The organism is Sandaracinus amylolyticus (assembly GCF_000737325.1).
Lineage (GTDB): Bacteria > Myxococcota_A > Polyangia > Polyangiales > Sandaracinaceae > Sandaracinus > Sandaracinus amylolyticus.
This window is the reverse complement of the sequence record NZ_CP011125.1, coordinates 1-57,671: the sequence shown is the minus strand read 5'-3', so window position 1 is coordinate 57,671 and position 57,671 is coordinate 1. Positions and strand designations below refer to the sequence as shown.

Sequence of the window (57,671 nt, the reverse complement as noted above, 5' to 3'; positions counted from 1 at the left end):
CCGGCCGCCGCGGTGGGCTCGGGATCGATCGGAAGGCGCGCGTCGACGAGGAACTGCTCGCCGATCGCGAGCGGCACCTCGCTCTGCCACACGCCGGGACCACGCGGCGCGAGCTCGAGCGTCTGGCCCGGACCGCGCGCGCGGAACATCCGCACGATCGGCGCGGGCTCGAGCACGGGAAACGGGGACACGACGGTGACATGCCGTACGTCGGCGCGGAGCGGATCGCGCTCGACGATCACGCGCGGGGGCTCGACGGTGCGGGTGCGCAGCATGCCGCGCGCGAGCGACGACCAGAACGTGCGGAAGCCCGGCCACGCGCGGAACGAATCGGCCCAGCTGCCGCTCGTCGCGCTGGTGAACGTCGCGACCTGGCCGAGCCCGCGGTGCCAGTGCGCGAGCAGCGGCATGCCCTCGGTCGCGGTGAGCGCGACGGTCGCGCCGGTCTTCGGCGCGGAGAGCGCGTGGCCGTTCAGCGCGGGCGCGCTCTCGAACGAGACGCCGTCGAGCATCGCGAGGTGCGTCTGCTCGCGCGCCCGGAACGAGCTCTGCCGGTGCGCGGGCGGCTGGCGGTACATCGCCTCGCTCACGACGAGCGAGGTGAGGCCCGCGGCGCTCGTCGTGTGGTAGCGGCCGCGCCCGATGCGCGCGATCTCCGCGAGCAGCTGCGAGTAGGGCCCGATGGTGATCGTCGAGATCGACACGCCGCGCCCTGCGAGCGCGATCGCGGCGGCGATCGCCGACTGCGGCTCGCTCTCGCCGTCGCTGACGAGGATCACGTGATGGATGTACCGCGGATCGTTCGACATGATCCGGTTCGCGGCCTGGACCGCGGCGGCGATGTTGGTACCGCCCTCGGCGTTCAGGCCCTGGATGAAGCCGACCACGGTGTCGGCCTGCGACATCGGGACGGGCGCCTGCACACGATCGGCGGCACCCGAGAACGCGACCGCGCCGACCATCGCGTCGGCGCGCAGGGCGCGCACCGCGGCGACGCCGGCGCGGCGCGCCGACTCCATCGCGTGACCGCTCATGCTCGAGCTGCGATCGATCACGATCACGAGCTCGAGCGGGCGCGGCTCGGGGAGCGCGGGCGGCGGCTCGATGGGCTCGATCTCGCGGAGCACGCGCGGCGTGCGGCGCACCGCGTTCGCGCCGGTGACGGTGATGAGCCCACCGCCCTGCTCTTCCACCCAGCGACGCAGCGTGCGCTGTTGTTCCTCGGAGAAGTCGCCGAGCTCCATCTCGTCGGCGATCACTAGCGAATAGCGGTCGTAGTCGGACAGACGCGTGAACGCGGCCTGCGGGCCGACGACGTCGACGTCCATGCCCGACTCGCGCAGCACGCGCGCGAGGGCGGGCTCGGGGCGATCGACGTCGTGATGGATGCGAACGCGCGGCTTGGGCAGCACCTCGACGAGCGAGCGCCAGCGATCGTTCAGCGCAATGCCGTCGCCGGCATGAAGCACGAGCTCGAGCTCGTGCATGCCCGGCTGATCGGGGAACTCGACGGCGATGCGGCGCTCCGAGGTGCCCTCGGGCACGTCGAGCTCGGTCGTCGCGACGCTGCGTCCGTCGACGAGCGCCTCGAAGCGAACGTGGCGCGACATCGACGCGACGATCGTCGCGCCCACGTCGAGGGTCTCGGCGGCGCGCACCAAGCGCGGGGTCTCGACGGACGCGATCGCGACTCCGTCGATCGGCGGCGAGACGCCCATCGGGAGCACGGACACCTCGACGCCGGCCCGACGCGCGGCGTCGATCGCGGCAGGGAGATCGCCCGCGGGATCACGTCCATCGGTCGCGAGTAGCACGCGTCGAACACGATCGCGCGGCATCGTCGCGACCGCGGCGGAGAGCCGCGTCGCGACGTCCTCGCGCGCGCCTCGTTGCCGGTTGGGCGACGGCTGCGATGCGCCGACGATGCGCGCGCTCACCTCGGGATGCGCGGCGTGCATGCGGCCGAGCTCGCTCTCGAGCGCGGCGCGCTCTTCGGGCGCGATCGCGGGCGAACCGTCGATCACGGTCGCGAGCGCGAGGTCCTCGGTGGGCCACGCGATGCGCACGTCGGCGACCGAGAGCACGACGAGCGCGACCACCAGCGCGCGCAGGATCGCCGCGGTCCAGCGACGCCCTCGCGAGAGCGCGAACTTGCTGCGCAGCGTGAGCACGAGCAGCAGCGGGACCGCGACGAGGCCCCACAGCGCGATCGGCCAGCCGACGGTGATGCTCACTCGAGCCTCCCGCGATGCAAGAGCGCCCACTCGAGCAGCAAGAGCGCGACGAGCGCGCCCGCGATCATGAGCGCGAGCGGAGGCCAGGTGCTGCGCGCCGCGAAGCGCCCGCCCGTCGCGCCCGCGCCGAGCGACGACGCGTGATCGACCGACGAGAACGCGACCGCGCGATCGCCGACGTGCCAGATCCCGGCGCGCGCGACCTCGGGCACCACACCGCTGGTGATCGTCTCGCCTTCGGGATCACGCACCGCGTGCCCGCTGTCCGCGACGAGCGGGCCGCCGACCCGACGCGCGAGCGGCGTGGCCTCGGCGCGATCGGCGACCCAGCGCAGCGACGAGTGCACGAGCAGCGGGAACGCCTCGTCGCGCACGAGATCGGTGTCCGCGGTGCCGAAGCCGAACACGACGACGCGACCGCGCGGCAGCTGTCGCGCGATCCCGAGCGCGTGACCGCCGCTGCGCACCAGCACTTGATCGCTGGGCTCGGCGACGAGCGCGGTCGCGCGGGTCACGCGCGTGGCGTCGAGGCGGAGCCCGTCGAGCGCGGCGTGGGTCGCGAGCGTCGCGGTGATGCGCGGACGCGAGAGCGTGTCGCCCACGGCGATGGCGCCGCGCGCGGGCGGGGCGAAGATCAGCTGCGCGCCGTGCGCGACGCCCGACGGGAGCGTCGCTCCGTCGAGCACCAGCGCGTGGTAGCGCGCGAGATCGGCGGTGCTCGTGCCCGCGATCGCGGCGGGCGCCATCACGTCGACGTCGAGCCCGGGGTGCGCGGCGAGCGCGGCTTCGAGGTAACGATCGCCGTCGCTCACGAGCAGCACGCGCGTCGCCTCGAGCGCATCGACGACCGCATACGCGCGATCGTCGCCTTCGAAGCCGTCTTCGCCGCTCGCGAGCTCGATGTCGGTGAGCTCCGCGACGAGCTCGGCGCGCGCGCTCGAGAACCCGCCCGCCTCGAGCACCTCGGAGGTGTGCGGCGCGATCTCGACGCGCTCGTCGAGGATCGTCACGTCGCCGTCGCGGATCACGACGCGCGCTCGCGCGCGGCCTGCGGTGAACGCGCTCATCTCGCAGCGCACCGCGTACTCGCCGACCGCCTCGGGCACTCGACGCGCCGAGAACGACGTGATCGCGACGGTGTGCGCCGCGGTGCCGACCGGCAGCACGACCGTCGGCGCGCGCGTCGCGACCTCGACCGCTTCGTCAGCGACCACGAGGATCTGCCCGACGCCCGCCTCGAGCGCGCCGTGCTCGGCGAGGATCGTGTCGGCGAGCGCGATCGCGGCGGGGAGATCACTCGGTCCATCGTCGAGCGCGAGACCGGTGAGCGCGCGCTGAAGGTCGGCGGCGTCGTCGGTGATCGGCAGGAGCACGCTGGGGCGCATGCCGGCGCGCACGACCGCGACCTCACCGGTGATCGTCGTGCGCTCGACCCAGCGGCGCAGCTCGAGCAGCGCGCGATCGAGGCGTCGCTCTCCGTCGACGCCGACCGCGTCCATCGTGCGCCCCGCGTCGAGCACCACCACCGTCGTGCCGCGCACCCCCGAGCCGAAGCGCGGATCGCCGATCAGCGCGACCATCGCGAGCGCGGCGAGCAGCGAGATCAACATCGCGATCAGCGGGATGCGCCAGCTCGCGAGGAGCTTCGGCTTCGCGCTCTGCATCGCGCGCATCCAGAACTCGACGTTCGAGACGACCTGCGGGCGCGGCGTGCGGCGCAGCAGGTACACCGCGACGATCGCGACCGCGGCCGCGCCGGCCATCGCGAGCACCGCCCAGAGCGGGAACGCCGCGAAGCTCAACGCTTGCCTCCCGCACCGCCAGCGACCTTCGCGTCGCCGCCCGCGAACGCGCGGCGCAGCGCCGTCTCGAGCGGCATCTCGATCGGCACGTCGACGAAGCGCCCGCCCGCGCGGCGCGCCGAGTCGCGACACGACGTGACGTGCTTCTCGATCTCCTTGCGATACGCGTCGAGCAGATCGCGCGAGACGCGCAGCCGCACCGTGCGCTGATCTTCGACGTCGAAGAGCTCGAGCTCGCCCTGGAAGTCCGGCGCGAGATCTTCGGGGCAGCGCACGTGCACGACGCGCAGCTCGTGGCCGAGCGCACCGATGGTGCGGAACCCCGCGTCCCATCCCTCCGGCTTCATCAGGTCGGTGATCACGACGACGAGCCCGCGCTGCGGGAAGCGCTCGGCGAGCGAGCGCACCGCCTGCGCGAACGACGTGGGCCCGCCCGCGCCGCACTCGGTGAGGAACCGATCGACCTCGGGCAGATCGGCGGCGGTGCGCAGCGGGCGCGTCTCGCGCTCGAGGTCGTCGCCGAACGGCATGACCAGCGCGCGATCGAACTGCCTCATCCCGACGTACGCGAACGACGCGGCGAGGCGCTTGGCCATGTCGAGCTTCGCGACCGGCGCGCCGCGCGACATCGAGCCCGAGAGATCGAGCATCACGTAGACGCGTGCGTCGCGCTCTTCCTCGAACTGGCGGATCGTGAGCTGCCCGTGGCGCGCGAACGCCTTCCAGTCGATGTGCCGCACGTCGTCGCCCGGCACGTACTGGCGGTGATCGGCGAACTCCACGCCGCTCGCGAGCACGGGCGACTTGTGCCCGCCCTGCCGCGTCGCGGTGGATCCCGGACGCACCGCGAGCTGGAGGCGATCGAGCAGTCGTCGCGCCGCGTGATCGAGGAGCTTCAATTCACTTCTTCTTCGCGGGCGCCTTCGCCGCGCCGCCGTCGTCCTTCGTGCGATCGAGCTCGATCAGCGTCTGGTGGATGAGCGAGTCCGTCGTCGCCTCGTCCGCGATCGCGTCGAAGTTGAGGAGGATGCGGTGGCGCAGGCACGGGTACGCGGCGCGCTTCACGTCGTCGATCGCGACGTTGAGGCGCCCGTCGAGCAGCGCGAAGAACTTCGCGACCGCAAGCACGCTCTGCGCGGCGCGCGGCGACGCGCCCGCCTTCACGTAGCGCCGGTTGCACGCGGGCGCGCTCTTGTGGTCGGGGTGCGTCGCGAACACGAGGCGCACCGCGTAGCGCGCGACGTGATCGGCGACCGGCATCGTGCGGATCGTCTTGCCGGCGGCGAGGATCGTCTCGGCGTCGGCGACGCGCTGCACCGCGGCTTCGGCGCCGCCCGCGGTGCGCGCGACGATGTTCATGACCTCGTCCTCGGTGGGGAAGCGGACCATCACCTTCATCAGGAAGCGGTCGAGCTGCGCCTCGGGGAGCGGGTACGTGCCCTCGTTGTCGATCGGGTTCTGCGTCGCGACGACGAAGAACGGCGAGGGCAGCGCGTGCGTGCTCGAGCCGAGCGAGACCTGGCGCTCCTGCATCGCCTCGAGGAGCGCGCTCTGCGTCTTCGGCGACGCGCGGTTGATCTCGTCGGCGAGCACGATGTTCGAGAAGAGCGGGCCCGGCTGGAGCGCCATGACGGGGCGACCATCGGGGCCGGTCTGCACCATGTACGTGCCGAGCACGTCGGCGGGCATCAGGTCCGGCGTGAACTGCACGCGGTGGAACTTGAGGTGCACGACGTCGGCGAGCGTGCGCGCGAGGAGCGTCTTCCCGACGCCGGGCACGCCCTCCATCAGCACGTGCCCGCCGAGCAGGAGGCCCGCGGTGACGCACTCGACCGCCTCTTCCTGTCCGACCACGCGCTCCGCGACCTGTCGCGTGATGCGCTGACAGAGCGCGCGCACGTGCTCGAACGGGTTGAGGACGTGGATCTGCTTGGTCGCCTCGGACATCGATCTCCTCCGCAGGTCGCGCGCGCTCAGCGCGGACCGCTCTCCTGCTCGCCGCCGCCCTCTTGGAGCGCGCGGAGATACCGTTGGACGTACGCGCGCAGCGAGCCGGGCACGCGCGTGCCGCCGCCGACGCGCGGCGCGTCGCCGCTCGAGCCACCGACGACGCCCGAGCCCTCGCCCGCGGCGCCGCCGGTCACCGCGTCCATGCGCATGCCGCCGCGTCCCGGGAGGCGCGACGCGCCGGGGAGCAGGCCCATCGGATCGGGCTGCGCGCCGAGCTCGGCGGACTGCGCGGGGTCGGTGCCGGGATCGACCTGGACGCCCTCGGACGAAGCGCCTGCAGCCTGCGCCGCGGCGAGACCGGGATCACCCGCAGCGCCGCTGCCCCAGCCGTGCGTGGGCTGACTCGCACCGCCCTGGCCGTCGCCGCCTTGGCCCTGACCTTGGCCCTCGCCCTGACCTTGGCCCTCGCCCTGACCTTGGCCTTGCCCCTGACCCTCGCCCTGACCCTGGCCTTGCCCCTGACCCTCGCCCTGACCCTGGCCTTGCCCCTGACCCTGCCCTTGCCCCTGACCCTCGCCCTGACCTTGGCCTTGTCCCTGACCCTCGCCCTGACCTTGGCCTTGTCCCTGACCCTCGCCCTGACCTTGGCCTTGTCCCTGACCCTCGCCCTGACCTTGGCCTTGTCCCTGACCCTCGCCCTGACCTTGGCCTTGTTGACCGGATTGCCCAGCTTGGCCCGACTGACCCGCTTGGCCCGACTGACCCGATTGGCCCTGGCCCGATTGGCCCGACTGACCCGATTGGCCCGACTGACCCGATTGGCCCGACTGACCCGATTGGCCCGACTGACCCGATCGGCCCGCCTGGCCCGATTGCCCGGATTCCCCGGACTGCCCCGCTTCCCCGGACTGCCCGGATTCCCCAGACTGCCCCGCTTCCCCCGACTGCCCCGCTTCCCCGGACTGCCCGGATTCCCCAGACTGCCCCGCTTCCCCCGACTGCCCCGTTTCCCCGGATTGCCCGGATTCCCCGGACTGCCCCGCTTCGCCCGATTGTCCGGATTCCCCAGACTGCCCCGCTTCGCCGGATTCGCCGGACTGACCCTCCGAGCCAGACTGGCCCTCTTGCCCCGATTGACCCTCTTGGCCCGCTTGCGCCAGTTGCTCGCGCGCGCTCTCGCCCGCTCGCTCCGCCATCTGGTCGTGCAACCGCGACAGCCGCTCGCGCGCTTCCGCGAGCTCGCGCGTCTCACGGCCCGCTTCGCGACGTAGCGACTCTCGCGCACGCTCGAGCGCGCGATCCATCGCCTGCGCGTCGCCACGCTCGCGCGCCGCGGCGGCATCCGCGAGCGCCTGCGCGGTCTCGGGCGTGTGCTCGCCGATCTCGCCCGATGCGCGCTCGAGCCCCTGACCGACCTCGGGCCCCGGCACGCCGCTGTCCTGGTCGGTGCGATCCATGGACCCGATCGCGCGGTCGAGCCGATCGATCGCGCGCGCGAGCTGCTCCCCCTCGTCGCCCGGCCTCGCGCTCTCGCTCTCGTCCGGCGAACCGTCGCCCTCGTCCGGCGCGCCGCCCTCTTGCTGCGCCTGCGCCTCGCGCCAGCCGCGCTCCTGCTCGGCCATGCGGAGCGCCTCCATCTGCGCGCGCTGCGCTTCGGTCTGCAGCCGCGCGACCTCTTCGGGCGGAGTGCCCGGGCGCATCGCCGCCTCGCGCCACGCGTCGCGCGCGCGCTGCGCTTCTTCCCACGCCTCGCGCAGTCGCTCCGACGCGAGCTCCGGCGGCGCGCCCTCGACCGACTCCACCGTCGGCGCGCTCTCGCTCTCGCCCGCTTCGCCCGCGCCCTCGGTGCTCTGCGGGTCGGCCTGCGGCGCGATGCCCATCGCGCGCTCGATCGCCTCGGCCGCGCGCTCCAGCGCCTCCGCGCGGCTCCGCTGCACCCGCTCGCGCTCGCGCTCGAGCGCGTGCTCGAGCTCGTTGATCTCCTGATCGACGCGGCGCGCCGGATCGCGCTCCAGCTCGCGACGCAGCGCCTCGGCGGCGTCCGCGATCTCCTCCGCGCTGCGCGGCGTCTCGTCCTCGCCGATCGCCTCGCGCGCCCACGCGACGAACGACGGCCACGCCACGCGCAGCGGAACCGCGATCGCGACTGCCGTCACGGCCGCGACCATCCAGCGCGCCGAACGGAGCCGCGGCCGCGGCGCATCGGGCACCGGGCCGCGCTCGGCGAGGAACTCCGCCGCCTCGCGGATCTGCAGCCGATGCAGCGCGGGCAGCTCACCGGCGCTCGCGAACGACACCGCGCTGGCGAACCGATCCTTCGCGTCGAGCAGCCGGTCGAGCACCATCGCGGCGCGCACCCGGTCGAGCAGGCGCCGCCGGACCTCGACCACGCTCACGGTCAGCGCCGCGATGCCCGCGACGCCGAGCGCCGGCGCGACCGGCCAGCCCGCGACGTCGAGCACCAGCGCCGCCGGGGCCCCGATCGCGACTCCCGCCGCCACGCCCGAGAGCGCACCGTCGAGCACCAGAAAGCGCAGCACGCGCGCGCGGATGCGCTGCACCTCGCGCTCGATCGCGACGGGAAGCGCCGGACCGTCGACCCCGTCCGGCGCGGAGACGGTGTCTTCGGCGAGGCGCGCGGGCGTCGTGTCCCGCTCGCCCGACGCCTCTTCTCCTTCTCGCCGCTCGTCGCCCACCGCGCCTCCGTCCGGCTCAGACGATCGATCCATCCGATCGTTCCCGGCCCATCGCCCCTTGGATCGATCGAGCCCGCGTCCGACGAGACGGCCGGGGATCGATTTCACTTCCGGAGCGAGAGCCCCCCGCGTCCACGTGGCGACGAGAGCGGGTTCCGTGACGGCGCGACGGCGGCACCACGAGGAGCTTACGCCCCCGCGCGGCCCGCCGCCCCTCATCCCCCCCGAACGCGGAGGCCCCCGCCGCTCACGCGACGGGGGCCTCACATCGGATCATCGGCGCGCGCGGAGCGCGCCTCGCGTCGTGCTCAGGGGAGCGGCGTGAACCGGAACCCGTTGCCCGGCGTCGCCGCCCCCGCCGTGTCGAACGAGAGCAGCACGCCGTCGGTCCCGGTCGAGTTCTCGATGCCGATCGTCGCGCTGTTGCCGAGGAAGCGCCCGCTGGTGCTGGTGCTCGAGCAGTAGTGGAGCTCGATCGCGTTCGAGCCCTCGAGGAGGTGCGCCTGGAACGTGAGGCGGCCGGTCTGGTTCCAGATCTCCACCTGGTTCCACTCGACCACGAAGCGCCGCGACCCATCGGCGCCGGTCACGAGCCAGCGCACCGAGCCGGGCGCGCTGACCACGAGGTCGTCCCAGAAGGGCGAGATGTAACCATTCGGCGCGTCAGTGTCGGGGATCGTGTCGCTCCCGCTGAACTCGTACCCGCTGAACGTGCTCGACGCGATCTGGAGCAAGCCGTTGCTGCTCGCCGCCCAGTGCGTCATCGCGGTGCCGAAGAACGTGAACGGGATCGGCAGCGTCGCGGTCGGCGACGCGTCCGAGTCGCCCGACACCGCGAGCACCGTCCCTGCGCTGGCGTCGACGCACGCACCCGGGATCGCGACGAACGACGGGGTGAACGTGAACGTCAGGTTGTACGTCGCGGCGGTCGTGCTCGAGCTACGCACGCCGATGATCCGCGTGAGCGACGCGCCCGTCGCGTTGACGACGTTGATTCGATCCGGCGTGTCGCTCGAACCGAGGCATGACGTCTCCGCGCAGTCGGTCTGCGAGAACAGCACCACGTTGCCGGTCACGCTCGACGCCGTCGCAGTCACCTGCTGCGCCGCCGGGATCGTGACCGCGTAGTACAGCGTGCGGGCAACGTCGCTCCCGCTGCCGCAGTTCGCGCCGGTCGGGCGGGGGCCACCCGCCGCCGTGCTCTCACCGGTCAGCGTGACCGGGCCCGGTCCGGCGATCGGCTCGGCGGCCGCGCAGTACGCGTTCGCCGGCGCCCCGCTGATGCACGTCGAAGGACTGCCGACACATGCGTAGCCGGCCTCGGCGGCGCACGCAGCGCAGCCGTCGCCGGCCGTCGTGTTGCCGTCGTCGCACGTCTCCGCGCCCTCGGTGCGCCCGTCGCCGCACGCGTACGGGTGGTACGCGAACGCCACACCCCACGCGCTCGTGGCGCTGCTGTAGGGGTGGATCACGACGATGCGCGTGATCGGCGCGCTCGTGTTGTTGCGCAGCGTCGCGCGCTCGGGGCTCGAGTCCGTGGTCGACGTACAGGCCACGTTGCACGCGTCCTGCGTGATGAGCACGCGATCGAGCGTGCCCGTGGTCGTCACCTCGACGCGCGTCTGCGGCGGGATGGTGACGGCGTAGTAGAGCGCACGGCCCGTGCCGGGCGTGGTCCCGATCGAGCAGCCCGCGCCCGTCGGCGCCGGTCCGCCCATCAGCGGGTTCTCACCACTGAGCGAGATGTCCGCCGTGACCGCCGTCGCACCTGCGCAGAACGCGTTCGGCGCCACCGCGCGACACGTCGACGGCGTACCCGTGCAGATGAAGTTCGGCTCCACCTCGCAGGTCGACGAGCAGCCGTCGGTGCTCCCGGTGTTGTTGTCGTCACACGCCTCGGGGCCCTCGATGCGTCCGTCGCCGCAGGCGATGGGGCGCTCGTCGAACTGGATCGAGAACGTGCCGGTGCTCGACGCAGTCGAGCCGAACACCGCGATGCTGCGGGTGATCGCGGCGCCCGTCGCGTTCAGGAGCGTCGTGCGCTCGGGGTTCCCCGCGCTGGCCGCATCGATTGCCGAAGCGCACGAGGTCGCGGTGCAGGACTCCTGCGCCGTGAGCGCGATGTTGAGGCTCGCCGCGGGCGTGGCGGTGACGTCGACCGCGCTGTTCGCCGGCACGGTCACGGTGTAGTAGAGCGCGCTGTTGCCGGTCGCCGAGCCGCAGCTCGTGCCGGTCGGGCGCGGGCCACCGAGAGCGAGGTCGCCGGCGATCACGCGATCACCCGACACCACCTCAGCGCCGCTGCAGATCGAGTTGGGTGCGATCGTCGCGTAGTTGAACGCGATGTTGAACACCGGCGCAGCCGCGCTCGCCGACGTGCCGTGCACCGAGACGAGCCGCGTCACTGCGCTCGCGCTCGTGTTGACCAGTCGCGCGCGCTCGGGCGAGCCCGAGTCACTGCGCGACGAGCAGGCCGCCGCGCCGCAGCTGTCCTGCGTGAGCAGCACGATGTCACCGCTGGTCGGCGTCGCGACCACGTCGACCGCGCGCATCGAGGGGATGGTCACGGTGTAGTAGAGCGTTCGGCTGTCGCCGCTCGTGCTGCAGCCCGTGCCCACCGGGCGCGGTCCACCGCCGGCCAGGCTCTGACCCGTCAGCGCAGGGCTTCCCTCGGTGATCGGCGTGGCCGCCGCGCACGCAGCGTTGTCGGCGAGATCGGTGTAGTTGAACGCGATGTCGTACGTGCCGCTCGCGGTCGAGTACGGATGCACCGCGACGATGCGCGTGATCGGCGCCGACGTCGTGTTCACGATGCGACCCGCCTCGGGATCCGCGTCCGTGTGGTAGGTGCACGCAGTCGCGTCGCACGCGTCCTTGATGACCATCACGCGATCGAAGCTCGCGCCCGTCGAGGTGACGACATCGACCGCGGAGCCCGGGTCGACCGTGACGGAGTAGTAGAGCGTGCCGCTGCCGCCGGTGTTCGTCGCGCAGCCCTCGCCCGCGGGGCGCGGGCCGCCGAGCGTCGTCGACTCACCACGGAGCGTGCCCGTCGTGGAGTCGACCGGCTCGGCCGAGGCGCACGAGGCGTTCGGCGCGAGCGGCTGGAAGGTCGCCGCGAGCGAGAACGTGCCGGTCAGCGTCGACGTGGTCGACCCGTGGACCGCCACGTAGCGCGTGACCATCGCGGCCGTCGCGTTCGCGAGGCGGAGCGTCTCCGGCGCGCTGTCAGTCGCCGAGACGCATGCCGAGGTGCCGCCGCACGTGTCCTGCTGGACCATCGCGATGTCGGTGCCCGAGGCGGGCGTCGCGACGAGCTGCGCGACCGTCATCGGCGGGATCTGCACCGCGTAGTACAGCGCGGAGTCGCTGCCCGCTTCGCACCCCGTTCCGGTCGGGCGCGGCCCACCGGTGGCGAGGTCCTGGCCGGCGAGCATCGTGTCGCCGGTGATCGCCTGCGGCATCGCGCAGCTGGAGTTGGGCGCGAGCGACGGGTAGTTGAACGCGAGGTCCAGCATCCCGTTCTCGTCGTCGTAGTACGGGTGGACCGTCACGATCTGCGTCATCGCCTCGGTGCCGCGGTTGACCAGGCGCGTGCGCTCGGGGGCCGAGTCGGTCGAGAACGAGCAGTTCGTCGCAGCGCAGGAGTCGAGGACGGACAGCACGCGATCGAGCGACGAGTTCGACGTCACGACGTCGACGATGCCCCCCGGCGGGACCGTGACGGCGTAGTACATCGCGCCCAAGCCGTCCTGGCCGCTGCAGCTCGAGCCGGGCGGGCGCAGCCCGCCGAGCGTCGTGTCGATCGAGAACGACGCGGTGCCGGTGACCGGCGTCGCGGCCGGGCACGCGCCGTTCGGTGCGAGCGCGGCGTAGGTGAACGAGATGTCGTACGTGCCGGTCTCGTCCGCCGCGTAGCCGTGCACCGCGACGATGCGCGTGACCGCAGTCGTCTCGCCGTTGACGAGCGTCGCGACCTCGGGGTCGTCATCGTTGCGCAGGCTGCAGTCGGCCGCGCTGCACGAGTCGAGCACGAGGAGCACGAGATCGGTCTCTTCCGCGTCCGGCGAGACCGCGACGTCGACCTTCGTGAGCGCCGGGATCGTCAGCTCGTAGTAGAGCGTGTGCTCGTCGCCGTCTGCGTCGCAGGTGTCGCCGCTCGGCGGCGGCGTGCCGCCGAGCACGATGTCCTCGTCCTGGATCGTGCGGGTCGCGCTGATCGACTCCGCCGTCGCGCAGGTGTTGTTCGCACCGCGCGGCGTGACGCACGCGACCATCGTGGGGTCGGTCGCGTCGCACACGTCGGGCGCTCCGCACGGCGTCGTCGTCTCGACGAGGCAGCCCATCTCGTTCGCCGCGCAGACGACCAGCGACGTGTTGTCGGTGCTGCACGCGCGCGAAGGCGCGGCGCACTGCGTGACGCCCTCACAAGGATCGCCGGGGACGTCGCACGCAGCCATGTCGCCGCTCGGACCGCCTGCCTCGTTGCAGAAGCCGTCGGTCGCGACCTCGTCGCACTGCGTCGTCGTGAGCACGAGACAGCCGTTCGCGTCGGCGCCGCAGACCTCGAGGCGCTCACCGTCGCACGCACGCGCGCCGTCGGTCTCGCAGCGCACCTCTTCCGGAAGGAGCGAGCACGGATCGACGCACGTCGCGCTACCGCCGGTCGCGTCGCAGATCTGGCCCTCGATCGGGCACGAGTTGCGCGACTCGACCAAGCAGCCGTCCACGTCCGCCGCGCACGTCACGAGCGTCTCGCCGTCGCAGCTCGTGCCCGCGGTGTCGCAGAGATCGCGTCCGACGCACGGATCGACCCCGCCGCCGTCGTCTCTCTGGCCGCCGCCGTCGCGGCCGCCGTCCGTCGTGCCCCCATCCGTGCCGCCCCCGTCGTCGTCACCGCACGCGCTCAGCGCTGCGGTGCACGCGAGCAGACAGCCGATTGCGAGCCATCGTCGCATCGAAACCATCCGTCACCTCCGCTCCGGCTCTGCCGGAGTTCCCTTCCAACTACCCGAGAAACCCAGGAACACCGAAGCGCGGCGACTCGCCCGCGCGTCCGTCACGACGCGCGAGCGAGAAGCCGTACGATGCGCGAGCCCACGCGCGATCACGGGGCCAGCGAGACCGCGTCGACCCCGACGCCGTCGCTCGTCCCGCCACCATCCGACGAGAGCACGAAGCGGAGACGGATCACGGCGGATCCCGCCACGCCGTCGAGCACGTGCGACGCGGTCCGCCAGACCCCCGCGTTGCCGCTCGAGCCGCGCCACACGTCCGCGCTGCCGGCGTCGTACCAGTTCGTGCCCTCACCGACGGCGCCGAGCTTCTCCCACGCCGCCCCGTCGCGCGAGACCTCGAGCCAGGTGTGATCCTGGTGGCCCGAGCGCAGGGTGTAGATGTGGCTGAACGAGATCGTCGGATCGGCGGTCAGCCCCGACACGTCGAAGCACGGCGACGTCAGGTAGCTGCGCTCGTTGTTGTTGTACGCAGGGTTCGTCGTCCACGCGTACGTGCCTGCACCCGCGCGATCGATGAAGCGCGCCGGCATGCCCATCGGTGCCGGCATCGGCTGGATGCGCGCCCACGAGCTCGCGGTGCCGCTCGCCTCCCAGCCACCGGCGCCGGTCTCGAAGCCCTCGAGGTACGGCGAGCCCGACGCGATCGCGATCACCGGCGAGATCACGACCGAGCCCGTACGCGCGTCGTTCCCGGACGCGACGTCGCCGGCCAGCGCGACCGTGACCCGCACGCTGCGCGTGCCCGCGGCGAGCACCGCGGTCGTGGCGAACGTGTGCTCGTACGTCTCGCCGGGACGCAGCGTGCGCGTGATGCGCTCCGTCACCGGCGCCGCACCGTCGATCGCGTACGAGAGATCGTACGAGCCGATCGTCGTCGTGCCGGTGTTGCGCACCGACGCGGTCACCGGCGTGTCGAGGCCCGCGCACGCGTTCGCCGCGCCGACGCCCACCGCCGCGACCGTCAGGTCCGGCAGCTGATCGCCCATGCGGACGTCGTCGACACCGAAGCCGTCGCGGACGCTGCTGCCGTCCGAGTCGAAGTAGAACCGCAGGCGCACGTTGGCCTGGCCCGCGGTGCCCGGGAGCGTGATCGACGCGCGACGCCAGGTGCCGGACGGGCCGCTGGTGCCCCCCCACGCCTGATCGTCTTCGTCGTTGTACCAGTTGGTGCCCTGCCCGAAGCGGCCGACCTTCGTCCAGGTCGAGCCGCCGTTGAGCGAGAGCTCGAGCCACCCGCGGTCGCAGCACGACTCGGTCTCGAAGATGTGCGCGAACGAGAGCACGACGTCCGTCGTCGCCGCGCGCATGTCGATCACCGGCGACGTGAGGTACGAGGTCTCGTTGTCCGCGTAGTCCGAGGTCAGCCCCGTGACCCACGCGTTGTCGCCCTCGCCGGCGCGCGTGATGAAGTCCTTCGTCGGACGGCCACGCGCCCAGCTGCCGGTGCCGGTCCAGCCGCCCGCGTCGGTCTCGAAGGTCTGCACGTAGCCGAACGGCGTGCCGCACACGCCCGCGTTGTTCGGCACCAGCGTCGAGTCCGCGTCGTTGCAGTCGAGATCGCAGAACGAGCCGTCGCCGTCGTTGTCGACCACGTCGTCGAGCGACGCCGCGTCGCAGTCGTCGTCGATCACGTTGCCGCAGACCTCGCGCGAGTCCGGGTGGACCGACGCGTTGGTGTCGAGGCAGTCGCCGCAGCGCCCGACGCACGTCGCGCCGCACGCCACGTCCGCGTGGCCGTCGCGATCGTCGTCTTCGTTCGTGCCGTCGAGCAGGCCGTCGCAGTCGTTGTCGAGGCCGTCGCACACCTCGGTCCCGCCCGGACGGCGGCGCGGATCGTCGTCGTCGCAGTCGGCCTCGCAGCTCGACGTGTCACCGTCGGCGTCGAAGCGATCGGGGGTCGACGGGTCGCAGTCGTCGTCGAGCGTGTTGTTGCAGAGCTCGTCGCAGTCCGGGCACGTCGTGGCGCGATAGTCGTCGCAGTCGTCCACGCACGACGCGCCGTCGCCGTCCGCGTCGAACACGTCGGGCGTGCGCTCGCTGCAGTCGTTGTCGATGCCGTCGTCGCACAGCTCGAGGAAGAGCGGCGAGCGCATCGCGTTGTTGTCGTCGCAGTCGAAGTTGCACGACGAGCGATCACCGTCGGCGTCGACCGCGTCGAGCGTCGTCGTCGAGCAGTCCTCGTCGATGCGGTTGCACGGGACCTCGGTCGCGCCCGGGTGGACGTTCGGGTCGGTGTCGTTGCAGTCCGTGCCGCCGCACGCCGAGTCGAACGCGCCGTCGCCGTCGTAGTCGACCGAGCAGTCGACGCACGCCGGGGTCTCCGCGCAATCGGGCACGCAGTTCGTGCACGTCTCGCCCGAGTCGCACGTTCCGTCGCCGCACGTGCGCGGCTCGATCATGCACGTCGCGCTGCAGCCGTCGCCGGCGACGTCGTTCTCGTCGTCGCACTCTTCGCCCGCGCGGCGGTTCAGCTCGCCGTCGCCGCACTGCGCGCGCGTGCAGTCGAGATCGCACTCGACGCTCTCGGTGCCGTCGTCGCACTCCTCGCCGCTCTCGATCGCGCGGTTGCCGCACTCGGCCTCGGCGCCGATCTCGGTGCACACGCTCGGCGAGCCGGTGCACGTGAAGCCGCTCTCGATGAAGCAGAGCTGCGAGCAGCCGTCGCCGCCCTCGGTGTTGGCGTCGTCGCAGAGCTCCGGGAACGTGACGATCCCGTCCCCGCAGGGCTCGTCCATCAGGTCGCTGCCCGGGTCACGCGTCGTGCACGCCGCCGCGCTCGTCGCGAGCGCGCCGGCCACGACGAAAGGGAGCAGGTTCGCACCCCGACGCCGCGCCGCGAGCACCACACCGATCGCGAGCACGAGCATCCACGTCGCGGGCACCGCGCCGTTCGATCCGCCGGGCACCGCGCATCCGCAGCCTTCGCTCGGAGGGGGCGGCGCGTGCGAGCCCGAGTCCGGCATGCCCGCGTCGAACGGCTGCGGCACGTGCGCGTCCACGCCCGGGCCGGAGTCCGGCATCATCGGCACCGTCCGCTCGCACACGCCGTCGACGCACATCTGGCCCATCGGGCAGACGACGTCCTCGCACGAGCTCACGCAGCGACCGGCGCGGCACGAGCGGTTCGGCCCGCAGATGACGCCGAGGCACGCTTCGTCGACGCAGCGCCCGGTCTCGTCGCACGCCTGACCCTCGACGCAGCCCGCGACCTCGCAGCGCGTGATGCACGAGCCGGCGTCGCAGATCTGGCACTGGCCGCACTCGATGTTCTCGCAGAGGTCCTCGCAGCGACCGCCGACGCAGCTCTGTCCGTCGGGGCACACCACGCCCGCGCAGACGTCACCGCAGGTGCCGCCGATGCAGCGCTGACCCGTCTCGCAGGTCACGCCCTCGCACGCGTTCTCGAGGCACACGCCCGACTCGGTGCAGGTGAAGCCGTCGGAGCAGCCACCCTCGAAGCACGGGTCGATGCAGCGGCCGCGATCACACACCTGCAGGCCGGGGCAGAGCTCCGTGTTCTCGCCCTCGTCCGTCGTGCCGTCGCAGTCGTTGTCGTACGAGTCGCAGGTCTCGTCGGTCGCGCCGACGAGGGGCTCGCAGACGATGCCCGAGCCCTCGCACTGCGTGCGGCCGTCGGCGCACTGGCCGATCTGACCGGGCACCGTGCAGATGTCGCCCGCGTCGGGGCACTCGACCTCGCCGCGGCGGATCGCGAAGCGCCACACGCCGGGCACGCCGACGTTCGACTGATCGCACATCACGCGGCTGATGCCGTTCGTGCGCGAGCCGGGGATCGTCACGAAGTCGAGGCCGTTCGCCGCGTCGAAGCCGACCTGCGCGGGCGTTCCGCCGAAGCCGGCCGAGCCACCGCTCGCGTCACCGGTCTCCCACTCGCACTGCGTGAAGCGGAACTCGACGTCGAAGTCGCCCGGGACGCCGCAGTAGCGGGCCTCGCGGACGATCAGCTGGAACGTCATCTGGAGATCGTTGTGCGTGTTGTAGTAGCCGACGCGATCCCAGGTCACGACGAGCTGGCCGGGGCTGAGGTGCCACCACACGCCGTTGTTCGAGCGGCTGGAGCAGCTACCGCTCACGCCGCGGATGTCGACGTCCGCCCAGTACGGCGCGATCATCGGCTGGCGCCCGGTGAACGTCGCGGGCAGCGGGATCGGCTCGGGCGTGAACGTGCTCAGCGCCGCGTTGAACGTGATGTTCCCGTTCGTGTTGACGAACACGCGGGTGTGGCGACGACCGAAGAACTCGAGCCCACCGGGGAACGCCGCGGAGAGGTCGATCTGCGGCGAGGACTGGTCGTCGTTGGGCGCCAGGCAGTCCGTGCCGAAGCCGGTCGGGCCGCCTAGGTCGTCGATCAGCTCCGGCTGTGCGAGCGCCGCGGTTGGGCTGCCGAGCAGGGCGACTACGATCGCGGAGGTCCAGACGAAACGGTACACCGATCACCTCACCGTCTGCGCCGCGGTGGGTGGATCGGATACAGAACCGTCCCGAACATACAACGTGGGACGCTGCGATCGCCGACCCTCACCGCGCGGGAAGCGCCCGGGGTAGCACCGAACGAAACGGATTGGTACGACGCTCTCGCCGAATTATTCCTTGCGTTACGCTCCGGAAACGTTCGCAGACGAAATTTTCGTAACTGATCCGAGCGGACCAATTGGGCCATTTGCCTTGCCATTCTGGCCAACGGCACGCCCGCGAACGTCGACCTGACGCCTTGGCGGGACGCTCGGAAACCGATCACGAATCGTGTGAGTCACCTCACTGGGACGGGAGCCAAATCCGGATCTGTCGCCACCGTGAGACTCCCTGAGATGGGTATACCCGTCACCGTTCGCGCCAGATAAGCACCCCGAACGGAGCACCGCGGGCGACGATGGGATCGCCCGTGAGCACGACTGGCCGAGAGCGGTGATAGGCTCGTCAGCCGTGCGCTTGCGCTCGGCAGCCTTCGTGTCGCTCGCGCTGCTCGCGACCGCGGCCGCGTGCGCGCGGCCAGTCACGCAGATCGTGCTGATCGTCGAGTCCGATCTCCGCGCGCCGAGCGAGATCGATCGGATCGACGTGCACGTGCTCGGGCCGAGCGGCGAGCGCGTCCGCGCCGGCGCGACGTTGGGCACGCCGGAGTCGCCGGAGCCGCCGTTCACGCTGGGGATCACGCCGGGGACCACGCGCTTGTCGCCGGTGCACATCCGCGTGGTCGCGTCGCGCCGCGGGAACACCGTGGTCGAGCGGGTGATCCGCACCGAGTTCGAGCACGATCGCTCGCTCGAGCTCGTCGTGCGGCTCGAGCGCGCGTGCGCGTCGGTGACGTGCGGCGAGAACGCGACGTGCTCCGAGGGGGAGTGCGTCGACGTCTTCGTCGACCCGTCGCAGCTGCCGCCGTTCGTGCGCGTGTTCGCGCGCGACGATGCGGGGACGAGCCCCGACGCGTGCGTGGGCGACCCCGGCGCGGCGGAGACGTGCGACGGGATCGACCAGGACTGCGACGGGATGATCGACGAGGGGATCGATCTCGACGCGAGCCCCGAGCACTGCGGGGTCTGCGGCAACGCGTGCGACGAGGGCGTCGCGTGTTTGCGCGGCAGCTGCGGCGATCCCGCGGTGCAGATCGGGCTCGGCGAGGTGCACTCGTGCGCGCTGCGGCGGAGCGGTCGCGTCGCGTGCTGGGGCGCGAACGAGACGGGTCAGCTCGGCGACTCCTCGCGCACCGATCGCGCGCGCGCGACGGAGGTCGCGGGCATCGAGGACGCGATCGAGCTCGGCGTCGGCGAGCGCCACGCGTGCGTGCTCGGTCGCGACGGGCGCGTGCGGTGCTGGGGATGGAACGCGCGCGGCGAGCTCGGCGACGGGACCACGACGAACCGCGATGCGCCGGTCGAGGTGCCGATCGACGCGGTGGTCGAGCTCGGCATCGGGTACGAGCACTCGTGCGCGCGCACGAGCGGCGGCGAGATCTGGTGCTGGGGCAGCCAGGTCGACTTCGATCGCGGCACCGGCGCGCTGCTGAGCCGCTCGTCGCCGGTGCGGATCGGGGGCGTGAGCGCGCCGCGCGCGGTCGCGGGCGGCAACGAGTCGACGTGCGTGATCGAGGGCAGCGGTCGCGTGATGTGCTGGGGGCAGGACGTCGCGGGGCGGCTCGGGGATGGATGGCCGCTCGACGATCGCGGCGCGCCTGCGCCGCTCGCCGAGTCGTTCGCGGCAGAGTCGGTCGAGCGGTACGCGTACGGCTGGTATGCGATCGCCGACGACGGCGGGATCTGGGGCTGGGGCGACAACGAGGACCTGCAGCTCGCGCGCACCGGGATCGCGGAGAGCCCGCGGCCGATCACGCTGTCGGGCCTCGATGGTGCCGCGCAGATCGCGGGCGGGCGCCAGCACGGATGCGCGCGCGGCGTGGACTGGGCGCGATGCTGGGGCAACGACTCGCGCGGGCAGCTCGGTCGCGGGACGATCATGGGCAACGATCACGCGACCCCCGCGGGCGTCGTCGGACTGCCGGTCGGGCTTCGCGAGCTCGCGGTCGGCGGCCACCACGCGTGCGTGAGGACCGACCGCGAGGTGTGGTGCTGGGGCGGCAACGATCGCGGGCAGCTCGGGGACGGAACGTTCGCGGATCGCGCCCGAGCGGTGCTCGCGGTGCTGCCCGGCGCGACCCGCTGACGCCGGCGCCGGCGGAGGTGCGCCGAGCCGGGGCTCGCACACGCGCCGACCAGCGAATTGCTCGACGCGACGTGGAGGCGATCCCGCACGTGTTCGTGCAGAATCTCGGGTGGCGGGGACTTGAGCGCCGGGCGCGCTGAGCCCAACCACGGGAGCGCCTCCATGAACCCTCACGCGTGCTCGATGTATTGCCGCCGATGTGATCACGTGGTCGACGTGATCGTTCCTTGGCGCGGATGGAAGCCCGCGCTCGTCGGCTGGTACGCGATGATGGGGCTGCTCGTCGTGCTCTTCCCGTTCATGGCGTCGGACTACTGCGTGATGATCCCGACGATGATGGCGATCATCCTCGCGGGCAGTCCGCTGCACCGGCTCGCGAAGGAGAAGCCCGTCTGCCGGACGTGCTCGCTCGAGCTCGACGGCGAGCGCGGCGGCACGATGATGCGCGCGCGACAGTGAGCGCCTAGAGAACGGTGCCGTCGGTCTCGACGCGGATCGGCGGCGCACCATCCGGACGCAGCTCGCGCGCGACCTCGCGCCCCGCGTACCAGGTGCCGCCCTCGAGCACCTTGCACATCGGGAGCTGCTCGGGGCCGAGCTGGAGCGCGCTGCGCACGTCCTCGGCGACGTGATCGAGCAGCGCGACCGTCAGCGCGCGCCACTCGACGACCACCTCGCTGCTCGGCGCGTGCGTCCGCTGGAGCACGTCGTCGTGGCGCGGCACGAGCACGCCCTCGTCGACGAAGAGCCCGCCGTTGCGCGACTCGCCGAGGCCGGTGAGCTCGTCGAGCCCTTCGACGCGGAGCCCGGCGCGCTCGAGCGGCTCGATCAGCGAGTACACGACCTGCTGCGAGAGCGCGTGGAACGGCACGAGCCCCTGGGTCGGCGAGCCTCCGCCCGCCGCGGGATGCCGCCACACGTCGCCGAGGTTCACGCCGAAGAGCTCGATGCGCCCCGGCCAGATCGGGCCGAGCCCCTCGAGCACCGCGGCGAGCACGCGTCGCGCCGGGATCACGCGGCCGTGCGTCCTGGCGCTCAAGTGATCGAAGAGGGCGCCGAGGCGCGGGCGCTCCGCGCCGAACAGGTGCGGCGCCGCGCGCAGCGCCGATCCCAGCCGCGTCAGGAGCTCGAGTCGTCCATCGAAGCCGAGCAGCGGGTTGCGCAGGCTCGCCTGGAATCCGCCCGCGACGTCGCGCGCCTCGAGCGCGTCGAGCCCGTCGGCGTCGGCGCGCAGCGCGCCCGACTCGGCGCTGAAGAGTCCGTCCTCGAACATCCGCAGGCTCGCGACCGCGAGCCCTTCGCTGCGCTCGAAGCGCAGCCCGGTCTCGCGCTCGAGGTACGACCAACGCGGCCCCGCCGCGGTGTCGAGCAGCACGCTCGTGATCGCGAGGTCGAAGCGCACCCTCGCCTGCTCGTCGTCGGGAAGGCTCGCCATCCGCGCGTCGAGCGCGGCCACCCGATCCACCCCGCCGCTGCGGAACTGGTTCCAGCGGCTGTGATACGGCACCCGCAGATCGGGATGCGTCGCGCGCGTAATGCGCACCACGCGGCGCACGACCGCGGGCATTCGCTCGAGCCGCACGGCGAAGTGCTCGAGGCGCCCGTCGAGCCCGGCGGCGAGGACGTCGCGACAGCGCGTGCGGATCGCGACCGGCGAGCGGAGCCAGTCGATCGGTCCTCGCGCTTCTGCGCCCAGCGAGCTGTCGCGGTCCATCCGGGTCTCGGCGGCCTGGTCTCCACGATCCCACGGGCTCCGCGGCACGTCCATGCCTCCACCGACGGGAACCGTTCGCGACGTGGGTACACTCCGCGCCGATGGGAGCCCTTCGTTTCGTCCCGGTCGTGGTGCTGACGTCGATGCTGGGCGCGTGCACGTGCGACGAGCCCGCCGTCGCGCCGCGGCCCGAGCTCGATCGCAGCCCCGCGCCGATGCCCGAGGGATGGCGCTACGAGCTCGCGATCGGCGGCGATGCGACGCTCGCGCGCATCCGCGAGGTGCTGCCCGAGAGCCACCTGCGCGCGCTGTTCCCGTCGCGGATCGTCGATCTCGCCGACCAGATCGTCGGCACGACCACCGCGCAACGTGCCGTAATCGCAGACGATTCACCGCTTCGATGCATCGCCCTGGGCGAGACGACGCAGGTCGCGTGCGCGCTCCGGATCCGCGCCGACGCCGCGCTCGAGAGCACGCCGGGCGCGTCGCGCGGCGCGTCGTGGATCGAGTCGGGCGAGCGCGCCGCCGCGGTCGCGGGGGACGTGCTGGTCATCGCCCACGACCGCGCGACGCTCGAGCAGGCGCTGCCCTGGCTGGCGTTCACCGCGATGCCCGCGGAGCCTCCGCACGGCGTGCGGCTTCGAGCCGCCGAGCACGTCGCGGCGACGCTGCGCCGGGAGCTCGACGCGTTCGTCGCGGACCACGCGCGCGAGGCGCGCGAGCGCGTGACCGCGGAGCGCGGCGCCCACGCGGACGCGCCCGTGCTGGGCGAGCCCGAGGCCGTGATCGCGGGGATCGAGGCCGCTCTCGCCGAGCGCATCGCGCTGCTGCCCGACGTGGGCGCGGTCACGCTCGAGCTCGATGCCGACGCGAGCGGGATCGTCATCGATGCCCGCGCCGAGGTCCGCCCCGAGACGCCGCTCGCGCGGCGGATCGCGGGCGCGGGGAGCGCGCCGGTGCGCGGGCTGCGCGAGCTGCCCGAGGGCACCGTGCTCGCATGGGCGTCGGTCGAGGACGAGGCCTCGCGCGAGGGCGCGAGCGCGGCGATCTCCGAGCGCCTCGCGCAGATCGGCGGCGCGCGGATCGACGCGCGTGCGCGCACGACCGTGGACACCGCGCTCGCCGCGTGGGCCGACGTGCGCGGCGACGCGACGGTCGCCGCCGTCGGGCTCGACACCGAGGGCGCGTGGGGCGCGATCGCGACCCGCTCGCCGCACGTCCCGCCGATCGTGCCGTTCCGCGACGCGCTCGCGATCGACTGGGCCGACGCGACCCTCGCGATGCCGCTCGGATGCGAGCGCATCGAGCCGCGCGACACCGACTTCGACGACGCGGTCACGCTCTGCGACACCGCGCACCTCGCGCGCGGCGCGCACGACGGCGCGTCGTCATTGGTGATCGCGCAGGGCACGCTCGAGGGCACGCGGGAGCGCGCCCGATCCCTCGCGGAGCGGATCGCGACCGAGCGCCCGGGGATCGGCGCGAGCCCCGACGTCGAGCGCGTCATGGGCGCGCGTGATCCCGAGGGCACGTTCTTCGTGGGGTACCTCGTGCCCTCGGCGATCCCGTCGCTCGTCGCGCGCCTCGCGCCCTCGCTGCGGCAGAGGCCGCCCGCCGCGCGGCGCGGCGCGGCGTGGGTGGTGCGCGCGGTGCGCGAGGACGGCGAGGTGCGCGTCGAAGCGCGCGCCCCACGTGACGCGATCGTGGATCTGCTGGCGCTCGTCGACCCTCGCGCCCAGGAATGATCTCGACGTGTTCCCCGTCCGCGACCTCAACCCCACCCGCGTCTTCCCGTTCGTCACGTGGACGATCATCGCGCTGAACGTCGTGGTGTGGGTCTTCGCGTGGTCGCTCGGGCCGCAGGGGATCGACGTGTTCGTCTCGCTGCTCGGGCTCGTGCCGCGCCGGCTGATCGCGCTCGATCTCTCGACGCCCGCGGGCCTCTGGACGCTCGCGACGCCGCTCACGTCGATGTTCATGCACGGCGGGTGGATGCACCTGCTCGGCAACGTCTGGTTCCTCCACGTGTTCGGCGACAACGTCGAGGAGCACCTCGGCCACGCGCGCTACGTCGTCTTCTACGTGCTCGCCGGGCTCTGCGCGGCGCTGACCCACGTCGTGCTCTCGCCGTTCGGCACGCTGCCGCTCGTCGGCGCGTCGGGCGCGATCGCGGGCGTGCTCGGCGCGTACATGCTGCGCTTCCCGCGCGCGCCGATCCTCGCGTGGTTCGTCATCGGCGTCGTCGAGGTGCCCGCGTTCGTGTTCCTCTTCGTGTGGTTCGGGTACCAGCTGCTCATGACGTGGGGCTCGCTGGGCTCGATGGAGCAGGGCGGCGTCGCGTTCGCCGCGCACGCGGGCGGGTTCGTCGCGGGCCTCGCGCTCGAGCGTCTGCTCGCGCCGACCCGCGAGGCGCTGATCCGCGAGCGAGCAGAGCGTCGCCATCGCCTCGCCGAGTCGCGCGCGCGCCGGGTGCAGGAGCATCGTGAGCGCCGTCGCTGGCTCGATCCGGACTGAGATCGGATCGCGCGTGCGCGCGTCCCACACGCGAATGCGGATCGCGTGCTGGGGGATCGTGGTGCTGGTGGGATGTGCGAGCGGCCCCGCGACCATCGACGACGCCGCGTCACCGCTCGCGCGCGACGAGCCGTTCGTCGTCGACGGGCTCGTGCTGTGGAACGGGCCCATCGCGGACGCGCCCGAGGCGGTGCGCGCGATGTGGTCGTTCGTCGACGAGGCGATCGCCGCGAGCGACGGCGCGCCCCGCACCACCGACACCGACGTCTACCTCCCGTACTGGGCCGCGGCGCGCGCACGCATCGAGCCGCGCGGGCACGCGCTGGTCGCGACGCGCGAGCGCGCGTACGCGGAGATCCCGGCCTACGGCCTCTTCGAGACCCTCACGTCGCTGCTGCTCACCGAGCACGAGATCCGCGCGCTCGAGGAGGCCGGCTTCGCGCCCGTCGTCGGCGGCTGCGGCAACGGCCCGGCGGGCACGCTCGGCGATCTCCTCGACGACTGTCGTGAGCACGCCGAGCGCTGCGTGCGGCTCGCGGAGCGCGCGACCGGCGCGATGCACGAGAACGTCGCGCCCTGCGCGCGACGCGCCGCGATCTGCCGCGCCCGCCACGACGCCGCCGATCAGGACGTCTGCGACGTCGACTACCCCGAGTGACCGGCGCCGTCGCTCGTGCTCGCCATCGCGAAGTACGCGCTCAGCCGACCGTCCTCCGCGATCGTCGCGACCGCGCCCTCGCCGCCGAGCCTCGCCTCGAGCACGCCCGGCGCGATCGCGGTGCCCGCGACGCCCTCGACCGCGACGCGCACGTAGCGTCCCGGCGGCAGCCCGAGCGCCGCGGCGCGCGACTCGTCGAGCGTGTCGTTCGACGTCGAGACCTCGAGCGTGCCCCCGTCGCCGAGCGCATCGCGCGCGTTCGCGACGAGGCTCACGACGAGGTGATCGAAGTGCACCGGCACGATCGACACCGGCAGCGCGCGCCGCGCGTCGAGCCGGATGCGCACCCGCGCGCCGACCAGCAGCTCGAGCATCGGCGCGAGCTCGCGCACCCGCGCCGACGCGTCGATCACCCGCGCCTCGGTGGGCTCGCGTCGCGCGAACGCGAGCAGCTGCCGCGTCATGTGCCCGGCCTGGAACACCGCGCGCTCGATGTCGGCAGCGCGCGCGCGCTGCCACTCGCTCGTGAACGAGCCCTCCAGCAGTTCGATCTGCCCGGCGATCGTCATCAGCGCGTTGTTGAAGTCGTGCGCGATGCCGCCCGCGAGACGACCCACCGCCTCCATGCGCTGCCCGTGCGCGAGCCGCTGCTCGAGCTGCTTGCGGTCGGTCACCGCGAGCGCGACGCCGCGCACGCTGTGCTCGCGCCCGGTGCCCGTGAGGTCGTGATCGCCGCGCAGCTCGAGCCACACCGTCCCGCCGTGCGGCGTGCGCGCGCGACACTCCACGCGCAGCTCGCGGCCCTCGGTGCGCGACGCGTCGAACGCCGCGCGCACCGCGTCGCGATCCGCGGGATCGATCGCGCGCAGCAGCTCCTCGAGGCGCGACGGAGCCCAGCCGCGCGGCCTCGCGAGCAGCGCGCCGAACGAGTCCGACACGTCGAGCTCGTCGCGCGCAGGCCACCACCGCCAGATCGCGATCCGTGCCGCGCCCAGCGCGAGCCGCAGCTCGGTCTCGCGTTCGCGCAGCATCGTCTCGGCCTCGCGCCTCCGCGCGCTCTCGATCGCGAGCCCGACCATGTCGCCGATCGAGCCCGCGAAGAGCTGCTCCTCCGCGCTCCACGTGCGCGGCGGCCCGACGTGCTCGTGGCAGACGACGCCCACCGAGCCCACGCCGCCGACCACCGGCGCGTCGATCAGCGCGCCCACGCCGTAGTGGTCGAGATAGCTCTCGCGCAGCGCCGACGTGCGCGGATCGCTCCGCGCGTCGTGCGCGTCGATGATGCGATCCGAGTCGAGCGCCTCGAAGTACACGCGGTGATCACCGCGCGTGATCACGAGCCCTTCGGTGTGCGTGCCGGTGCTGCGATCGAAGAGGCACGCGCACCGCAGCGTGCTGCGCTCGGCGTCGTCGAAGAGCCAGATCCCCACCCGCGCCACGTCGAGCGTGGTCGCCGCGACCTCGGTGATCGCGCGGAACGACGCGCGCACGTCGGCGCCCTGGCTGCGCGAGCTGCGCGACATGTGCCCGAGCGCCTCGAGCATCGCGCGGAGGCGCGGGAGCTCGGTGTCCGGCGTCGCGGTGTCGTCGCTCCCCATGTGTATCGACGATACGTCCCCCGTCCCGTCCCGAACAACTCTGTCCAGGTGGACAGAAGCGTCCGCGCGTCCACCGCCGGAACGGAAGGATTTCACGACGGCATAAGGCGTGCTCCGAGGCGCGCGCTCCAAGGAGGTCGTTTCCCGATGTCGCCGCCGAACGTGATCACCCGGCCGTCCTCGCCCCCGACGGACGACCCGCGCGACGCGGTCCTGCGCCGCCACAACCAGATCCTGCTCTCGCTCGCGAAGAGCACCGAGCTCGACGGCTCCGATCCCCAGCGCGCGTGGCGCCTCCTCACCGAGGCCGCGACGCACGGCATCGGCACCGAGCGCGCGTCGATCTGGTTCTTCGACGAGCACCGCACGCAGATCGAGCTCGTCGACCTCTTCGAGCGCTCGAAGGCCGCGCACTCGGCGGGCTTCGTGCTCAAGGCGGCGGACTATCCCGCGTACTTCGCGGCGCTCGCCGAGGATCGCACGATCGCCGCGAGCGACGCGCGCCACCACGCCGCGACGCGCGAGTTCAAGACGGGCTACCTCGAGCCGCTCGACATCCACTCGATGCTCGAGGCGCCGATCCGCCGGCGCGGCAAGGTGGTCGGCGTGCTCTGCCACGAGCACGTCGGCGCGCAGCGCACGTTCTCGCGCGAGGAAGAGCAGCTCGCGGCGAGCATCGCGGACCTCGTCGCGCGCACCCTGGACGATCGTGACCGCCTCGCCGCCGAGAACGCGATGCGCGCCGCGAACCGCGAGCTCGAGGAGCACAAGGCGCGGCTCGAGCAGGAGGTCGCGGAGCGCACGCGTGATCTCGCGGCGCGCAACGCCGAGAACCAGGAGCTCATCCGCCGCCTGCGCGGCGCGGTCGAGCAGCTCTCGAGCCCGGTGCTCGAGCTGTGGGAGGACGTGCTCGCGGTGCCGGTGATCGGCGTCGTCGACTCCGAGCGCGCCGCGATGCTCGTCGAGCGCGTGCTCGAGGACGTCGCGCGCCGCAACGCGCGCTTCGTGCTGATCGACCTGACCGGCGTCGACGTGGTCGACACCGGGACCGCGGATCGCCTGGTGAAGCTCGCGCGCGCGGTCGAGCTGCTCGGCGCGCGCTGCGTGCTCACGGGCCTGCAGCCGCTGGTCGCGCAGACGCTGGTCGATCTCGGCGCGGACTTCGGCGAGCTCGAGACGCTGCGCAACCTGAAGCAGGGCCTCTTGCACGCCCTGCAGAGCGAGCGCTCGCGCCGCGAGCAGACGCGCGCGCACGAGAGCACGAGCACCGCCCGCCGCTGATCACGACATGCCCAGCACGCGACATCCGGCGCACCGCCGGGAGCCGCCAGCCACCACGCACCTGCCGTCCGTCTCGCGACCGACGGCTGGTAGGATGCCCGCGATGGAGGAGACCGCGAGCCCCCCGCGATCCGGCTCCCACACCGCGGTGAGCGCCGAGGGCGCGCCGGGGCGCGTGCTCATCGTCGACGACGACACCCAGGTCGCCGAGACGCTGCGGCTCCTCCTCCAGCAGGACGCGCACGACGTGTTCGTCGCGCACGACGCGATGACCGGCGCGCAGTGGGTCGACGAGCACGGCATCGAGGTCGTGGTCAGCGACATCTACCTGCGCGGCCCGACCGGGCTCGAGCTGCTCTCGCGCTTGCGCGGCAGCGAGCGCGACGTCGAGGTGATCCTGATCTCGGGCGAGCCCTCGGTGGAGACCGCGCAGGAAGCGGTGCGCCACGGCGCGTTCGACTACCTCGTGAAGCCGGTGAGCGGGCGCGTGGTGCGGCGCACCGTCTCCGAGGCGCTCGCGCGCAAGCGCTCGCGGGATCGCGCGGGCAAGGATCTCGATCGCGAGCGCGCGCGGCTCGAGGCGATGGAGCAAGCGGTCGAGCGTCGCGCGCACGAGCTCCGGGTCTCGCACGAGCGCTACCAGCAGCTCATCGAGGGCCTGCCGCTCGCGGTCTACGAGCTCGACTGCGCGACGATGCGCCTGACGTACCTCGGCGGGCGCCTGGTCGAGCAGATGGGCGACGTCGCGCGCCACGACGCGGGCTGGATCGAGGCGGTCCACGAAGAGGATCGCCTCCGGGTCAGCGAGTACCTCGCCGAGGTGATCCACGGCGAGGCCACGCGCTCTCCCGACGAGGTGCGCGTCCTCGGCGGCGACGGGCAGGTGCGCTGGGTGCGCGTGCTCGCGAACGAGGTGCAGCGCGAGCCGCTGCGCATCTCGGGCGTGCTCGTCGACGTGACCGAGCAGAAGCTCATCGAGGAGGATCGCCGCCGCCTCGAGCGCGAGCTCGCGGAGGCGAAGGCGAGCCTCGAGCGCGCGCTGATCGAGCAGCTCGACCTCGGCGTGGGCGCGCGCGCGGTGCGCATCGACGAGAGCGTCGACGACGCGCTCGCCGCGGACTTCGGGCGCTCGCCGGGCATGCTCCGGGTCGCCGACGAGGCGCGGCTCGCGGCGGAGCACGACGAGACGGTGTTGATCAGCGGCGAGACCGGCACCGGCAAGGGCGTGCTCGCGGAGTGGATCCACGCGCACGGCGCGCGGCACCACGCGCCCTTCGTCGCGCTCAACTGCTCGGCGCTGCGCGGCGAGCTGCTCGACAGCGAGCTCTTCGGGCACGCCCGCGGCGCGTTCACGTCGGCGGTGCGCGATCGCCGCGGTCTGCTCGAAGAGGCCTCGGGCGGCACGCTCTTCCTCGACGAGATCGGTGAGATGAACCTCGAGACCCAGGCGCGCCTGCTCAAGGTGCTCGAGGACAAGTCGTTCCGCCGGCTCGGCGAGAGCAACACGCGGCGCAGCGACTTCCGGCTCGTGTGCGCGACGAACCGCGATCTCGCGGACGAGGTCGCGCGCGGACGGTTCCGTCAGGACCTCTTCTTCCGGATCAACGTGCTCTCGATCCGGCTGCCCGCGCTGCGCGAGCGCACCGGCGATCTCGCGCCGCTCGCGCGGCGCCTCCTCGCGAGCCTCGGCAGCCCGACGACCGAGCTGCCGCGCGCGACGGTCGACTTGCTCGAGCGCTACGACTGGCCGGGCAACGTGCGCGAGCTGCGCAACGCGCTCATCCGCGCGCTGCTCCTCGCGCGCGGCGGGCCGCTCCTGCCGCGTCACTTCCCCGACCTCGGCGAGCGCGTGCCGGTGCGCACCGCGTCGCGCTCGGTCACGCCGCCGCCCGCGCCTCCCGAGCGTCCGGTGTTCGTCGGCGCGCCTGCGGTCCCGCCGAGCCCGGCGGAGCGCGAGGACGCGCAGATCCGCGAGCTGATGCGGCGCTTCGACGGCAACGTCGCGAAGGTGGCGCGCACGCTCGGGATGTCGCGAACGACGTTGTACCGGCGGCTGAAGCAGCTCGGGATCTCGCCCGAGGGCTGAGCTCGCGCCGCGGACAGGAGTGTCCACCGTGGACACCTCCGTCCTCCCCCGGACGCGTGACGAATCTTCGATTTCCCCGCCAACGAGGGCTGGCGTTTCCTTTGCGAAGGGGGCCGCGCCCACGATGACACTGCACGTTCCGAAGCGAGAGCCCGAGGTGCCCGAGCCCTCGGCCCTCCGCTCGATCCCGCCAGGGCTCGCGCGCGCCGGGGTCGACCCGCTCACCGGATTGCCGGGGCACCACGCGCTGCACGCGTGGCTCGAGCGTGCGATCGCGCGCTCCGAAGCGCGGGATCAACCGGTGTCGGTCGTGGTGCTCGACCTCGATCGCTTCGGCGAGGTGAACCGCATCGTCGGCCACGCCTCGGGCGACGAGGTGATGCGTGAGATCGCGCGCGCGCTCGATGCGGTCGACGAGGACATCCCCGCCCGCGGCGGCGCGCCGGTCGTCGTGCGCTCGAGCGGCGACGAGTTCGCCGCGCTGCTCGCCGGATGGTCGCGCGAGGAGGCCGTCGCGTGGGCCGATCGCAAGCGCGCCGCGATCGCGTCGCTGCGCTTCCTCGCCGGCCACACCTGCTCCGCCTCGGCCGGCGTCGCGACGTTCCCCGAGGACGCGCCCGACGCGCGCGAGCTCGTCGTGAGCGCGCGCGCCGCGCTGCGCGTCGGCAAGCGCGAAGGCCGCAACTGCACGCTCGCCTACCAGCCCGCGCACGACGGCGCGTGCGGCATCGCCGAGCGCGTGGTGCACGCGCTGCTCGAGCGCCGCGGAGCGCGCGCCCTCGCGTTCGTGCACCAGCCGATCGTGCGCGCGGGCGATCACGAGGTCGTCGCGTGCGAGGCGCTCTGCCGGCCTCGCCTCGAGCGCTACGCCTCGCCCGCCGCGCTCTTCGCCGCCGCCGCGGCGTCCGACGTGGTCTGGGAGATCGGGCGGCTCGTGCGCAGCGTCGCGACCGAGCCGCTGCGCCGCGATCCCAGCCTCGTGCCGCTCTTCTTGAACCTGCACCCGCACGAGCTCGCCGACCCGACGCTGGTCGATCCCGAGGGAGAGCTGCGCGCGATCGCGCCTCGCGTGGTGCTCGAGATCGGCGAGTGCGCGCGCCTCTCGAGCCTCGATGCGGCGCGCGCCGCGATCGACCGCCTGCACGCGCTCGGCTTCCGGGTCGCGCTCGACGATCTCGGCGCGGGCTACGCGACGCTGCGCTGGATGTCCGAGCTCGACCTCGACTACGTGAAGCTCGATCGCGCGCTGATCGCCGACCTCGATCGGTCCGCCGCGCGGCGCACCCTGGTGCAGGCGCTCGTCGAGTTCGCGCACCAGCGCGGACAGATCGTCGTCGCCGAAGGGGTCGAGACCGAGGGCGAGCGCGACGCGCTCACGAGCCTCGGGTGCGATCTGCTGCAGGGCTGGCTCTTCGGGCGCGGCACGAGCCAGGTGCCGCGCCTGCCGCCCGGAGGCGCGCGTTGAGCACGGTCGCGCAGAGCGCGGTGCTCGCGATCCTCGAGCAGCACATCTCGCCGCTCCATGCGCGCGCGATGCTCGCCCGCGCGGCCGGAGGCGACCGCGCGATCGACGTCGGACGCTTGCCCGATCTGGTCGAGGCGCTCGAGCGCGGCGTTCGTCTTTTCGGAGGCGCGCGCCTGGAGGACACGATCAAGCGGCAGATCCTCGCGCTCGCGCCGAGCGAGGCGACCGAGGTGCGCATCGAGATCGCGGAGGAGCGCGACGTGATCGAGGCGCGCCTCGCGGCGCGTCAGCTCTGCCAGACGATGGGCTCGCGCGCGCTCGTGATGCAGCGCGTGGCGACGGCGGTCAGCGAGCTCGCGCGCAACGTGAGCCTCTACGCCGTGCCCTCGGGAGGGCCCTCGGGAGGAAGACGCGGCGTGGTGACGCTGACGCCGCTGCGCGGCGGCGCGGCGCTGCGCATCGTGGTCGAGGACGAAGGTCCGGGGATCGCGGACCTGAAGTCGGTGCTCGACGGGAGCTACGTGAGCAAGACCGGCATGGGCAAGGGGCTCGTCGGCGTGAAGCGCCTGGTCGACGACTTCGACGTGAGGACGAGCCCGCGCGGCACCCGCGTCGAGGCGACGGTCGTGCTCGATCCGACGAGCGCAGGGAGCGCGCGGTGAGCCCGGCTCAGAGGTCGATCACCACGAGCGTGGCGTCGTCGTGATCCTTGGCGTGACGATCGAAGAGCTCGCGGCACGCCTGGGCCGCGTCGCGGCTGCGCGTGTCCGAGAGCGACATGCGGGTGGAGATCCCGTCGGTCGCGAGCACGATGCGAGCGCCCGCGGCGCGCGCGCACTGCACGGGACGGAGCCTCGGCATGCGCACCCCGACGACGCCGGGCGTGGGGACGAACGAGAGCGCGAGCCCCTCGGCGCGCAGCGCGACGTTGCCGACGCCGCACGCGTCGACCTCGCTGGCGCGCACGAGCACCGCGGTCATCGCCGCGCCGCGGGAGCCGCGGAGCGCGGTGTGGGCACGGTCGAAGAGCGCGCGCAGGCCGAGCGAGACGTCGGCGCTCTCGAGCGAGGCGCGCAGGGCGCGCGCGACCTCCTCGGCCTTCTCGCCGTGACCGAGCGCGTCGATCGCCGCGATCAGGATCGCGGTCTCGTGGCGCACCACGACGACGTCGTCGCCGCAGGCGGTCTCACCGGGGAACGGACGAACGAGATGCGCGAGGCCACGGAGCACGGGGCACAGACTGCATGAGCGCGAGGCCACGGAACAGGGCCGCGTTGACGATGCGCTGCACGAGCCAGGCGGACCGGCTCGCGTGCGGCGCGGAAGCGGGCGCGTTCGCGCGGCGGAACGGGCTCGGGATGCGCGCGTCGGGCGAGCTCGTGCTGTGCGTGACCGAGCTGCTCTCGAACGCGGTGCGCCACGGCGGCGGCGAGGGTCGGCTCGAGCTGCGGGTCATCGAGGACGGCATCGAGGTCGAGGTGCGCGACGAGGGCCCGGGGATCGCGAGCATCGAGGACGCGATGCGCGACGGATGGTCCCAGGGACGGCAGCGCGAGCCGGGCGAGGCGAAGCCGATGGGCGCGGGGCTCGGGATCGGGCTCGGCGCGGTGAGGCGGCTCGCGGACGGGATGGTGGTGGAGAGCGAGGTGGGGGTCGGGACGAGGGTGCGGATCGTGAAGAGGTGGTGAGCACGGGGACGGCCGAGCACGAGGACGGGAATGGGATGTCCCGCCAGAGCTCGCGTTCCGGCTCGGAAAAACGCGATTTCTCGCCAAAAATCGCGTCCCGGCTCGGAAAAACGCGATTTGTCGCCAAAAATCGCGTCCCGGCTCGGAAAAACGCGATTTCTCGCCAAAAATCGCGTCCCGGCTCGGAACAACGCGCCTACTAGGGCTCGAACACGAACGGGAACTGGTACGTGACGGAGGCGCCCTCCGGGCCGGGGTCGATCACCCAGCCGTCCATCTCCTCGACGATGCATGCGGCGACGGCTTCGCCCCGCGCGCCGGGCATCGAGCGCTCCACGACGCGCACGCCGGTCACCTCGCCGCTCTCCGCCTCGATCGTCATCCGCACCTTGATGCGGCCCCGGAGCGCCGGGTCGTCGCGGAGCTGCTGCTGGTAGCAACCGCGGAGCACGTGCTGCTGCGCCTGGATGCGTCGGATGACGGCACGCACGTCGTACCCGCACGAGGTCGAGGGCGGACGCTCGACGCCGGTGCGCACGCTTCGCGTGTGCTCGTCGATGCGCACCGCGCGCGAGCGCTCCGGCGTTCCGTCGTCGCGCACCATCGAGGTCCCCTCGATGCGCGTGCGAACGTCGAACGCCATCGCGTCGACCTCGTCGAGATCCGCGATCACCCGCACCCGCGCGAGGCCGGTGGCGTGCGCGAGCGCGATCGGATCGTCGTCGAGCTCGAGCGTCGCCTCCGCGCGGAGCCCGTCGGCCACGCGACGCGTGCGCGCGACGAGCGGCTGCTCGCGCTGCTCGACGAAGAGCTCGCTCGAACGCGCCCGGGGATAGGGCGCGATCACGTGGCGGATGAAGCGCGCGTCGGCGAGATCGTCGCCCCCTCGGTCACAGACGAGGATGGGATCGCCGCGCAACGTTCCGTCGGGCGCGAGCTGCAACACCACGTCGACTGTCGCGCTGGCCTGATCGCCCTCCTGCTGCTGGGTGAGCGTCGCGGTCGCGGGGTAGGCGCCGTCGTCGCCACGGGCGCCGATCCACAGCACGACGCGGGTGTGGCGCACCCGCTGGAGCACGCCGTCGAGGCGCTCTTCGACGTCGTGGTCGATCGTGTAGACTGCGCCCGACTGGATCGCGCCGGTCGCGATGGTCGCGCGGCGTGGGCGCGACGCGACGGAACGGCTCGGCGCGCTGCCGCACGCGACGAGGGTCACGAGCGAGAGCGCGCCGAGGACGATGAGCGGGGGTCGGAGCAAGTCGGCCTCGCAGCGCGCGAGGCCTAGCACGATCGATCAGCCGAACGGGTTCTCGGGCGGTGCTTCCCCGGGCTCCTCCGCCGCCGGCGCGGGCGCCGGCTCGGGGGCGGGCTCGGGACGCGCGGGCTCGGCCGCGGGCTCGGCACCACCGCCGCTCGACTCACCACCGCCGGCGGCCGCTTCACCGCCACCGGCGCTCTCACCGCCGGGGTCGGCCGCAGCAGCTTCGCGCGGCGCGCGCGGGGTGCGCGGCGTCGCGGTCGGCGGCGGCGTCGCGGCCTGCGGCCGCTCGGTGAGCGTGAGCGAGACCGTCGCGACCATCTCGCCGTCGCGCTCGGCGAACGCGGTCGGCGCGATCGTCGTCGTCGCGTCCTCGTAGCCGCTGCGCGACGCGGTCACCGCGATCGGCGCCGTCGCGCGCCCGACCGTCATACGGCTCGGCGCGCCCCCGCCCGTCGTCGCGGTGCGCGCGCCCGCGCGGACCCGCGCACCCGGCGGCGTGGTCGTCACCTCGATCACGTAGGGCATCGCCGCGAGCGTCAGGCGCACGGGGCGCTGCGACGCGGTCGGCGTGACCTGCTGCGTGCCCTCTCGATAACCCGCGAGCGCCGCGGTGATCGTGACCGCGGTGCCCACCGGCGCCTCGACCTCGACCGGCGAGACACCGCGCTCCGCGCCGTCGACGCGCACGGTCGCGCCCGGGGGCGTGGTCTCGACCCGGAAGCGCGCCGGCGCGACGGCCGGCGCCGCGGGCTCTTCCGCGCTCGGCTCGGGCGCGGCCTCCGCGGCCAGGAGCTCGCCCTGCGCTGCTTCCTCGAGGGCAGTGACCTCGGCGGGCGCGCCTTCTTCTTCTGCTGCGACGACCGGCTCGGGGGCGCTCGGCTCCTCGGGCGGCGGCGTCGGCGCGGCCGCGGTCTCGGGGGGCGGCGTCGTCTCGGGCGTCTCGCTCGATCCACCCTGGGTCATGAAGAACGCGCCGAGCGCGACGACGGCGACCACGCCGACGATCGCGGGCAGCACGTACGACTTCGGCTCCTCCACCGGCGGCGGGCGATCCGTCGAGATCGCGGCAGCCGCGACCGGGCGCGCGCTCTCCGGCTTCTTCGCGGCCGGCTTCACCTCGCCCGACGCCGGGCTCTTCTTCGCGGGCGCGGGATCCGACTTCTTGGTCGACGGCGCGATCTCGGTCTTCGCGGTGCCGAGCTCGGCCTTCGCCTTCGCCGCCGCGGCCTCCTTCTCCTTCGCCGCCTTCTCGGCCTTCTCGCGCTCGGCCTTGTCCTTCGCCGCCTTCTCCGCGGCCTCGGCCTTCTCGCGCTCCGCCTTCTCCTTCGCGGCGCGCTCGGCCTCCGCCTTGTCGCGGGCCTCGGCCTCGAGCCGCTCGCGCTCTGCTTCCTTCGCGCGCTGCGCGGCGCGCTCGCGCTCGATCTCCTCGGTGCGCTTGCGCGCCTCCTCGGCCTTGCGCTCCGCCTCGCGCGCCGCTTCGCTGTCCCCGCCCGCCTCCGCGAGCGCCGACGCGAGGAATTCGCTCGCGTGGCGCACCTGCGTGCGGTCCTCGGGGCGCGGCAGCTCCGCCTCGGTCGGGCCCGCGGTCGGGAAGAACGGCGCGCTCGACGACTTGGCGGCCGGCAGCGCGCTCGTCTTCTTCTCGTCGGCGCCCACGTGCGCCGCGCCACCGACCGCGCTCGCCTCCGCGCCCGCCTCGAACTGCCCGGGCGCCTCGCCGCGCTGCACGACGATCTTGTCGACCATCACGCGGCACTCGGGATCCATGCGGATGAACTTGATGCCCATGCCGCTCGGCGAGTCGCTCGAGTCGCTCGCCTCGCGCTTCCACACCACGCGGCCGACGCCGTGGATCAGCGGGCTCTCGTCCTTGAGCTGGATCTCGAACTTGAGCAGCGTCCCGACCGGCATCGGGCTCTTGCTCTTGATGAAGACGCCGCCTCGGCTGATGTCCTTCGCGTACTGCTCGATGAACTCGTCGATGGTCGCGCTCTTGTAGCGGACCTTCAGCGACACGTCGGCGCGCTTGTCCTTGCGCGTGTCGGCCATCTGGGGCGTCCTCCGGAAGCGGGTGGCGAGAGCGTGCAGAGCTTCCACACGAGCGGCGGAAGCCGCCCGGATGGTACCTAATGACGCTCCGGAACCACAATGCTTTGGGATCCTTGCGCGCGCACGGGAGGACCGCCGAGCGCACGTAGCGTCGTGCCCCAGCGCGGCGCGAGCTCGGGGAGGACGTCGAGCAAGGGCGCGAGCGCGAACGTGCGCTCCAGCAGGTGCGGGTGCGGCACCGTGAGCCGCGGAGTCGTGATCGTGCGCGGATCGAACGACTCGGGATCGCAGACGACGAGCACGTCGAGATCGAGGGTGCGCGCGCCCCATCGCTCGCGCCGGATCCGTCCGTGCGCGCTCTCGATCGCGAGCAGGACGTCGAGCAGCGCGTCGGGCTCGAGCGTGGTCTCGACACGCACCGCGGCGTTCAGGTAGGTCGGCTGCGGAGGCCCGAGGGGCTCGGTCTCGTAGATCGGCGAGGCGGCGCGGACGGTGATCGAAGGGGTGCGCGCGAGGGCGTCGACCGCGCTCTGCAGCGTCTTTTCCCGGGCTCCGAGGTTCGCGCCCAGACCGATGCCGACGACCCACATGTGCTCACCGATAGCACCACGGCGATTGCGGCGTTCGTGGCATCGTCCTATGTGTTCGGCGTTCACGTCGATCCGGGCAACGGGCTGAGCGTGGATACGAAGGGACCGCGCCTCTGCGGTCCGAGACGCGCCGCCCTGTTCGAGCCCACGGGTCGGGTAGCACTTCCACTGTGACTCTGGGCTCCGTCCGAGGATCGATCGACATGTCTCGTCTCTACGTGGGCAATCTCGCGTTCCACACCACCGAGGACTCGCTGCGCGACGCGTTCGCGCAGGTCGGGGAGGTGACCGACGTCCACCTCGTGCTCGACCGCATCACGGGCAACTCGCGCGGCTTCGCGTTCGTCACGATGGGCACGCCCGAGGGCGCGCGCGCGGCGATCGAGCAGCTCAACGGCATGAACCTCGACGGCCGCTCGCTGCGCGTCGACGAGGCGCAGGAGCGCGCGCCCCGCGCCGGTGGCGGCGGCGGTGGCGGCTTCGGCGGTGGTGGCGGCGGCGGTGGCCGCGGCGGCTTCGGCGGCGGCGGTGGCGGCCGTGGGGGCGGCGGCGGTGGCGGCGGCTGGGGCGGCGGCGGCGGCGGCGGTGGCCGTGGCGGCGGCGGCTTCGGCGGTGGTGGTCGCGGCGGCGGCCGCGGGCGCTGAGCTGCAGAGAGCCTGAACGCGAGAAGAGGCGCGGGTCGATCGAGAGATCGGCCCGCGTTTTCTTTTTGCCGGAGTCGTTCGATCGGGGGCCGCGAGCCCGATCGCGCGTGGTACATCGCGCGCCGTGAGGGACGCGCTCGACATCGGGATCGTCGGCGCGGGCACCGCGGGGAGCGCGGCGGCGCTGCTGCTCGCGCGCGCCGGGCATCGCGTGACGCTCTTCGAGCGCGTGCCGGCGCCGAGCGCGGTCGGCGCGGGGATCGTGCTGCAGCCCACGGGGCAGTCCGTGCTGGCGCGCCTCGGACTGCTGGGGTCGATCCTCGAGCGCGGCGCGCGCATCGATCGGCTGCGCTGCGAGACCGATCGCAAGCGCGTGGTGGTCGACATCGCGTACGCCGACGTCGACGCGCGGCTCTTCGGGATCGGGCTGCACCGGGGCGTGCTCTTCGAGGCGCTGTTCGACGCGGCACGGGCCCAGGAGAACGTGCGCGTCGAGCTCGGCGTCGAGATCACGGGGTGCGAGCTCGAGCACGATCGACGCGTGCTCGTCGACACGCGCGGCGAGCGACACGGGCCGTTCGATCTGATCGTGGTCGCGGACGGCGCGGGGTCGCGCATCGCGTCGAGCGACGTCGAGCGGCGCGTCTCGCACTACGCGTGGGGCGCGCTGTGGTGCGTGCTGCCCGATCCCGAGCGGGTCTATCGCGGCGAGCTCTACCAGGTCGTGCGCGGCGCCCGGCGCATGCTCGGCTTCTTGCCCACGGGGCGCGGGCCGGGCGAGCGCGCCGAGAACGTCGTGAGCCTCTACTGGAGCCTTCGCGCGGACGCGGTCGAGCGGTGGCGCGAGTCCGGGCTCGCGCCGTGGAAGGACGAGATCGTGCGGCTCGAGCCGCGCGCGGCGCGCGTGCTCGACGCGATCGACGCGCACGAGCGCGTGCTCTTCGCGGCGTACCGCGACGTCGTGATGCCGCGCTGGCACGGCGCGCGGATGGTGTGGATCGGCGATGCGGCGCACGCGATGAGCCCGCAGCTCGGACAGGGCGCGAACCTCGCGCTCTGGGACGCGATGTCGCTCGCCGACGCGATCGAGGCGCACCCGACGCTCGAGAGCGGTCTCCGCGCGTACTCGCGCGCGCGGCGTCCGCACCTCGGTTTTTATCAGCTCGCGACGCGCTGGCTCACGCCGTTCTTCCAGAGCGACGCGGCCGCGCTCGGATGGCTGCGCGACGCGCTGATGCCGATCGGGCTCGCGATCCCGTACGTGAAGCGCCGCATGGTGCGCAGCATGGCGGGCATCGAGCGCGGCCTCGTGCGGGCCGCGCTCCCCGTCGACGCAGTGGTGCCGCGCCTGCCGCGTTGATCACGCACTCGCGTGCACGAGCTCGGCGGCGGTGCGACGCCAGCGATCGATCGCCTCGGCGAGCGCGCCTTCGCCGGCGCGCGTCACCAAGCGCTCGCAGCGCGCGCCGAGCCGCTCGACGGGCACGTCGGGCAGGCAGAACACGCGCGGGAGCTCGAGGATCGCGCTCGCGTCGACGTACGGCCCGCGCACGCCGGTCACGTATGCGGCGCGCGTGCGACGCGTGCCGAGACGTGCGGCGAGATCGCCGATCGCCCGTGCGCGCGAGCCACGACGCGACGACACGCGCAGCGCCGAGCCGCCCGACGGCAGCGAGTACGTCGCGCGTGAGATCCGCGTCGGTGCGAGGTCCGCGAGCGCGTTCGCGCCCGCGTGCACACGCGCGGTGTCACCGGCTGCCACGAGCGCGCAGATCTCCGCGCGCAGCGCCGGTGCCGAGGTGTAGCCCTCGGACGCGAGGCCGAGCGCGGTCTGTGCGAGCTCGTGCGCGCCCGGAGGTCCGTGCGCGCCGTCCGCGGTGACCGCGAACACGTCGAGCTGCATCGCGCTCAGGATCTCCTGAGCGCGCGCCGCGATGGACGCAGGCAGCGAGTGGCGACAGAGCAGATGCCCGTCCCGCGCACGCGCGAGCTGCGCGCCGTCACAGCCGATGATCCAGCCTTCGAGCCCGAGCGCGCGCATGCGCGCCCGAGCCGCGGCCGCCCGGCCCGACGACGTGAACCCGATCTCGCAGCCCGTGGAACGAAGGCGCTCGAGCGCCATCCGATCGCGATCACAGACGCGATCGTCGAACACGGTGTCGAGATCCACCACCAGTAGCGAGGACTCCACGGGCCCTCGCTGCTGCACGAGGTGGGCCCGGCTCGGACCCGGGCTCACATCGAGGCGATCTCGTCGCGGCTCCGTCGAGCGTGGTCCAGATGCGCCGCGACACGAGCGCGCACCGTCGTCAGGTGCTCCCGGAACCGAGGATCGTGCACGGCGGGCAGCAGCTGCTCGTCGATCACGACGAGCGCGTCACCGTGCAACACCACCTGCGACTCGAGGTACACGACGTCGAACTCGACGCCACCGTGCATCCACAGCTCGAACTCGACGGCGCGCGCGGTGGCGCGCAGCGCATGCGCGACCGGCGGATCGAACGGCACGATGCCTTGGCTGCGCACCAGCGTCGCGAGGCTCGCCTCCGCGGCGCGGTGGTCGTCGATCGCCTCGCGCGCGTAGGCGCGCGCCCCGGGGGTCACCGCGCGCTCGAGGGCGAGCCGCGCGAGGACGATCTCGGTCGCGTCGATCGCCGCGAGCACTGCCGCGGCCTCGGCCTCTGCGGTCGGAGGCAGCGGGATCGGCGCGCCACCGTCGAGCGTGCCTGCGTCGCCCGCTGCGCCAGCGTCGATCGGAGATGGGCCCTCGGGGAGCGCGCCGTCGGCGTCGGGCTCGTCGATGCGCGGTGCGTCGCTGCAGCCACACACCGCGACCGTGAGCACCACCAGCGTCGCCATCCCGATCGTCGTCGAGCTCGGCGTCACGATGGCGAAGTAGCTCCCTGGCGCTGCGCGCCAACGCGCGCTGGATGCGCGAGCACGCCTCGACGCGACGCACGCCGTGCGCGGGTGTCCCAGGCGCACGACGAGGCGAGGCGCCTCGTCGCCGGTGGTACACGGAGCAGAGACGCGATGGGCGAGGCACTCGCGACGCGCACCCTCGTTCGTGCGCTCCAGGTCGTGGCGAGCGCGCCCGGTCCGGTGAGCCCGATCGGCGAGCACACCGACGCGGGAGCCGGGGCGCAGCTCAGAACTGATAGCCGAGCGCGATCACCAGGCTCGGGAAGAACGTGAAGGTCGCGAGGCGCTCACCGACCTCGTGCTCGGCCTCGTCGATCGCGCGCTCCAGCTCGACCTCGCCACCGGCGTCGATCGAGACGTCCGCGTTCGCCGCGATCGCGTGATCCCAGCGCACCCCGACGCGCACCACGAGGTGCTCGAACGCGACCATGCGCGCGCCGAGCTCGACGTGGACCATGTGGATCATCACCTCGGCGGGGAACGACTCGGGCAGCCGCCGCTCGAGGCCCGGCGCGGCGACGCCGTCCTGGCCCATCACGCGCGCCACGAGATCGCGCGAGATCTGCGGCATGCGGTGCAGCAGCGTGTAGCCCGCGGCGAGGTCGAGCACCTGGTGCGCGACGCCGAGCGAGAACGACGCCATCGTCGTGCCCGTCGCGATCGCGCGCACGTGCGGCGAGAACGCCGCGTCGTAGGCGCGCGCGTCGACGAGCACGCCGTCGACGAGCGTGACGTAGGGCTCGGGCATCCAGCCGACGTAGGCGCGAGCGAAGATCGGGAAGCGCGGCGGGCGCACGTAGATCGACGCGCCGATCGAGATCGGCACGTGCGTCGCCGCCGAGATCGCGAAGACGCCGCGATCTTCTTCCTCGTCGTGATCGTCCTCGTCGTGCTCGACGTCGGCGGGCGTCTCCTCGGCGCGCGCGACGATCGCGTCGTCGGGCGTCTCGTCGACACGCGGCGCGGGCGGCAGCGGATCGGGAGGCGGCGCGTGGATCGTGCGGCGTGCCTGCGCGCGCGCGTCGATCGACGCGCGTTGGCGCGACGGTCTCCGGCGCCCACGCGCACGCTCGACGCGCGGTCGACGCTGCGCGACCGCCGGCGATGGGATCGCGTCGATCGCGACGACGACCAGGATCGCCGCGGTCACGACCGCAGCGGCACCGACGAACGTTCGCATCGTGCCCACGGCAGGGGCCGCTCCGCACGCCGCGTGCCGCGCGAATTCCCGGCATTCGTGGGCACTCCCGCGCGCACCGCGCCGCGCGGCGCGTGCTCCGCTCCGGGCGTGCGAGGTGGGGCCTCGCGTCCTCGGCGCGCGCTCAGCGACGCTGCTCGCGCGATCGCGACGCGGGCGACGCGTCCTCTTCGAGCTCGTGCGCCGGCGCATCCGCCGCGACGCGCACCCGCGGTCCCTTCGTCGCGCCGCGCGCGCGATCGATCGCCTCGACCAGCACCTCGGGCTGCAGCGATCCCACGTACGCGGCCTTCGCCGCGCCGCTCGCGTCGGTGTACTCGATGCGCACCAGCTTGCGCTCCGGCGTGATCGTCGCGAAGTCGCCGCTGCCCTCGCGCAGCATGCGGGCACGATGCTCGTCGTCGTACGTCGCGGGGACCGCGCGCGTGATCGACGCGAGCGCGATGCGGCGCTCCTGGAAGCCGACGTGCAGCACGACCTCGCGCGCGGTGACGATCACGCGCAGCACCGAGTGCGTGATGCTCATCAGCCCGAGGAACCCCGCGAGCGCGCCCATCGCGCCGCCGGCGACGAGCCCCTGCCAGTCACCCGACACGCCCGCCGCGATGCCGATCGTCGCGAACACGCCGAGCGTCCCCGAGATCCCGGCGAGCGTGGCGAACGTGGGCCGCGACGCGATGCGCTCGCGATGGAGGGCCTGCGCGCCGCCGAGATGCTCGCGCTCGAACGCGTCGTCGGACACGCGATCGAGCATCGCACGAAGCGGCCGCGCGACGCGACGAGGGGTCGAGCCGCGTCAGATCAGCGTGAAGCACTCGATCGACGTCTCGATGCGGAAGTTCGATCCGGTCGAGTGACGCTCGGCGTGGAAGAGCTCGAAGCGGTACTCGCCGCCCGGCACGAGCCCGAGTCGCGGCGCGATCGCGTCGAAGTCGATCGTGCCCTCGACCGGCTCGTGCAGCCCACCGAGATCGAGCACCAGCTGGCCCTCGACGAAGATCCAGAGATCGTCGTCGCCGCGGAACGTGAGCCGCTCGCCGCCGCGATAGCGGAAGCGCGTGTGCAGCTCGGTCGTGAAGTGGAAGTTGTGGGTCACCGCGACGCCGCCCTCGTAGTAGGTGCCGTCGCCGAACCCGCGTCCGTCGACCGGGAAGAACGCGTTGCTGTCGAACACCCATCGCCCGTCGCCGGTCGCGCTCAGCGGCAGCTCGACCGTGAAGCGCTGGTTGGTCCCGTCGACGTCGCGATACCACTCGCGGAACGCATCGGGCCCCGCGGTCATCACCGTCGCGCCGGGCGCGGCGTGCACCGGCTTGCCTTCGTCGTCGAGGCGATCGGCGACGAGCCCGGTGCGCGCGACGCGCGAGTCGCCGACCTGATAGGCGTGGTTCTCGAAGTCGACGTGGTCCTCGCGGAAGTCGCGCACCGTCGCGACCAGGCGATCGCAGCGCGCCCCACCGCCGCCATCGCGCGGCATCGTGGTGCGCGCGTCGGGGCCCTGCGTGATCGCCCCTGCGTCGTCGTCGTCCGTGGTGGGCTCGGAGCACCCGATGCAGAGCGCCAGCGCCGCGATCACCGTCCGCGAGATCCTCGCCATCGCGAGGAGAGAGGCGCGCCCGACGTCGATCGGGTCACGGTCGCGACGGCGTGGTACGAACGCGCGAGCGATGGCGCAGGATCCCATCCCCGGGTGGACTCGATCGGCGGAGCACGCGCCGCGCGTGCTTCGTGTCGCGGAGCTCAACCGCGTCGCGCGGTTCGTGATGGAGGACCAGTTCCGCGACGTGTGGGTCGAAGGAGAGCTCGCCGACGTCTCGCGCCCCGCGAGCGGTCACGTGTACTTCACGCTCTGCGACGCGGAGATGCCGGCGCAGGTGCGTGGCGTCATGTACCGCAACGACGCGAGCCGCGCGCGGGCGCGCCTCGAGAACGGCGCGCGCGTGCGGCTGCGCTGCGGGCTCACGATCTACGAGGCGCGCGGCACGTTCCAGCTCGTCGCACGTGTCGCGCTGCCCGCGGGCGAAGGCGATCGCGCGGCCGAGGTCGCGCGCCTCAAGCAGAAGCTCGCGAGCGAAGGGCTCTTCGATCCCACGCGCAAACGAAAGCTGCCGCGCGTGCCGCGCGTGGTCGGCATCGTCACGAGCCGCGACGGCGCCGCGATCCACGACGTCGTGCGCGTCGCGAGCGCGCGCATGGGCGTGCGGCTCGTGCTCGCGCACTGTCAGGTGCAGGGGCCCGACGCGCCGCTCTCGATCGTGCGCGCGATCCGCGGCATCCAGCACGTGCCGGACCTCGACGTGGTCATCGTCGCGCGCGGCGGGGGCGCGTCGGAGGATCTCTCGGCGTACGACGACGAGCGCGTGGCGCGCGCAGTCGCGTCGTGTCGCGTGCCCACCGTGAGCGGCGTGGGCCACGAGGTCGACGTGACGATCGTCGATCTCGTCGCCGACGTGCGCGCCGCGACGCCCTCGAACGCCGCGGAGATCGTGGTGCCCGACGCGGTGCAGCTGCGCGCCGAACTCGAAGGGCTCGAGCGCGCGCTCGCCCGCGCGCTCGATCAACGCGTGCAGCGCGAGCGGCTCCGCATCGAGCGGCTCTTGCGGCGCATCCACGATCCGCGGCGTCGCATCGCGGCCCCGCGGCAGTCGCTCGCGGCGCTGCACGCGTCGCTCGAGCGATCGATCGCGCGCCGGCTCGGCGATGCGCACCGCGCGCTCGATCGGCTGCGGGCGCGGCTCGCGGTGCACGAGCCGCGGGCGCGGCTCTCGCGCGATCGGGATCGGCTGGTCGCGCTCGAAGCGCGCTTGGTGCGCGCGATGCGCGCGCGGCTCGACGACGCGCGCCGCACGATCGTCGATCACGATCGCCGCGTGCGCGCGCTCGGCCCCGCGATGGTGCGCACGCCGCGCGAGCGCCTCGCGCGGCTCGTCGGCACGCTCGACGCGCTCTCGCCGCTCGGGATCCTCGCGCGTGGCTACGCGATCGCGCTGCACCAGCCGAGCGGTGCCGCGCTGGTGCGCGCGCGCGATGCCGCGCCCGGCGACCGTGTGTCGATCCGCGTGCACGAAGGAACGATCGAGACCGTCGTCGAGCGCGTTCGCGACGAGGAGGACGCGTGAAGCAGCTGCTCGCGGTGATCGGGCATCCCATCCATCACTCGCTCTCCCCGGCGATGCACGGCGCCGCCATCGAGGCGCTCGGGATCGACGCGGCGTACCTCGCGTTCGACGTCGCGCCCGACGCGCTCGGAGACGCGGTGCGCGGGCTGCGCGCGATCGGAGCGCTCGGCTTCAACGTCACGCTGCCGCACAAGGAGACGATCGTCGCGCACCTCGACGCGATCGACGACGCGGCGCGCGCGGTCGGCGCGGTGAACACGGTCGTGCGCGAGGGCGCGCGCGTCATCGGCACGAACACCGACGCGCGCGGGCTCGTGCGCTCGCTCGAGGAGGCCGGCGTCGCGCTCGCGGGCGCGCGCGTGGTGATCGTCGGCGCGGGCGGCGCGGCGCGCGCAGCGGCGTACGGCATCGCGCAGGCCGGCGCGCGCTCGATCACCATCGCGGCGCGACGTCCCGCGCAGGCCGAGTCGATCGCGCGCGACCTCGGAGGCGCGATCGACGCGTGCGCGCTCGATGCACCGCGCCTGCTCGTCGACTGCGACCTGCTCGTGCAGGCCTCGAGCGCGACGCTGCACACCGACGCGGGACGCGAGCTCGCGGGCGCGCTGCCGTTCGCGACGATGCCGCGCGGCGCAGCGGTGATCGATCTCGTGTACCGACCGCGCGTGACCGCGGTCCTCGCGGCCGCCGAGGCCCACGGGCTCCGCACCGTCGACGGGCTCGGCATGCTCGTGCACCAGGGCGCGCTCGCGCTCGAGCGATGGACCGGCCGCACGGCGCCCGTCGCGATCATGCGCGCCGCGCTCGAGCGCGCGCTCGCCGCGCGCTGATGCACAGGCCCAGTGGGCAGCCCATGGGCTCGGCGCACGCGCCTCCGTCGCGAGCGTGAGCCGACGTCACGGCGTGCACTGCACGAGTGCGCCACGCTGTGCACGACCGAGCGCGTACATCGGCGAAATCGCCGGTTTCGTGCTGGCCCACCGCCTGCAGAGCGCGACCGCGCCCATGCGCTCCGATCGGCTCCGCTGCTTCGGTCTCATCGCGTCCACGATCGTGCTCGCGGCGTGCGACACGCGCGTGCACGCAGCGGGCGACGCGTCGATGCCGCTCGACCCCGACGGAGGCACCACGCCGACGCACGCGACGATCGGCCGCGCGGGCTGCGAGCACCCGTCGATCGTGAGCGCGCCCGTGGGCACGACGTCGACCACGGCCGTCGTCGCGCTGTACCCGGTGCACGTGCCGTTCGAGGTGACCCACGTCGAGTACGAGCTCGCGGAGCGCGACGGATGCGACGCGTCCCGCGCCCATCGAGTGCGCGTCCTCGTGAGCGAGGGCGAGACGCTCGACGCGAGCGCGCTCGTGGTCCTCGATCGCGACGTGCACGCGGACGCGCCGGGCACGCTCTCGCTCGCGCTCGACGAGCCTGCGCCGCTCGACGCCGAGCAGCGCCTCTGGGTCGAGATCGATCTCGGCGTGTGCCTCGCGCTCTGCCCCGGTCGCGACACGCATCGCGACGCGTTCCGCAGCGACACGCGAGCGCTCGAGCCGCTCGACGCCGACGGTCGGCTCGTCGTGCGCGCCGTCGGGATCGGTCACACGCGCTGAGCGCGCGCGCGCATCTCATAATCAGACTCGCCTTTCGCGCTTCATGCAGCTGCAAACGAGCGCGACCGGTCGCTCACCGGCGAGTTTCTCGCGAGCTGCGTGCGCGCGGCTGGATCCAAAAGGTCCGTCCGCGCGATGTGAAGCAGGTCGGCGAAGCTCAAGCCGACCTTGTCGCGGTACCACGGTCGTCGGATCTGTGGAGCGCGTTCGGGCCGTCGCAGCGACAGTCGTGCCCACATCACGACGATCGAGTAGACGAAGCCAGCGAAGGGCGTCACACGCTCGACTGCTCGCCGCGACCATGCCGGCGACGCGCCGAATCCGAGGTGCTGCTTCAGGTCGCGGAAGCAGACCTCGATCTGCCATCGAGCGGTGTACCGCTCGACGATGTCGGCGGGAGTCCGAGTCGGATCGGTGCAGAAGTAGACGCGGTGCTTGAGCTTACCGGCGCTCAGGCGCACGACGACCACGCGCATCAGCTCGGGACCACGGCCCTGGTACCACTGCGCATCCATCTGCTTGAACGCGAGCGCTCGAGTGCGTCCGTAGAGCGCCGCGCGTGTGGACCGCCACCGCGACGGATCAGCCGCGAGCTGCGCAGGCGTCGGCATCCGCTCTCCGCGAACGCGCGGACGACCGGTGCAACCGCGACGCGCAATCGGGGCGGCGGTCAACACTGCGTTGTCTCGCAACGTGCCGTACACCACGACGTTCTTCGGCAGACCGCGAAGCACGGTCTCGCAGCAGTACGCGGCATCCGCAGAGACGTGCATGGTGAGTTCTGGCGCGACGCGCGCAGCGAGATCTATCAGCTCGCGCGCGAGAGAAGTGCGCTTCGCGTAGGGATCGTTGGTGCGCGTGCAGTCGCGCTCCTGGCGGTAGAGCCGGAAGAAGATCGGGACGGCCCAGCGCCGCTTCGAGAACGGAACTTCCACGATCGCGACGAGCACGACCCAGAGGTGACCGAACACGAAGTTCCGCACGCGTCGACTCGACCGCACCGGGTCGAGATACGTGCCGAGGCCGAACACCATCGGGCCCTTCTTCCGAACGACGGTGTCGTCGATCGCGAGCTGCAGCGATCTGCGCGTCGCGCACGTCCGCACGATCCACTTCAGCAGCTCGGTGCCGACCTCGTCGACGTCCCAAGCGGCTTCCGCGAACAAGCGATGGAACGCAGCGTGATGCGCCCTGCCCGCGAGACCGGCGCCGAGCAGAGCGCTGGTCACCGCGCCCGCTTGCTGGGTGAGCAGCCACCCGCGCATGAGCGCAACGAAGCGCTCGAACGTCGGACGCGTGAACGCTGGACGGACGACTTCCAGAACCTCGGCAAGTGTGCGAAGCCTGCTTTCGGCCACGTGGCCCTCCCTCGGTTGCTGCAACAACCAAGAACTCGGGCCACGTGGCTACTCGATCTCGCCGACGATTAAAAGCGCGAAAGGCGAGTCAGAGCTGGCGCACGATGCGCACCGTCTCGCCCGCGGGCACCTCGACCGTCACCTCGTGCATGCGCCCGTCGTTCGTGCGCAGCCCGATTCGGTGCGATCCCGCCGGCACCTCCATGCGTCGCACCGGCGTGTTCTGCCCGGTGTCGCGCCCGTCGATGAACACGCGCGCCCAGGGCAGGGTCTGGATCATCAGGTACCCGCGCTCGCGCGACGAGCTGCGGCGCTCGCTCGAGGACGAGCTCGAGCTCGACGAGCGCGACGTCTCCTCGCCCGAGCGCGAGCGCGGCGTGATCGACGACGCGGTCGCGACCGGTCGCGCGCTCGAGCTCGCCGTTTCGGTCCGTCCGCTGCTCGACGACGTCGTCGCCTGACGCGGCGTGGTCGTCGTCGCGGCCTCACGCGGCGTGGTCGTCGGTGCAGTCGCGACCGGCGTGGGCGGCGGCGCCACGACCGCGGGCGGCGGAGGCGTCGGTGCGGCCGGCGGAGGAGGCGTCGGCGCGACCGCGACCTCGGTCGGCGGGGGCGTCGGCGCGACGGGCGGAGGCGTCGGCGCGGCGACCGGCGGCGGCACCACCGCGGGCGCGACCGGCGGCGGCGCCACGGCCGCGATCGCCGGCGCGCCACCCGGCATCAGCGGGATGAGCAGCATCGCCGTCGTCCCGTCGCTCACCGGCACCGTCTGCGTCGCCGGCTGGAACCCGTCGGCGCGCACCTCGATCAGGTGGTCGCCCGACGGGACGTGATCGAGCCGCAGCGGCGCGCGACCGCGCGGCGTGCCATCGACGAGCACCGTCGCGCCGGCGTCCGCCGGGTTCGTCCGGATCTCGATGGTCCCTCCCGCGGGCCCGGTGCCGAACACCAGGAACGCCGCGAGCGACGCCGCGAGCGCCACGAACACGAACGCCCCGAGCCCCACGAACAAGGCGACGCGGCTCCGCTTCGGTGCGATCACCGGGGATCGCAGCTCGAGCGTCTCCTGCGCGGCCGAGCGCGGGCGCATCCCCGGGTCGAGCGCCTCCGCCCCCGGCTGCGCGAACGCCGGCGGGGGTGCGCCGAACGCCGGCGGCGCCGCGAAGCCAGGCGTCGGCCCGGTCTGCGGCATCGGCATCGGCTGCGCCTGCGCCATCGGCATCGGCTGCCCCATCGGCATGGGCTGCCCCATCGGCATAGGATGCCCCGTCGGCATCGGCTGCCCCATCGGCATCGGCGGCGCGCCCATCGCCATCGGCGGCGGCGCGCCGTACGGCGACGCGTGCACCACCGTGGCCGGCTGACCGCCCTGCGCCATCGGCGGCGCGCCGTAGTCCATCAGAGGCGCGGTCGTCGGCCGCTCCTCCGGAGGCAGGCTCGGCGCGCGCTGCATCGGCGCCGGCATCGCCGGCGCGGGCATCGGCATCCCTGCCGGCTGGTGCACGTGGACCGAGGGCGACACCACGACGCCCGCCGGCGCGCCCATCTGCGGCGCCGGCTTCGGCGCCTCCTCGAGCTCGTCGGCGCTGAAGAAGATCTGCGTCGGCGCGCCCTGCAGCTCCTCGCCGCCGCCGTCGGTCATCTCGTCGAACGGCGACGACGAGATCATCGTCGACTCCGACTGCAGCTCGCCCGGATCGTCGTCCTCGTCGACGTCGTTCATCGGCGGCGGCACGACGGGCGCGCCCACCGCGACCGGCGGCGGCAGCGGCCGCGCAGGCGGCGGCGGCGCAGGCGGACGACGCACCGCCGGGTTGTCCGGCGACGTGCTCGCCATCGCATCCTTCGCCGCGCCCGGCGCGCTCGCGCGGTTCGGCGGCGGCGGCGGCACGCTCGCGGGCTTCGCGATCTTCGCGAACCCGTCGAGGCGCCCCTTCTCCTTCGTCATCTCGGGCGCGAACGCCGTGCGCATCCACGCCGCGAGCTTGCTCGTGCCGAACGGCGGCTTCTCGCGCGCCACGAACATCTGCAGCGCCTCGTGCATCTCGCCCGCGCTCTGCCAGCGCTCCTCGGGCTCGCGCGCGAGCGCCTTCAGCAGGATCTGCTCGAGCTCCGCGGGCATGTCCGGCACCGTCTGAGACGGCGGGATCACGTCCGCGTTGCGCACCTTCTCGAGCGTCGAGAAGTCGCTCTCGCCCACGAAGAGGCGCTCGCCCGTGAGCATCTCGTGAAGGCACGTGCCGACCGCGAACACGTCGCTGCGGTGGTCGACCCCCGAGCCCTTCACCTGCTCCGGGCTCATGTAGCCGAACTTGCCCTTCAGCACGCCGGCCTGCGTCTTCGTGTTGCGCGCGGCCGCCTTCGCGATGCCGAAGTCGATCATCTTCACCTGGCCCTCGTACGAGACCAGGCAGTTCTGCGGCGACACGTCGCGATGGATGATGTTGAGCGGCCGCCCGTGGCGGTCCCTCTTGCGATGCGCGAAGTCGAGGCCTTCGCACATCTTGCTCGCGATCCACGCCGCCATCACCGGCGGCATGTGCCTCCGCATGCGGCGGAAGCGGTTCATGATCTGGAGCAGATCCTTGCCCCAGACGTACTCCATCGCGATGTAGTGCGACTCGCCGATCTTCCCGAGCTCGTAGATCGGGACGATGTTCGCGTGCGTCAGGTGCCCCGCGATCTTCGCCTCGTCGATGAACATCTGGATGAAGTCCTCATCCTCCGCCATCGTCGGGAGAATCCGCTTGATCGCGATGATCTTCTCGAAGCCCTCGATGCCGAACGACTTCGCCGTGTAGACCTCGGCCATGCCGCCGACGGCGATCCGATCGAGCAAGAGGTACTTGCCGAAGGGAATCACGCGATCGCCGGAGCGACCGCCTGGGGCACTGGGTCGCTGTAGGCTGCTACCCCCACTGCCACCCCCGTTGGGGCCTACGTTCCCCATGCGCGAGAACCTCCAGCTGACTGATGGTGCCGGCTTCGGACCCCACGATCAACGAGGTCCATTGGTGATCACGAAAGATTGGTGCGACGTCGTGCGCGACGTCCCACCGGATTGGGGCCGCGAGCCCCGGGCTTGAGCACCTCGTCGCCCGGCCGCGTCGCGCTTGCGCAACGCACCCGCGGGTCACGAGATGGTCGCGGAGCATCGGCGCGTTCGACGCACACGTCAAGCGGGGGGTGCTCTTCCCAAGCGAGCCCACGCACGCCAGCATCCGAGGGGCCTCATGGCGCGCAGTGCGTGGTTCGAGATCGCCGAGGAGGGATGGGCGCGGCTGAGCGCGGCGCGCCCGCTGGGGCGTCTCTTGCTCGAGGCGGTGCAGAACGCGTTCGACGCGGACGCCGCGAACGTCGCGATCGAGATCGAGCCCGACCGCGTGGTGATCGAGGACGACGCGCGCGCGGGGATCGCCGACGAGCGCCTCGTCTACACGCTGTTCCTCTCCGACAAACCGCGGGACCCGACCCGTCGCGGGCGCATGGGGCGCGGCCTCAAGGAGCTGCTCGCCGCGGCGGAGCGCGCGCACGTCGAGACGATCGGCACGACGATCGTCTTCGACGGCGAGGGACGTCGCACCGAGACCAACACGCGAGAGAGCGGCACGCGGCTCGAGCTCTTCCGCGCGATCGGCGACGACGAGCGCGAGGCGGCGCTCGATCTGCTGCGCCTCGCGATCCCGCCGCGCGGCACGAGCCTGCGCGTCGCGGGCCGTCTGGTGCGGAGGCCGCGCAGCGTGCTCGCGCTCGCGGACTGCGAGCTCGAGACGGTCGTGATCGACGATGGCGTGGAGCGCGCCGCGATGCGTCCCACGCGGGTCGCGATCTACGCGCCGAGGCGCGGAGAGCGGCCGAGCCTGTTCGAGATGGGCGTCCCGGTGCAGCCGTGGAACGTGCCGTGGCACGTCGACGTCGCGCAGCGCGTGCCGCTCGGAGAAGGACGCGACGCGGCCCCCGAGCGCTTCGTGCTCGCGCTCAAGGCGACGCTGCTCGAGGCGATGGTGCACAGCTACCTCGATCGCCGCGATCTGCGCGCCGACTGGGTGCAGGACGTGATCGCGCGGTGGCCCGTGAAGTCGGGCTTGCTCGACGCGTACGTGAGCAAGGTGTTCCCGCGCGGCAGCGTGCTCGGCGGCACCTCGCGCGCGAACGATCGCGCGAAGCAGCTCGGCGCGCACATCGTCGATGCGCGCACGATCTCCCACGGGGCGTGGCTCGCGCTCGCGCGCGTGCTCGAGACGAGCGACGACTACGTGCGGCGTCGATCGAGCGAGTTCGGCGGCGACGAGGTCGAGCCCGACGAGACCCAGCGGCGCTTCGCGGAGGCGGTGCGCTGGCTCGCGCGACGCGTCGCGGGGAGCGTGGTGCGGGTGCGCTTCTTCGCGCGGGATCCGAGCGACGCGGGTTTGCTCGAGGACGCGGTGACCGACGTCGACGCGCGCGCGATCTCGTTCAACGTGAAGGGCCCGCTGCGCTTCGACGACGTGCTCGATCCCGGCACGATCGGCGTGGTGCTCCACGAGCTCGCGCACCTCGCGTCGGTCGAGCACGACCATCGCTTCATCGATCGATTGCAGCTGCTCGCAGGCATGCTCGCGAAGCTCCTCGCGGACGGCGGGCCCGCCCTCGCGACGGCGCTCAGGCGCGGCGACCCCGAGCGCTGACGCGTCGAGGACGCGGATCAGCGCACGCGCGTGATCGCGCCGGTCTCGCGATCGATGTGCACGCGTGACGGGCGACGAGACGTGCCCGGCACGCTCCCGGTGAAGCCGTCCTTCACCTCGCGCATGCGCACGACCTTCGGCTCCGCTGGCCAACAACGCGACAGATCGCGGAACGCTTGGAGCGCCTGCTCCGCGTCGAACGTGCGCGGTGCGCCGTACGACGCGAGCCGCTCGAGGTACGCGGCGACCTCGAGCGCGTCGGTCTCGCGCGCGATCTTCGCCCAGCGCGCGTAGCGCGGCGCGAACGTCGCGAGCGTCTCGCCGCCCGCGTACCGCGGCGCGGCCACGACCGCATGCGCCGCATCACGCGCCGCGTGCGCGACGATCCCGCGCGCGAGATCGCGCCGCGCCGCACCCGGCTCGGCGGCACCGCGCAGCAGCGGCTCCATGTAGTCGGGCTCGAAGAGGAGCAGGTCGTCGTCCTGGCCCAAGAGCGACCAGCGGTTCGTGCGCACCCAGCGCGGCACGAGCCGCGGAGGAAAACGCGCCATGCCGTGCTGCGTCGTGCCGGGGTGATAGCGCAGCGCGCCGCGCACCAGCTTCGCCCGGGCCAGCGCATCCCAGACGAGGTCCATCTCGCGATCGATGTCGCGGGGATCGGCGTTCTCGGTCCCGGTGAGGCGCAGCCATCGCGCGCCACGCAGCTCACCGCGGAGGTGCGCCACGACGAGCGCGACTGCGACGAGGTGTCGACGCTCGGCGAGCGGTCCGTGGAGACGCTCGAGGAGCGTCGCGATCCCCGCCGATCCGCCGGGCAGCGCGCCCTCGAGCCAGCGACACAGCGTCCGCACGTCTCGCCGCGGGGTGTGCTGTGCCGCGAAGGGCTCGGTCGGGAGCGAGATGTCCAGCGTCGGACGCGATCGCGTCATCGAGGCCAGCCTACGCGCGCGGCCCGCTACAATGCGCGCCGGGTGACGCTCGAGAGCGATGAATTCCCGACCACCGGAAGGTATGTTCGCCCCGTGAACGCGCCGGGCGCGCCCGAATGGCTCGGACCCTATCGCCTCGTCGAGCGATTGGGGCAGGGCGGCATGGCCGTCGTGTACCGCGCCGAGCGGACGGGCGACGCCGGCTTCAAGAAGAAGGTCGCGATCAAGCGGATGCTGCCGCAGTACCGGCGCGATCCGTCGCTGCTCGAGCGCTTCGCCGCGGAGGCGCGCACCAACGCGCGGCTCGATCATCCGAACCTCGTGCAGGTGCTCGACTTCGGGATCGATCCCGAGCCGTATCTCGTCCTCGAGTTCGTCGAGGGTGTGACCCTCGGCGCGGTGATGCAGCGCCTCGCGGAGCGCAACGAGATGCTCGACATCGCCGCGGTCGCGTACATCGGCGCGGAGGCCGCGAGCGGGCTCGATCACGCGCACCGCAAGAAGGGCGACGACGGCACGCCGCTCGGCATCGTGCATCGCGACGTGAGCCCGCAGAACGTGCTGCTCAGCAACGAAGGCACGGTGAAGGTCAGCGACTTCGGGCTCGTGAAGGCCGCCGACAACGTGCTCAAGACGCAGAGCGGCGTGACGATCGGCAAGATGAGCTACATGGCGCCCGAGCAGGCGCAGGGGATCGACGTCGACGCGCGCGCCGACGTGTTCGCGCTGGGCGTGACGATCTGGGAGATGCTCACGATCCGATCGCTGATCCCGCCCGACGATCCGCAGGTCGCGGCGAACCTGCTGCGCAGCGGCGACTTCCCGCCGCCCTCGCGGTTCAACCCCGAGGTCCCGCCGCGGCTCGAGAAGATCGTGATGCAGTGCCTCGCGATCGACCCCGCGGCGCGCACTCCGTCGGCGCAGCAGCTCGCGCAGGATCTCCGCGAGCTCTTGCACGAGCGCGCAGCGGGCTACGGACGACAGCAGCTCGCGCGCTTCCTCCAGTGGCTCTTCCCGGAGCAGGGCTGGGAGCTCCCCGAGCCCGAGCGCCCGCCCGCGCAGCCCTCCGCCGACGAGCGCGCGAGCTTCGTGCCGCCGACGCCGGTCGCGCTCGCGGTCGCGCGCGCCGAGGCCGATGCCGCGGCGATGCCCATCGAGGTCGCGCCTCCGATCTCGCCCGCGGCGCCAGCCCCGAGCGGATCGCTGCCGATCGTCGGCGGGAGCTCCGCGTCGCATGCGCGCGTGAAGGCGCCGCTCTCGGCGCTCGCGTTGTCCGCGATGGTCGGCGCGTCGGCGGTGATCGTGCTGCTCGCGATCGCCGGCGTCGCGTGGCTCGTGGTGCGCCACGCGAGCCAGTCGATGCCGCCCGAGCCCGCGAGCACTGCGCCTCCGCTGCAGCCGCTCGGCGCAGGCGTGACCATCGAGTCGCCCACCGCCGGTGTGCGTCTCTTCCTCGGACCGCGCGAGCTCGGCGCCCCGCCGCTGCGGCTCACCCCCGAGCAGCTGACCGGCGAGCCGCTCGTCGCGCTCGCGCCGCGTCATCAGCCGCTGGTGATCCGCGCGGAGCGATTGGTCGAGCTCACGCGCACGGTCGGTCGTGTCCACACGGTCGACCTCGAGCCCTCGCAGCGTCCCGACTGGATGGTCTACGTGCGCTACGACGGACAGGGCACCGCGCATCTGCCCGAGGGCGACGAGCTCGGCCCGGTGCCCGGCGTGGTGCGAGTGCGGACGCGGCGTGATCTCCCCACGCCGGACGCGACTCGTGATCTTCGACGAGAGCGGCGATCACGCGACATCGGTCTCGCTCGAAGGGTGCGAGGCCGACAAGGTCTGCGTGCTCTACCCGCCCTCGGGCTCCTGATCGCGGCGAGGCTTCGCGGGCGGCGGCGGGACGTCAGGCGTGATGCCCGCGCGCGCGGCACGACGCGCAGCGCGGATGCGGCCGAAGAAGTCGGTGAGGAGCGCGCCGCACTCGCCGCCGAGCACCTGCGGCACGAGCACGAACCGGTGGTTGAGCCGGGGATCGCTGCCGATCGTGTAGAGCGTCGTGGTCGCGCCCGCCTTCGGATCGTCGGCGCCGTAGACCACGCGCGCGACGCGCGCGTTCACGAGCGCGCCGGCGCACATCGGGCACGGCTCGAGCGTCACGTACGCGATCGCGTGCTCGAGGCGCCAGCTCCCGATCGTCGATGCCGCCTGGCGCAGCGCGATCATCTCGGCGTGCGCGGTCGGGTCCTGCATCGTCTCGCGCAGGTTGTGCCCGCGCCCGACGATCGCGCCTTCGAGCACGATCACGCAGCCGACCGGGACCTCGCCCTTCGCCTCGGCGAGACGCGCCTCGGCGATCGCCTCGCGCATGAACGAGGCGTCGACGTCGGAGCACGGAAGCGCGTCGCCGGAGTCGGTCATCCGCAGCGGGGATAGCGCAGTCGGCGGAGACGATCAGGCGCGGAACGGAAGAACGGAGAGGGCGGGATTCGAACCCGCGGTACTGTCTCCAGTACACACGATTTTCCAATCGTGCACCTTCGACCACTCGGTCACCTCTCCCGGGATCGCATGCAAAGAACCTCGAGCTCTCGAGGCCGTCGCGCGACCACACGTGGAGACCGCGCGCCAGCTCCGGCGTCCGGCGCAGAAACATCGCGCGCCGGATCCATAGAGCGCCAGATACGCAAAGCGCGGCCCCTCATCTCTCGACAGAGGGCCGCGCCCGGAGCTCGCTCCCGCGCAGACTCACGTGCAGCGCGGCGTCACAGCGGAGAGCGTGGGATTCGAACCCACGGTACCCTCACGGGCACACCTGATTTCGAATCAGGCGCCTTCGACCACTCGGCCAGCTCTCCGCCGGCGGTTGTAGCGCGAGGTCGAATGCTGTCAACGAATTCGTCGTCGTCGCATCCACATCGCGATCACGAGCGCGATTGCCGGGGCGATCGGCGAGCCTGCGGGCGAGGTGATCGCGCACCCCGCGCACCCGCCCCGCGCGGCGGGAGCGTCTGCGGATGCTGCTCCGTGGACGCGGTCTCTTCGTCCTCGATGTCGACCGGGGATCACGCCGGACCCGAGTGAGAGACGCTCGTCGTCGGCATCCTCCATCGCGCGGGTGCCGCCACAGAGGGACGCGGTCCACTCGCCATCGGCTCGCTCGGCGAGCACGAGGTACGAGCGCCCGACCTCGAAGTGGACACCACACGCCGCGGACTGCGACGCGGTGCGGACCTCGACGTGCTCCGCGTTCGCCTCGCGCCAGGTCTGCACCACGTCGAGCCGCACGCGCACGTGCATCTCTCCTGCGGGCTCGATCGAGGCCACACGTCCTTCGAAGATCGCGTCGGCTTCGGCGGCGAGCTGCTCGAAGGGCGTCTCCACGCACGAGCACGCATGCGCGCGTGGCCCCCGAGCAGCGCGCACGCGGAGGCGATCAGTGCCGCGATCGAGAGTCGAATCATCGCGGCGCAGCATAGCGCGCACGTCGTTTGACACGACCACACCGCGCGGCTAATAACGCGATTCCCGCGAACGCGGGAGCGGCGGAGACCCGCCGCCGGAGAGGTGGCCGAGTGGCCTAAGGCACTCGCTTGCTAAGCGAGAGTACTCCAAAAGGGTACCGCGGGTTCGAATCCCGCCCTCTCCGTCCGAAGAGCGCGAGCTCGAAAAGAAAATCGAAGAGCGAGTTTGACAAACCTGTCCATCTCGCTAGAGTTCGCGCCCCTTCAGGAGCCATAGCTCAGCTGGATAGAGCACCGGTCTACGGAACCGGGGGTCGGAGGTTCGAATCCTCCTGGCTCCGTTCGGGGCTGAGCGAGTCATCGCTCAGCCCCGAACTGTTTTGGCTCCGAAACGCTGCACACGTCGCGCGAGCGACGCAGCGCGGAGCGAAGCGATGCCTCGCGGATGAGCGACCGCGATGCTCGCGGATGCGCGCGGCGCGAGCGAAG

Annotated in this window: 39 protein-coding genes, 4 tRNA genes and 1 pseudogene (1 of these 44 running past the window's edge); 19 read left to right on the top strand and 25 right to left on the bottom strand. The window is 72.8% G+C overall.

Features of this window, described 5'->3' with window-relative positions; translation table 11 throughout:
* From DB32_RS00220 to DB32_RS00190, 7 genes are all read right to left on the bottom strand, one after another.
* Nucleotides 1-2,234: the 5' portion of a VWA domain-containing protein gene (locus DB32_RS00220; RefSeq protein WP_053230389.1), read on the bottom strand. The gene continues 340 nt to the left of window position 1, outside the view; 2,234 of the gene's 2,574 nt are visible here — the first part of the coding sequence; the start codon lies at nucleotides 2,232-2,234; its stop codon lies off the left edge, out of view.
* Nucleotides 2,231-4,036, bottom strand: a complete 1,806-nt coding sequence (locus DB32_RS00215) for a vWA domain-containing protein (protein WP_053230388.1) — start codon at nucleotides 4,034-4,036, stop codon at nucleotides 2,231-2,233. The genes DB32_RS00220 and DB32_RS00215 overlap by 4 nt, the downstream gene beginning before the upstream one ends.
* A complete protein-coding gene (locus DB32_RS00210) occupies nucleotides 4,033-4,935 on the bottom strand; it encodes a DUF58 domain-containing protein (protein ID WP_053230387.1) in 903 nt (300 codons plus the stop codon). Before DB32_RS00210 ends, DB32_RS00215 begins: the two co-directional genes overlap by 4 nt.
* A gap of 1 nt (nucleotide 4,936) precedes the next feature.
* Entirely contained in the window at nucleotides 4,937-5,983 is a 1,047-nt protein-coding gene (locus DB32_RS00205; protein ID WP_053230386.1) for an AAA family ATPase, read from the bottom strand.
* Nucleotides 5,984-6,009: 26 nt separating this feature from the next.
* Nucleotides 6,010-8,715, bottom strand: coding sequence for a collagen-like protein (locus DB32_RS49335; RefSeq protein ID WP_053230385.1), 2,706 nt, complete (start codon nucleotides 8,713-8,715; stop codon nucleotides 6,010-6,012).
* Between the two features lie 275 nt (nucleotides 8,716-8,990).
* Nucleotides 8,991-13,640 (bottom strand): myxococcus cysteine-rich repeat containing protein, encoded by a 4,650-nt coding sequence (locus DB32_RS00195; protein WP_169791275.1) that lies wholly within the window; start codon nucleotides 13,638-13,640, stop codon nucleotides 8,991-8,993.
* Between the two features lie 149 nt (nucleotides 13,641-13,789).
* Nucleotides 13,790-18,151: a nidogen-like domain-containing protein gene (locus DB32_RS00190; RefSeq protein WP_053230383.1), complete on the bottom strand. Its 4,362-nt coding sequence runs from the start codon at nucleotides 18,149-18,151 to the stop codon at nucleotides 13,790-13,792.
* A 493-nt stretch (nucleotides 18,152-18,644) separates the two neighbouring features.
* On the opposite strand from DB32_RS00190, the gene DB32_RS00185 reads away from it, so the two are divergent.
* Nucleotides 18,645-20,378, top strand: a complete 1,734-nt coding sequence (locus DB32_RS00185) for a MopE-related protein (protein WP_157068539.1) — start codon at nucleotides 18,645-18,647, stop codon at nucleotides 20,376-20,378.
* Nucleotides 20,379-20,540: 162 nt separating this feature from the next.
* Nucleotides 20,541-20,837 (top strand): hypothetical protein, encoded by a 297-nt coding sequence (locus DB32_RS00180; protein ID WP_169791274.1) that lies wholly within the window; start codon nucleotides 20,541-20,543, stop codon nucleotides 20,835-20,837.
* Between the two features lie 4 nt (nucleotides 20,838-20,841).
* On the opposite strand, the gene DB32_RS00175 is transcribed toward DB32_RS00180, so the two are convergent.
* Nucleotides 20,842-22,140, bottom strand: a complete 1,299-nt coding sequence (locus DB32_RS00175) for a DUF1688 family protein (RefSeq protein WP_275935448.1) — start codon at nucleotides 22,138-22,140, stop codon at nucleotides 20,842-20,844.
* 53 nt (nucleotides 22,141-22,193) lie between these two features.
* On the opposite strand from DB32_RS00175, the gene DB32_RS00170 reads away from it, so the two are divergent.
* The 3 genes from DB32_RS00170 to DB32_RS00160 are packed head-to-tail and all read left to right on the top strand — an operon-like array spanning nucleotide 22,194 to nucleotide 25,264.
* Entirely contained in the window at nucleotides 22,194-23,837 is a 1,644-nt protein-coding gene (locus tag DB32_RS00170; RefSeq protein WP_157068537.1) for a hypothetical protein, read from the top strand.
* 7 nt (nucleotides 23,838-23,844) lie between these two features.
* Nucleotides 23,845-24,606 carry a rhomboid family intramembrane serine protease gene (locus DB32_RS00165; RefSeq protein WP_083458438.1) on the top strand — a complete coding sequence of 254 codons (762 nt, stop codon included), beginning with the start codon at nucleotides 23,845-23,847 and terminating at the stop codon, nucleotides 24,604-24,606.
* A gap of 34 nt (nucleotides 24,607-24,640) precedes the next feature.
* Nucleotides 24,641-25,264: a hypothetical protein gene (locus DB32_RS00160; RefSeq protein WP_157068536.1), complete on the top strand. Its 624-nt coding sequence runs from the start codon at nucleotides 24,641-24,643 to the stop codon at nucleotides 25,262-25,264.
* Here the strand turns inward: DB32_RS00160 and DB32_RS00155 are convergent.
* Nucleotides 25,252-26,862, bottom strand: a complete 1,611-nt coding sequence (locus DB32_RS00155) for a GAF domain-containing protein (RefSeq protein WP_053230376.1) — start codon at nucleotides 26,860-26,862, stop codon at nucleotides 25,252-25,254. The genes DB32_RS00160 and DB32_RS00155 overlap by 13 nt on opposite strands.
* Before the next feature lie 147 nt (nucleotides 26,863-27,009).
* Between DB32_RS00155 and DB32_RS00150 the strand changes: the two genes are divergently transcribed.
* The 4 genes from DB32_RS00150 (at nucleotide 27,010) to DB32_RS00135 (ending at nucleotide 32,356) form a co-directional block, all read left to right on the top strand.
* On the top strand, nucleotides 27,010-28,143 hold the full coding sequence (locus tag DB32_RS00150; RefSeq protein WP_053230375.1) for a GAF domain-containing protein: 1,134 nt from the start codon (nucleotides 27,010-27,012) through the stop codon (nucleotides 28,141-28,143).
* Between the two features lie 103 nt (nucleotides 28,144-28,246).
* Nucleotides 28,247-30,229: a sigma-54-dependent transcriptional regulator gene (locus DB32_RS00145; protein WP_169791273.1), complete on the top strand. Its 1,983-nt coding sequence runs from the start codon at nucleotides 28,247-28,249 to the stop codon at nucleotides 30,227-30,229.
* Nucleotides 30,230-30,257: 28 nt separating this feature from the next.
* Nucleotides 30,258-31,694, top strand: coding sequence for a GGDEF and EAL domain-containing protein (locus tag DB32_RS00140; RefSeq protein ID WP_157068535.1), 1,437 nt, complete (start codon nucleotides 30,258-30,260; stop codon nucleotides 31,692-31,694).
* Complete coding sequence (locus DB32_RS00135) at nucleotides 31,691-32,356, top strand: ATP-binding protein (protein WP_053230372.1); 666 nt, start codon at nucleotides 31,691-31,693, stop codon at nucleotides 32,354-32,356. The genes DB32_RS00140 and DB32_RS00135 overlap by 4 nt, the downstream gene beginning before the upstream one ends.
* A gap of 7 nt (nucleotides 32,357-32,363) precedes the next feature.
* On the opposite strand, the gene DB32_RS00130 is transcribed toward DB32_RS00135, so the two are convergent.
* Nucleotides 32,364-32,924, bottom strand: coding sequence for a hypothetical protein (locus DB32_RS00130; RefSeq protein ID WP_053230371.1), 561 nt, complete (start codon nucleotides 32,922-32,924; stop codon nucleotides 32,364-32,366).
* A 50-nt stretch (nucleotides 32,925-32,974) separates the two neighbouring features.
* Here DB32_RS00130 and DB32_RS00125 point away from each other — a divergent pair, with 50 nt between their 5' ends.
* Nucleotides 32,975-33,382 (top strand): ATP-binding protein, encoded by a 408-nt coding sequence (locus DB32_RS00125; protein WP_053230370.1) that lies wholly within the window; start codon nucleotides 32,975-32,977, stop codon nucleotides 33,380-33,382.
* Between the two features lie 199 nt (nucleotides 33,383-33,581).
* Here DB32_RS00125 and DB32_RS00120 read toward each other — a convergent pair whose 3' ends face one another.
* From DB32_RS00120 to folK, 3 genes are all read right to left on the bottom strand, one after another.
* Nucleotides 33,582-34,640: an AgmX/PglI C-terminal domain-containing protein gene (locus DB32_RS00120; RefSeq protein ID WP_053230369.1), complete on the bottom strand. Its 1,059-nt coding sequence runs from the start codon at nucleotides 34,638-34,640 to the stop codon at nucleotides 33,582-33,584.
* A 36-nt stretch (nucleotides 34,641-34,676) separates the two neighbouring features.
* Nucleotides 34,677-36,692 carry a TIGR02266 family protein gene (locus DB32_RS00115; RefSeq protein WP_053230368.1) on the bottom strand — a complete coding sequence of 672 codons (2,016 nt, stop codon included), beginning with the start codon at nucleotides 36,690-36,692 and terminating at the stop codon, nucleotides 34,677-34,679.
* Nucleotides 36,693-36,769: 77 nt separating this feature from the next.
* Nucleotides 36,770-37,348, bottom strand: coding sequence for a 2-amino-4-hydroxy-6-hydroxymethyldihydropteridine diphosphokinase (gene folK, locus DB32_RS00110; RefSeq protein WP_205627011.1), 579 nt, complete (start codon nucleotides 37,346-37,348; stop codon nucleotides 36,770-36,772).
* Nucleotides 37,349-37,485: 137 nt separating this feature from the next.
* On the opposite strand from folK, the gene DB32_RS00105 reads away from it, so the two are divergent.
* Together DB32_RS00105 and DB32_RS00100 are read left to right on the top strand one after the other, a co-directional pair.
* Complete coding sequence (locus DB32_RS00105) at nucleotides 37,486-37,926, top strand: RNA recognition motif domain-containing protein (protein ID WP_053230367.1); 441 nt, start codon at nucleotides 37,486-37,488, stop codon at nucleotides 37,924-37,926.
* Between the two features lie 124 nt (nucleotides 37,927-38,050).
* Nucleotides 38,051-39,286, top strand: coding sequence for an FAD-dependent oxidoreductase (locus tag DB32_RS00100; RefSeq protein WP_053230366.1), 1,236 nt, complete (start codon nucleotides 38,051-38,053; stop codon nucleotides 39,284-39,286).
* On the opposite strand, the gene DB32_RS00095 is transcribed toward DB32_RS00100, so the two are convergent.
* The 5 genes from DB32_RS00095 to DB32_RS00075 all read right to left on the bottom strand — a co-directional run bounded on the left by DB32_RS00095 (nucleotide 39,287) and on the right by DB32_RS00075 (nucleotide 43,643).
* Entirely contained in the window at nucleotides 39,287-40,117 is an 831-nt protein-coding gene (locus DB32_RS00095; protein WP_157068534.1) for an HAD hydrolase family protein, read from the bottom strand.
* A 44-nt stretch (nucleotides 40,118-40,161) separates the two neighbouring features.
* Entirely contained in the window at nucleotides 40,162-40,812 is a 651-nt protein-coding gene (locus DB32_RS00090) for a DUF4142 domain-containing protein (protein WP_157068533.1), read from the bottom strand.
* A 262-nt stretch (nucleotides 40,813-41,074) separates the two neighbouring features.
* Nucleotides 41,075-42,028 carry a hypothetical protein gene (locus DB32_RS00085; protein WP_157068532.1) on the bottom strand — a complete coding sequence of 318 codons (954 nt, stop codon included), beginning with the start codon at nucleotides 42,026-42,028 and terminating at the stop codon, nucleotides 41,075-41,077.
* Nucleotides 42,029-42,170: 142 nt separating this feature from the next.
* Nucleotides 42,171-42,788, bottom strand: coding sequence for a hypothetical protein (locus tag DB32_RS00080; protein WP_157068531.1), 618 nt, complete (start codon nucleotides 42,786-42,788; stop codon nucleotides 42,171-42,173).
* A 54-nt stretch (nucleotides 42,789-42,842) separates the two neighbouring features.
* Complete coding sequence (locus DB32_RS00075) at nucleotides 42,843-43,643, bottom strand: fibro-slime domain-containing protein (protein WP_053230361.1); 801 nt, start codon at nucleotides 43,641-43,643, stop codon at nucleotides 42,843-42,845.
* Nucleotides 43,644-43,713: 70 nt separating this feature from the next.
* Here DB32_RS00075 and xseA point away from each other — a divergent pair, with 70 nt between their 5' ends.
* The 3 genes from xseA (at nucleotide 43,714) to DB32_RS00060 (ending at nucleotide 46,773) form a co-directional block, all read left to right on the top strand.
* Complete coding sequence (gene xseA, locus DB32_RS00070; RefSeq protein WP_075097773.1) at nucleotides 43,714-45,165, top strand: exodeoxyribonuclease VII large subunit; 1,452 nt, start codon at nucleotides 43,714-43,716, stop codon at nucleotides 45,163-45,165.
* Nucleotides 45,162-45,995, top strand: a complete 834-nt coding sequence (gene aroE, locus DB32_RS00065) for a shikimate dehydrogenase (protein WP_053230359.1) — start codon at nucleotides 45,162-45,164, stop codon at nucleotides 45,993-45,995. Before xseA ends, aroE begins: the two co-directional genes overlap by 4 nt.
* Before the next feature lie 175 nt (nucleotides 45,996-46,170).
* The gene (locus DB32_RS00060; RefSeq protein WP_053230358.1) at nucleotides 46,171-46,773 is read left to right on the top strand and encodes a hypothetical protein; all 603 of its coding nucleotides are present in this window, start codon (nucleotides 46,171-46,173) and stop codon (nucleotides 46,771-46,773) included.
* A gap of 41 nt (nucleotides 46,774-46,814) precedes the next feature.
* Here the strand turns inward: DB32_RS00060 and DB32_RS00055 are convergent, their stop codons facing one another.
* Together DB32_RS00055 and DB32_RS00050 are read right to left on the bottom strand one after the other, a co-directional pair.
* Nucleotides 46,815-48,131 (bottom strand): IS701 family transposase, encoded by a 1,317-nt coding sequence (locus DB32_RS00055; protein WP_075097411.1) that lies wholly within the window; start codon nucleotides 48,129-48,131, stop codon nucleotides 46,815-46,817.
* 88 nt (nucleotides 48,132-48,219) lie between these two features.
* On the bottom strand, nucleotides 48,220-50,994 hold the full coding sequence (locus DB32_RS00050; protein ID WP_053230356.1) for a serine/threonine-protein kinase: 2,775 nt from the start codon (nucleotides 50,992-50,994) through the stop codon (nucleotides 48,220-48,222).
* A 370-nt stretch (nucleotides 50,995-51,364) separates the two neighbouring features.
* Here DB32_RS00050 and DB32_RS00045 point away from each other — a divergent pair, with 370 nt between their 5' ends.
* Entirely contained in the window at nucleotides 51,365-52,798 is a 1,434-nt protein-coding gene (locus tag DB32_RS00045; protein ID WP_053230355.1) for an ATP-binding protein, read from the top strand.
* A 17-nt stretch (nucleotides 52,799-52,815) separates the two neighbouring features.
* Here the strand turns inward: DB32_RS00045 and DB32_RS47805 are convergent, their stop codons facing one another.
* Nucleotides 52,816-53,727, bottom strand: coding sequence for a hypothetical protein (locus DB32_RS47805; protein WP_053230354.1), 912 nt, complete (start codon nucleotides 53,725-53,727; stop codon nucleotides 52,816-52,818).
* On the opposite strand from DB32_RS47805, the pseudogene DB32_RS49330 reads away from it, so the two are divergent.
* A pseudogene (locus DB32_RS49330) lies at nucleotides 53,665-54,654 on the top strand (serine/threonine-protein kinase); the annotation flags it as partial. The gene DB32_RS47805 and the pseudogene DB32_RS49330 overlap by 63 nt on opposite strands.
* A 915-nt stretch (nucleotides 54,655-55,569) precedes the next feature.
* Here the strand turns inward: DB32_RS49330 and tadA are convergent.
* From tadA to DB32_RS00020, 4 genes are all read right to left on the bottom strand, one after another.
* Entirely contained in the window at nucleotides 55,570-56,088 is a 519-nt protein-coding gene (gene tadA, locus DB32_RS47800) for a tRNA adenosine(34) deaminase TadA (protein ID WP_083458452.1), read from the bottom strand.
* 104 nt (nucleotides 56,089-56,192) lie between these two features.
* Nucleotides 56,193-56,280, bottom strand: a tRNA-Ser gene (locus DB32_RS00030).
* 209 nt (nucleotides 56,281-56,489) lie between these two features.
* A tRNA-Ser gene (locus DB32_RS00025) sits at nucleotides 56,490-56,576 on the bottom strand.
* Nucleotides 56,577-56,607: 31 nt separating this feature from the next.
* Complete coding sequence (locus DB32_RS00020) at nucleotides 56,608-57,102, bottom strand: MYXO-CTERM sorting domain-containing protein (protein WP_157068529.1); 495 nt, start codon at nucleotides 57,100-57,102, stop codon at nucleotides 56,608-56,610.
* Between the two features lie 177 nt (nucleotides 57,103-57,279).
* Here DB32_RS00020 and DB32_RS00010 point away from each other — a divergent pair.
* Nucleotides 57,280-57,367, top strand: a tRNA-Ser gene (locus tag DB32_RS00010).
* Between the two features lie 82 nt (nucleotides 57,368-57,449).
* A tRNA-Arg gene (locus DB32_RS00005) sits at nucleotides 57,450-57,523 on the top strand.
* Nucleotides 57,524-57,671 lie beyond the last annotated feature (148 nt).

Excerpts from the sequence above, each read along its gene's own strand:
- DB32_RS00060 (WP_053230358.1), top strand. The coding sequence starts at position 46,171 with ATGCGCTCCGATCGGCTCCGCTGCTTCGGTCTCATCGCGTCCACGATC.
- DB32_RS47805 (WP_053230354.1), bottom strand. The coding sequence starts at position 53,727 with ATGACGCGATCGCGTCCGACGCTGGACATCTCGCTCCCGACCGAGCCC.
- DB32_RS00155 (WP_053230376.1), bottom strand. The coding sequence starts at position 26,862 with ATGGGGAGCGACGACACCGCGACGCCGGACACCGAGCTCCCGCGCCTC.
- DB32_RS00105 (WP_053230367.1), top strand. The coding sequence starts at position 37,486 with ATGTCTCGTCTCTACGTGGGCAATCTCGCGTTCCACACCACCGAGGAC.
- DB32_RS00170 (WP_157068537.1), top strand. The coding sequence starts at position 22,194 with ATGGGAGCCCTTCGTTTCGTCCCGGTCGTGGTGCTGACGTCGATGCTG.
- DB32_RS00180 (WP_169791274.1), top strand. The coding sequence starts at position 20,541 with ATGAACCCTCACGCGTGCTCGATGTATTGCCGCCGATGTGATCACGTG.
- DB32_RS00115 (WP_053230368.1), bottom strand. The coding sequence starts at position 36,692 with ATGGCCGACACGCGCAAGGACAAGCGCGCCGACGTGTCGCTGAAGGTC.
- DB32_RS00160 (WP_157068536.1), top strand. The coding sequence starts at position 24,641 with ATGCGGATCGCGTGCTGGGGGATCGTGGTGCTGGTGGGATGTGCGAGC.
- DB32_RS49335 (WP_053230385.1), bottom strand. The coding sequence starts at position 8,715 with ATGGATCGATCGTCTGAGCCGGACGGAGGCGCGGTGGGCGACGAGCGG.
- tadA (WP_083458452.1), bottom strand. The coding sequence starts at position 56,088 with ATGCGCGAGGCGATCGCCGAGGCGCGTCTCGCCGAGGCGAAGGGCGAG.
- DB32_RS00195 (WP_169791275.1), bottom strand. The coding sequence starts at position 13,640 with ATGCGACGATGGCTCGCAATCGGCTGTCTGCTCGCGTGCACCGCAGCG.
- DB32_RS00145 (WP_169791273.1), top strand. The coding sequence starts at position 28,247 with ATGGAGGAGACCGCGAGCCCCCCGCGATCCGGCTCCCACACCGCGGTG.
- DB32_RS00075 (WP_053230361.1), bottom strand. The coding sequence starts at position 43,643 with ATGGCGAGGATCTCGCGGACGGTGATCGCGGCGCTGGCGCTCTGCATC.
- DB32_RS00045 (WP_053230355.1), top strand. The coding sequence starts at position 51,365 with ATGGCGCGCAGTGCGTGGTTCGAGATCGCCGAGGAGGGATGGGCGCGG.
- DB32_RS00205 (WP_053230386.1), bottom strand. The coding sequence starts at position 5,983 with ATGTCCGAGGCGACCAAGCAGATCCACGTCCTCAACCCGTTCGAGCAC.
- DB32_RS00150 (WP_053230375.1), top strand. The coding sequence starts at position 27,010 with ATGTCGCCGCCGAACGTGATCACCCGGCCGTCCTCGCCCCCGACGGAC.
- xseA (WP_075097773.1), top strand. The coding sequence starts at position 43,714 with ATGGCGCAGGATCCCATCCCCGGGTGGACTCGATCGGCGGAGCACGCG.
- DB32_RS00125 (WP_053230370.1), top strand. The coding sequence starts at position 32,975 with ATGCGCTGCACGAGCCAGGCGGACCGGCTCGCGTGCGGCGCGGAAGCG.
- DB32_RS00085 (WP_157068532.1), bottom strand. The coding sequence starts at position 42,028 with ATGCGAACGTTCGTCGGTGCCGCTGCGGTCGTGACCGCGGCGATCCTG.